This window comes from Aquimarina algiphila, from assembly GCF_007489275.1.
Taxonomy (GTDB): Bacteria; Bacteroidota; Bacteroidia; order Flavobacteriales; family Flavobacteriaceae; genus Aquimarina; species Aquimarina algiphila.
In genome coordinates this window covers 1-57,671 of the sequence record NZ_VLNR01000004.1, presented here as the reverse complement: position 1 = coordinate 57,671, position 57,671 = coordinate 1, and the positions used below count along the sequence as shown (strand labels likewise).

Genomic DNA, 57,671 nt, shown 5'->3' with positions numbered 1-57,671 from the left:
GAATACTGCAGAAGAAAAAGAATATACGAGTAGTGTATATCAAGACTACCTTAAAAAATATTTACGTTGTGTAAAAGGAGTAGATGATAATGTAAAACGTTTATTAGATTATTTAGAATCAGAGGGGTTACTAGAGAATACAATTATTGTATATACAGGTGATCAGGGATTTATGCTAGGAGAACATGATTACATAGATAAACGATGGATGTATGAAGAATCATTGCGAATGCCTTTTTTTATACGATATCCTAAATCGATTAAAGAAGGTAGCCGAACAAATGCTATAATTAATAATACAGATTTTGCACCTACACTTATAGAAATGGCGGGAGGAGATAGACCGGGTTATATGCAAGGAAAAAGCTTTAAAACTATTTTAGAGACTGGAAAAGAGCCAGAAGATTGGCAAAAAGCCACATATTATAGGTATTGGATGCATATGGCACACCGCCATGCTAATCCAGCACATTTTGGGATTAGAACCAAAGCGTATAAATTAATCTTTTATTATGGTAAATATTGGGTAGATACTGATAATCCTAAGGCAGAATGGAATAAAGAAAGTTGGGGGAACGATTTTACCAGACATACCCCTGTGGCTTGGGAGTTTTATGATCTGAAAAAAGATCCTAAAGAAATGAACAATGTCTATAAAGATCCTCAATATGATTCTGTGATTGCTGATTTAAAAGAACAATTAATTAGGATGAGAAAAGAGCTAAATGAAACAGATGTAAACTATCCTCATATCCAAAAAGTAATTGATAAGCATTGGGATGATTAGTATTATGAATTATTTTGATTCCGTTTTCATCATCATATTTAAACAAAAAGTGATTACCAGTAAGGTAAGCCGAAAACAAACTCTTAGGTTGAATTAACATTACTACACTTAAACAGAAAAACATCCTATTTGTTTTTTAGTTAGATTTGTTTCAAGGAAATTAAAGAAAATTAGTAATAGAGGATATTCTAAAAGGAAATCGTAAGGTGTTTCAATGTTTTTTTAATAAGAATTATATTGACTTTGTTATCTATCAACGAATATCTTTTGGCCAGTAAATTAATAGTAAAATCCAATATAAAATTTATGTCTGGTCTAATAATTCAATTTAGAGAGTTGAGATAATATGAAAAAAAGAACTTTTAAAAAAGAACTTTTGTTTGGCTGTAAGTGGTTATCATTTATAGTATTATTTAATATGAATATTATGTTAAGTAATGCTCAAAGTTCAAAAGAAATACTTAAAACAGAGCATATAAATGATTGCCCTTATATTTTTTATGAAGACAATAATACTGTAGAAGTAAAATGGATAGTCAATGGAGAATTAAAGAAGAAAACATTTTCTAACAACGGTTTTAAAAAACTAAAAATTAAAACTTGTGAGGAATTTAAATCAAAATATATAAAGATTAAACCATCAATTCGCATAGATAATGACCAAAAATTTAATGGAGTTTCTAAAATTGCTGTTTTAAGTGATATACATGGGCAACATGATTTATTCATTGAATTGTTAAGGTCGAACAATGTTATCAACAATAAAGGAGAATGGTCTTTTGGAAAAGGTCATTTTGTAGTTGTAGGAGATGTTTTTGACAGAGGAGATAAGGTAACAGAAACACTATGGTTCTTGTATAATTTAGAACAACAAGCTAAGAAAACAGGAGGCAAAGTACATTACCTTTTAGGGAATCATGAAGTTATGATTTTAGAAGGAAACGATAAGTATGTACATGATAAATATAAATGGGTTTCTCAACAAATGGGGATACCGCATAAAGAATTGTTTGGAAAAGAAACACTTCTTGGTGAGTGGATCAGAACAAAACCTGTTGCCATATCAATTAATAATATTGCTTTTGTACATGCTGGATTCTCACCAGAATTTACTGAAGGTAAATATGATATTTCTACTGTAAACCAATTATTTCATCATGATATTATTGATCATGATAAGGAAACAGTATTAGAGAATGATGACTTAAAATTTATGCTAAAGAAAAAGGGACCTATCTGGTATAGAGGCTACTTTCGAGATAAGGATTTTACTAAAGAAAAAGCTCAAAAAATTTTGGAAGAAATGGGTATGAAACATATTGTTGTGGGACATACTTCTATGAAAAGAGTATTGTCACATTTTGATGGATTAATATATAGTGTTGATTCTAGCATGAAAAAAGGAAAATATGCAGAGCTTTTGATTTGGGAAGATGATCAATTTTTTAGAGGTACTTTGACTGGTGAGTTAACAAAAATTTGATTTAATAGTACATGAATACATAAATGAAAACCCTCTATAAATAACATATTTATAGAGGGTTTTTAAGAGTAGATACTGTATTTACTGTTGTCACTAAAATATAGTTTTATTAGTTTACAATACTCGCAGTATTATCAACTCCATTACTCCAATGCCAGATGTTACTGCTTTGGACATAAAAATTAATACCTCTAATAGTTGGTCTCGGATTTGAAAATGTATTGTTGTTTATTGTGATTCGTTGGGCATATTCTCCTGCTATTCCGGATTTACAATCACCTCTAAATTCATTTCTTCTAATAGTAATATCTCTACAACCATTCTCTAATAAAGGTGAGTTCCCATAATCTCTAAATGTTAGTATTGAGATATAACTATGATTTTGGTTGGATAAACCTTCATTGTAAATTTTATTATCCTCTATAATTATATTATGTGTTTCATGTTCTAAGTTAATTGCTTCTCCATATAGAATACTACCTGTATTTCCTTTTAAAGTATTATTAAATATTTTAATATTCCAGGCTTTGGCAATTGCAATATTATATTTACTAGCTTTTTCGAATGTTGAGTTTTTTATTTCCATTCCATCCATATTAGTAACCGTGACAGTAGCTTCAGCAGCACCAGGTAACCCTCTACGAAATACAACCCCATCTATTCCATCATTACCACAATCAATACTTACTCCTGCTGCTTGAGTACCACCAAACCAACATGCACTAATCGTTACTTTTTTAACCCATGGAGCAGGGGTTTGACTATATTGTCTGTTAAAATTAATTCCATGATCACAATTATAAAAAGAACAAGCAATCGCAGTTAGACCTGCTGGGGTCAGTCCTTTACCATTATCTGAAGTTCCAGTGCCAATTGATGCATTTACTAAACCTACATTATATAAATAGATATCTGATTTACCGTTGGTGTTAATTGCACAAGCTCCATATTGCATTTTGTTTTGTGCATCAACTAATAACTCAGTAAATGCCGTTCCATTTGCATTAATGTTAATAAAACCCGGAGTTGGTCCTGGGTTTTTAGTCAAAAATATTTTAGTCTCGAATTTACCTCTACCTTTAATAGTTGTTTTAATACCCGCAGGTAGTGTAATTGTACGATCAGAATAATAGTTGCCGGCTTCTAATTGAACAGTACCACCATTGCCAGCTTGTCTAACTGCATTGATTAGTGAATTAGCAAATGTACTTGGATTTCTATCAGTAACTCCCACTGTGGTATTTTTTGAAAGACTTATAGTTTCTGACTCAGCATATATAGATTTCATCACAAGTTCATGATTAAGAGCAGAAGGTGCTAATTCTATATTTTCTACATCTAATGATTCATTTTGACAAGAAAATAATGAGAATGCTAATGTTGAAACCACAAATAGTGATTTGAATAATTGTTTGTTCATGTGACTTTGTGTTTTAGAATAGTTAAAAGCAAACCTAAAATAAATTAAAAACACATCGCACTACGATTTTATCATTTAATTACGCAGTATTGTCTGATAATCATAAAAAATTAATAGTTATATTATTATATTCTAAAAAAAAAGCAATTGAATTAAAGTTTTTATAAGCGCAGATATACAATTAGAAATCTCTATATCTCATTAAAAACATATAAAATAACTTATATTTTTTTGTTTGCTGATGAATAGGTATCAAAATAAATAGGGACAATGTGTTAAGAAATTACATTGTCCCTATTTTATTTTACTAGTTTATTACTTATAATTTAAAAACCTGTTCCATCATAATCCATTTTTCTCCGTCTTTTGCCCATGGTAACCCTTGTTGGTATTTCCACATAAGTTGTTCCCATTCTTGTACTTTAGGATTATCAGCGTCCATTGCTGCTTTTTTTTCAGGATCAAATGTTTCATCAACTTCCATAATCATAAACATACGATTACCAGTCAGGTAAATTTGCATGTCTATAATTCCGGCATCTTTAATACTTTTAGTAATTTCTGGCCAGGCATTTCCTTCTGCATGATAGTTTTTATATTCTGCAATAAGTTTAGGATCATCTTTAAGATCACAAGACAAACAAAATCTTTGTGTTTTCATTTAATCGTTTTTTTGAATTTTAGATACAAAAAGGCCATACAAACCTACCACTGCGACACATAATAGCGGTACTATGAATGAAAATTTAACTTCTGGCACTCCAGCAATTAGGGTGTCATCTAATTTATCTCCACCTATATCAATAATTGAAGCCTGAATTAACGGGAAAAAAGCTCCTCCCACAATAGCCATAACCAAAAAAGCAGAACCTACTTTGGCTTCATCTCCCATATCTTTTAATGCAATACCATAAATTGTTGGGAACATAATAGACATAAATAAGGAAATGCATACCAGTAAGATTAAACCAGGCATGCCCGGAATTAAAATGGCTCCAGTACAACATATTATCGCAAATAAGGCAAATAAAGATAATAGTCTTGGGGCTTTTAATTTACTTAACAAAATTGTCCCTAAAAAACGACCTCCTAAGAAAATCCCCATAGCAATCATATTCCAATATGTAGCATTGAGTTCTTCTCCCGGAGCTCTTCCTTGGTTGATATATTGTACGTATTGAAAAATTGCAGTCCAACACATGATCTGTGCACCAACATAAAACATTTGAGCAATTACACCAGGAAAGAATGCCTTTTTAGCAAATATTTTCCTGACTGATTCCCAAAACCCTAATGAGACATGCTCTTGAACGTTTGGTATTTTTGTTCTTAATATTATGATCAGGATAACAAGTACTACGACTCCTACACCCAGGTAAGGATAACTAATTATACCAAGATCCTCTGTTTTTATAGCAGCTTTGGTCACTTGATCCAATGTAGCATATGCTTCATCGTCATATTTTGCAGATTGTATTTGTCCTAGCACTACAAATTGTGCTACCATCATCCCGGATAGAGACCCTATAGGATTAAATGATTGTGCAAGATTTAAACGTTGTGTAGCTGTTTCTTTGGCCCCTAAAGAAAGAATTAATGGATTAGAAGTAGTCTCTAATAATGCTAATCCACAAGTGATTATGTATAAAGAGAATAAAAAGAAACCATAGCTTTCTAATGAAGAAGCTGGATAAAACATAAAGGCACCAGCCGCATAGAGTATTAAACCTAAAACAATTCCAGACTTATAACCCTTCCAACGCAAAAATAATGCAGCAGGAATGGCCATACAGCCATAACCAAAATAAAAAGCAAATTGCACTAAGTAGGCTTGGAACCAACTTAATTCGGGCATTACTTTTTTAAAAGCGGTTACCATTGGATTAGTTACATCATTGGCAAAACCCCATAGTGCAAAAAGTGAAGTGATGATGATAAATGGAAAAATCAATTCTTTACGAACTATAGGAATTTTTTTCTTTATGTCCATGATTTCAAGTTTAGTTATTCAATTATTTGTTTAGTGTTCGAAACTGATGTTGTCAAATAGAAATACAGTTTCTTTTTTAATGTCTCAACATCTTAAACATGTTAAGGACTATTTATTCTGTTAAAAGAGATCTGTCAAGATGAACATAACCCCCATCGATAGTAATAAACTGTCCTGTAGTATGTGAGGACTTTTCTGAAATTGTGAATAGACAAGCATCTGCTATCTCTTCTGGAGTTGTCATACGATTACCTAGCGGTATTTTTTTAACAATAGATTGTAATTTTTCTTCTCCATTTTCTAAGGTTTTTATCCAGTTGTCATAGGCAGGAGTCCAGCTTTCTGCAATAATGATAGCATTAGACCTAATTCCATCTTTGATCAAATCTACAGCCCATTCTCTTGTTAACCCTAATACTCCACCTTTGGAAGCTGCATATCCAGAGGTTCCTCCTTGACCTGTTAAAGCTACCTTAGATCCTATATTAAGGATATTTCCTTTTACCTTTTTGATATAAGGCAAAGAGAATTTGGTCATGGCAAAAAAGCTTACCATATTCAATTTTAAAGAATACATAAAATCATCGATAGAAGCATCTAAACCTGCACCGTCATTTACTCCAACATTATTAATTAAAGCATCTATTCGACCATATTTTTCTCCTATTTTCTTTACCGCAGCTTCAATCTGATTGGCATCAGAAAGGTCTGTTTTTACAAACAAAGAATCGATACCTTTTTCCTGTAGTTCTTTTTCGTATCCAAATCCACGATCATTACGACATACAATCACAGGAATAGCTCCTTCATTAGCCAAAGATTGTACAATCGTCTCTCCAATACTTCCTTTTATACCCGCAGCTCCAGTAACGACTATTACTTTATCTTTTAATTTTAAATCCATATTCTTTTTTTTATAATGAGGTTAGGAAATTTTATAAAACTGAATTGCATTCCCACCCATGATTTTTTGTTTTTCTTCTTTGCTAAAATCACTTATATATTGATCAATGATACCTTTAACGGCAGAATAGTTACCACCTAATAAGCACACAGGCCAATCAGAGCCATACATGATTCTATCATTACCAAATGCTTTAAAAATGATATCTAGATAGGGTACGAAATCTTCATACTTCCAACCAGACCAATCCGCTTCTGTAACCATTCCAGAAACCTTACAATACACATTTTTGTACGTGGCAATAGCTTGCATAATTCTTTGCCAATCATCTATTAATCTGTCTTTTATTTTTGGTTTTGCAATGTGATCGATAACAAAACGATGTTCAGGAAATTCTTCTATCAATTTTAATGAGGCTTCTAATTGATGCGGAAAAATTAAAATATCATAAGCAAAACCATATTGGTTTAATAATGCAATTCCTTTTTTAAATTGATCTCCGATAATAAATTCTGGATCTGGTTCATCTTGAACTACATGCCTGAATCCTTTTATAATTTTATGATTAGAATAATATTTTAAACGATCTTCTAAAGTATCTGATCGTAAATCTACCCATCCAACTATTCCTTTTATAAACGTATTCTTTTTAGCCAGGTCTAATAAAAATTCAGTTTCTTTTTCAGATTGATCAGCTTGGACAGCAATGCATCCATCAATGTTAGCCTCTTTATAAAGTTTTTTTAAATCTGAAGGTAAATAATCTTGTTGTAGTACAGACATTTCGTCATTAATCCAACTGTGTTTTACCGGATCATATTTCCAAAAGTGTTGATGTGAATCTATAGTCATACTAAAAATTTGTGATCTGTAATTTGTTTAATAACACTTCTTACCCCGTGTTGTTCTATAGCTCTCAAGTTTTCTGTTACCGCTTCAGATAAACCATTAATTGCATCCAGGTTTTCGCCCCAGATAGCTATATCTCTTAATAAAAAAGATACCATTTGTTGGTAAGTAATAGTTTCTGTTAAATGTAGTTTCCACTGTTTTTTAAAAGAAGCTAATGCAACTGGGTCATCATTTAAAGGAATAGTTTCACCATCATATACTCCCTGATAAAACCTAAATACGCAAGACAGCGCAAAAACAATACGTTTTGGTAATTTATTATAAGTGACAGTATATTCTTTTAATGCAGGTAATAATCGAGAGACAAACTTAGATGTACTGTTAAGCGAAATACTTATCAGGAAATGCTTTAATGTCGGATTTCGAAATCGATCAAGCGTAGTATTTACAAAATCATTAAGCTCAGAAGTTGAAAAGTCTTGAAGTGTTTTTGTGATTTCTTCTGACAAGATTTCACTAACAAATTGATTTGTTAAAGGATCATCCATTACTTCCTTGACAGTACGTAATCCTGATAGATATCCAACAGGTACCATTGAAGTATGCGCACCATTAAGAATTCTAACCTTCATCTCACGATATGTTTTTATATCATCAACAAATTTTACGTTTAATGAGGTATGTTCAAAAGGCAGTTCTTTTTGTATAATTTGATTTCCTTGAATTACCCAATTGTGATAATCTTCTCCTGCTACCAAAAGACTATCCTCGTATCCTATTTTTTCCAAAATAGTTTTAGAACGCTCTTTTGGATACCCAGAAACGATACGATCTACTAGAGTATTATAGAAATAATTAGACTCTTTAATCCAAGATGTAAATTTAGTTCCCAAATTCCAATGAGCAGCATATTGAAGAACAGTAGCTCTAAGAGTATCTCCATTTTGTTCAATAAGTTCACATGGGAGTATAATGCAACCTTTATCTATAGCACCTTCAAAATGTTGAAATCTATGATATAACCATATTGTTAATTTGGCAGGAAACTCTTTTGGAGGAGCATCTTGAAATGTATCAGATTCAGAAAATTTTATACCAGCTTCTGTTGTGTTAGAAATAATAAAACGCATCTCCGGATCTTCTGCAAGACTTAGATATTCATTCCAATGTGTATATGGTTGTATAACACGACTTATACTTTTGACTAAAGTAACTTCTGAAACTAAAGTATCTTTTCTTACGCCATCAATAGCAACGTGAAATAAACCGTCTTGTTCTTTTAATGTGGTGTAGTCTCCTTTTTCTGTAGGTTTTATGATAACAATACTTCCATTAAAATCTGTTTCTTTATTTAACACATCAATAATCCAATCGGCAAATGCTCTTAAAAAGTTTCCTCCACCAAATTGCATAATTCGCTCAGGAGCTTTTAAGGTAGTACTTGATGTAGTTCTATTTAGTGGTTTCATTTAAAAACTATTTCTTTTTAAGATTTTGGTTTATAATGATATCCCTCGTTTCCAGGGGATAAAATCATTTTGCCCTTTCAATTCTGCTTTTGCGTCTATTTCACCATTTGCTACCTGAATAATATATTCTAACACTTTTTCTCCCATGGTTTCAATGGTATCTTCACCACTAATTACTGTTCCGGCATTGATATCAATAAGATCATTCATCTTTTCTGAAAGCGTAGTATTACTTGACATTTTTAAAACTGGCGCAATTGGATTTCCTGTTGGGGTGCCCAAACCAGTAGTAAAGACAATAATGTTACATCCACTACCCGCAAGACCTGTTGTGCTTTCTACATCGTTTCCTGGTGTACATAGTAAATTCAGCCCAGCCTTAGTTACTTTTTCGGTGTAATCTAATACATCAGTTACAGGAGAAGTTCCTCCTTTTTTTGCTGCTCCAGCTGATTTCATTGCATCTGTGATTAATCCATCTTTTATATTACCTGGAGAAGGATTGTTCTCAAATCCAGAACCCACAGCAACTGCTTTAGCAGCGTATGTTTTCATAATTGAAGCAAACTTTTCTGCATCTTCTTTTTGTTCACATCTATTAACAAGTTCTTGCTCAACACCATTAAGCTCAGGAAACTCGGATAATACCGGAGAACCTCCTAAAGCAGTAAGTAAGTCTGAAGCATATCCTAATGCAGGATTTGCAGAAATACCAGAAAAACCATCTGATCCTCCACATTCGAGACCTAAAATAAGTTTGCTAATTGGTGCCGGTTTTCTCTCAATAGTATTGACTTGGGTCAATCCAATAAAAGTATGTTTTACAGCTTCCTCGATCAGATGGCGTTCACTTTGACTTTGTTGTTGTTCTAGATAATGTATTGGTTTAGCAAAATTAGGATCGCGATCTTCTATTGCTTTTTGAAGCATTTCTATTTGTGCATTTTGACAACCAAGACTAAAAATAGTTGCTCCTGCAACATTAGCGTTAGTAATATACCCAGCTAAGAGATGACACAGTGTTTCAGAATCCTGTCGAATACCTCCACAACCTCCATCATGTTTCAAAAATTTAATACCATCAACATTTGGAAATAATCGATTTTTATGAATCTCTTCCTGGGTAGCTACAATATCAGTATTAAAAAGTTCTTCTGGAGAAGCACCAGCTTTATACTTGTCTATAAGAATTTGAGTGTTTACCGCAAAATCTTTTTTAGTTTGATATCCAAGTACATCTAATAAAGCACCTTCTAATACATCAAGGTTTCTGTTTTCACAAAATGTAAGAGGAATAACCAACCAATAATTACGTGTTCCTACACTACCGTCTGCTCTATGGAACCCATTAAACGTTCTGTTTTTAAATTTTGAAACATCAGGAGCAGTCCAATTAAATTTTTCTTGATTTGCATTAAATGAAGCTGAGGCGTGTTTTAAATTTTCTGTGGTAATTGCAGCACCTTGTTTGATTGATTGTATTGCTGTACCTACAAGTACTCCATACATGAACACTTCATCTCCAGTATTAAAATCTTGTAAGGCAAATTTATGTTTCTGCTGAATATCTTCTGCAAGGGTAAATGTCTTACCTGCAATATCGATAAACGTATTTTTTGGTAGCGAATCTATCGCTACAATAATATTATCCTTAGGATCTATTTGGACATAATTGTGTACCATACGATCTATGCTCTAATTTTTTTAATGGTTAGCATTACTTCACTCACTTTGGATTCAAGTTTTTTGTAGTCTTTATTTGCAAGAATTTCTTTACTGATTAATTGAGATCCCATACCAACACAAGTAACACCAGAATCAAACCAATCTTTAAGATTGCTTTCTTCTGTAGTAACACCACCTGTCGGCATAATATTGGTCCATGGCTGAGGTCCTTTAATTCCTTTTACGAATTTTGGGCCATAGATATTACCTGGAAAAAGCTTTACTATTTCACAACCTAATTCTTCTGCTTTTGAAATTTCAGTTAACGTTCCACAACCTGGTGACCAAAGAACTTTTCTTCGATTACAAACTATAGCTATATCTTCTCTTAACACAGGAGTGATTATAAAATTAGCTCCTAACGCCATGTATAAAGAAGCAGAAGCAGCATCAGTAATTGATCCAACACCTATTACCATTCCCGGTAACTCTGCAATTGCATATTTTATTAAAGCTGAAAAAACTTCATGAGCAAAATCTCCTCTGGCTGTAAATTCTAATAACCTCGCACCACCATCATAACAAGCTTTTAGAACGTTTTTTCCCAATTCTATATCTTGATGATAGAATAAAGGAACCATCCCTGTTTCTTTCATTATTGTTGCTACCTCTATTCTGGTATATTGTGCCATCTTTTAATTTCTTATTTAAACTAATAATTATCGATCTACTTTTGCCGACCCGTTAGTACTGATAAAGTTGAGTATTTCTTCTTTGGTTACTCTGTTTACATCTCCAAAAATAGAATGCTTAAGTACGCAAGCTCCTGTTGCAAAAGAGACAACTTTTTGCATATCATCAGGAAATTTTAATAACCCGTATAATAGTCCGCTCATAAATGCATCTCCAGACCCAACACGATCTAAAACTGGAGTTACTTCATGCTGTTTTGCTCTATATAATTTATTGCCTTTATAAAGTAGTCCTCCAATTTTATAATGAGAAGCAGTGATAACATTTCTTACCGTCATTGCTATAGTATGAATTTTTGGAAGCATTTCTATAATATAACTAAAGCTATCTCTTATTAGAGTTTCATTCTGATAATTAGGATCTATTTTTTCCTTTCCTAGCATGAACCTCGCAGTGTCAATGTCAGTCAAAATAACATTACTATAAGATAGTAATTTTGGCATTACTTCGTTTGGCTGTTTACCATATTTCCAAAGTTTACTGCGATAATTAAGATCAGTAGATATTGTAAGTCCCATTTTACTTGCAATTTGAATAGCTTCTAAGCAAGCTTCAGCTGCATTTTCTGACAAAGCAGGGGTAATACCACTCCAATGAAACCAATTAGCATCTTTAAAGACAGACTTCCAATCTATATCTCCTTTTTTAACTTGAGAAATGGAAGAATTAGCACGATCATAAACCACCTTACTATTTCGATTAGCAATTCCATTTTCTAAAAAATAAATTCCTATTCGATCTCCTTTTCTCAATATATTTTTATACCCGACATCATAACTTTTGATTGTTTTGATGGCACATTCTGCAATAGGATTTTGAGGTAAAATAGTTGCGAAATCAGTATTAATACCATAATTAGCAAGAGAAGCAGCTACATTAAATTCTCCTCCTCCATAGGTAACATCAAAACCTGATGTTTGATTAAACATAAGGTTATTAGGAGGAGACATCCGCATTAATATTTCACCGAATGTAACTACTTTATCCATACGTCGTATAGTTTAGAAATCTATAGTGGCCTTAATTACTCCTGTTTCGGGTTTAGTCCAACTATCAAAATTATTTATCATTTCGGTAAAACCAACATTGTGTGTAATAAATGAAGTTGTTGGAAACTGATGTAATACGTCAATTACATGTTCAAAATCTTCAAGAGTTGCATTACGACTACACATGATGGTAGTTTCTTTTGCGTGTATTTTTGGATGTGTAAAAACTAATTCTCCTTTAGAAAGCCCAACTAGCACATATCTACCGCCATATGCCATATAATCTGGGCCTGTTTCTAATGCTCCTTTATGACCAGTTGCATCAAAAACTGCGGTAGCCATATCTCCATTAGTAATTTCAGAAATTTTTTCTACCGGATTATCGAGAACATTAAGTACGTAATCTGCACCAATTTCATTTTTGGTGTACTCAAGCCGATTATTATTTGTGTCAAGAGCAATAACTTTAGCACCTGCAATTTGTGCTAGTTTTACAATTCCAATTCCAATAGGTCCGCATCCAACGACTACTACAATTTCATTGGGTTGTATATTCGCTCTGCGAATTGCATGAGCCCCAATGGCTAAGGGTTCTACAATAGCCATTTCATCATGAGATAGTTGATTTGCAGGTAATAATAAATCTGTTCTTACCGTAATTTCTTCTTGCATTCCTCCATCTGTATGTACTCCTAGCACTTCAATATTAGTACAACAATTAGTTTTTCCATTACGACAAGCAATACATTGACCACAACTTATATATGGCATAATAACAACTTTGTCACCTGCTTTAATTCCTCTTTGGTTATCTCCTATTTCTAATACTTCTGTCGCCAATTCATGCCCTAGGATTCTGGGATATTTGAAAAAAGCCTGATTACCAGAGTATGCATGTAGGTCGGTGCCGCATACTCCGACTTTTTTGACTTTTAGTAAAGCTTCATTATTCTTACGAATAGGAGCAGGTTTTTCTTTTAAAAGAAATTCACCGGGTTTTTCACAAACAATATATTTCATTGATTATATATGTTTTCTTCAATTCATTTATACAATTCTTTTACTATTAAAATTTTAGTAGTAAAAGAATAATTTATAGTATTGCTCAGATACATTTACTTATTATTAGATACCTATTTCTAGTACATGAGCATGATTTCCTGTTTTTTGATTCGGTAATTGTACTTCTAAGGATTCTCCTTCTTGAGCCCAAGTTAATTTTGAATCATCACTACCTAATAATTTTATATTCTTAATATTTATACCTTTAGCATGTTCAGAGTTTTTGGCTAAAGATTTAATCTGAACTATATTATTTTCTGGCCAAGCCATAAGTATCGCATAAAGTTTATCTCCTTTTTGAGTAAATCTGATATCTTGTCCTGTAAATTCTTTATTGTTCTTTTCTGAATGATGACCTTCTTCAACTCCAGTAGGTCCCTCACCAAATGTTTTCCAATATTTGGTATCGTATATTGCCTCTCCGTTAATGTCCAGCCATTCTCCGATTTCTAATAGAATTTGCTTCTGATCATTAGGAATTGTACCATCTGATTTTGGACCAACATTTAATAATAAGTTACCATTTTTGCTTACAATATCAACTAAGTCATCAATAAGTTGATTTGCAGTTTTAGATTCCCAATTAGATACATGACTCCATGAGTTTTTACCGATAGAAGTATCGGTTTGCCAAGGTAGTTTTCGAATACCAGGTAATTTTCCTCTTTCTAAATCATAAATTACAGTTCCTTCTGGAAAGGCTTCATGACTAAAGTTTTTATCTTGAAGAACTACTTCTTTTCCCCATTCTATACCTTTGTTATAATAATATGCGGCTAACTTTGGTCTATACTCTTTAAAATCAGGGATATCTACATAGAAATCTAACCAAAGAATATCAGGTTGGTAATTATCAATAATATCTTTTATTCTTAACCACCATCTCTTTTTGAACTCTTCTGAAACTGGTTGTTTTAAATCTTTACCTTTAGAACTGTATAGGTCTGCAAATTCTGGGTCTGTAGTATCAAAGTGATCTTTTTTGTTATAAAAAGACCAGTTGAAAGCAAAATGAGAAGAAGTACCCATAATCATTCCCTGATCTCGTCCTTGTTTAAACAACTCTCCTAGAACATCTGTTTTTGGACCCATGTCTACGGCATTCCACCTTGTAGTATTTGATTTATACATGGCGAAGCCATCATGGTGATCAGCTACTGGAATTACGTATTTTGCTCCAGCTTTTTTAAACAAACTTATCCATTCTTTGGCGTCAAAGTTTTCTCCTTTAAACATTGGGATAAAATCTTTATATCCAAATTTTTTATGATCTCCCCATTTTTCTTTATGATGTTTAAATTCTTTCGTAGAACCTTTACTATAGTGTTCTAAACTAGCACTAAAATTAGCAGTATCCATGTACATTTGTCTTGGGTACCACTCAGAACCAAATGCAGGGACACTGTATGCGCCCCAATGCACAAAAATTCCAAATTTTTGATTATTAAACCATTCGGGATCTTTATAGTTTGCTTTAATTGATTCCCAATTAGGTTCGTATTTGGTGCTAACAGTATCTGTTGTTTTTTGGTCTGTATCTTGAGCTAATTTCTTATCTTTTTCGGGGCCACATGATGCCAGGAAGACTAGTGTCAGCAGTAAAATAAATATAGGTTTTCTAAATATCATTTCTAAGTGTATTATAATATGAAAAAATAATGGGGTGTTTTTTGATTGGCTAAATTGATATTTTTAAGAAGTATGTGAAATGACGAATGTCTTAAAAACTGCAACAAATGGTTATTTTGAAGAAGGAGGTCGAAATTGCTGCAATTACGCATTGTTGTGGAGGGAAATAAAGGATGAATTCTATGTGGTTTTTTTTGGAAACTTCTGTTTTTTATTAATGATTATAAGAGGTTCTAAAAATATTATTCGAATTTGGGGAATAGGCTTGGATGTTGCTTGTATGGTATGTAATTAGACATATGTTCTCTCTTTAAGAACATAAGTTGTAAGATTCTTAGGGTTTGCTTTCTATTTTTGTTAAAAAAATATTAAATATGATAGCCCCACGAAAAATTTTACTATTCGCTTTATTTAATTTAATATCATTTCTTTCTTTTTCCAGAGATATTTATGTGGCAAAAGGAGGTAACGATTTAACAAATACAGGAGCAATTGATAGCCCATATGCTACTATTACAAAAGCTGCAGACGAAGCTGTAGCAGGAGACATAGTATATATAAGAGAAGGAACCTACGAAGAAACATTGCGTCCTGCAAATTCTGGAACTGCTGGAAACCCTATCGTTTTTACATCATTTCCAGGAGAAAAAGTGATTATTTCTGCAATGCAATCATTAAATGGTTGGACAAATGATTCTGGATCAATTTATAAAACCACAATACCTTTTGCTTCATTAGGACAAGAGAATTTTGTGATGAACGAGAATACAGCTATGGATTTAGCACGATGGCCAAACAATGAAGATGGTTTGCCATTTACCCTTAATTCGAGACGTAACTCAGGAGGTAGTGACGGATCTGATGCAACTTTTAATGGACGAGTTGGATTTTTGACCTCTGGTGATATTCCTAATATTGATTGGACAGGTGGTTCACTTTTCTTTTATGGAGATAGACCAGGATCAGGATGGTTAGCATGGAAAGAGTTCATTACTAGTAGTAGTTCTGGGCGAGTTAATTTTAACATTACTAAAAACTCTGGAATAAAGTGGATTTATACTTTTCATCCCCCAGCAGATAAAGGAGATTTCTATTTAGAAGGAGTAAAAGGAGCTCTTGATTATCAAAATGAATGGTGGTTCGATACAGTAACAAGTGAATTATTTATTCAGTTACCAGGAGGAGTTGTTCCTCAAGATGGTTTAGTAAGAATGAGGCGAAGAAGACAAACAATTAACCTTAATAGTAGGAATTATATAGAAATTAGAAACCTGGCAGTGTTTGGAGGTACGATTGAATTGAAAACGAATTCTAATAATAACAAACTATATGGTGTTTCTTCTTTTTATGGAAATCATACTCAAGGAATTTTTACAGGTTTTAATGCTGGTAAACCTAGTGTAGAGGTTAACGGAACCAGAAATATTATTGAAAAATGTGAGATTGCATTTAGTGCAGCTACTGGTATGAGAATGGCAGGTAGTTTTAATGAGTTAAAAAATAATTATATCCATGATTTTAATTATCTGGGGTCTTATGATGCTCCTTTAGTTGCAAGAGGAGGTAATGATAATAAAATTATGAGAAATACCATTTTTAATGGCGGAAGAGATGGAATAAATTATAATGGACAACGATGTGAGATCGCATATAATGATGTTTCATATAGTAACCTTATAGCCGATGATTGCGCTTTATTTTATACAGTAGGAAGACAACCTAATACAGAGATACATCACAATTGGTTTCATGATGCAGCTTCTAGTGGAACAAAAACAAAAGCCGCCGGGATTTATTTAGATAATGATGCCGAAAGTTTTTCTGTTCATCATAATGTTGTTTGGAATACCGAATGGACGGCAGTACAGATCAATTGGGATGGTAAGGATATAGATATTTTTAATAATACGTTTTGGAATAATTCTGGAGAAATGGGAGCATGGCATTTGGCAGGTACTGCTTTTTCAAATGTAAACGTATGGAATAATCTAGGAGATAAGGGAGAATGGGAGCCACAATCTGATAAACAAAACAATTTAGTAGTGACTTCAGATGCGTTTGGGAATGCTTCTAATTCGAGCTTTATTTTAAAATCTAATTCAGAGGCTGTGGATGCAGGAAGAGTAATTGATGGTATAACAGACGGATTTAGTGGAGATAACCCAGATGTAGGTGCTTATGAATCTGGAGGAGATAATTGGGTCGCAGGAATTGACTGGAATACTAAATTAGGACCGGCAGGATTAGGATGTTATGGTTTACCAGGAGAAGATTGTATTGCTTTACCAGAAAATGATGATGATAAAGATGGAGTGGACAATGCTAATGATGTTTGTCCTAATACTCCTGTAAATGATACGGTAGATAGCAACGGATGTACCATATTTACACTACCACCTACTAATTTTAGTATTTTGAGTGCAGGACAGAGTTGTGTTAATGGTGCTAACGGTAGTATAACAATTACCGCTAACGAAAACCATAATTATACTGCAGAAATTAAAGAAAACAGTGCTACCAAAGCCTTTGTTGCTAATACAGCAACTGTATTTGATGGTTTAAGTGGTGGGACATATACAGTATGTATTAAAGTTGACGGACAAGCTAGTTATGAACAATGCTTTTCTGTAGTTGTTAATGCACCAACAGATCTAAAAGTAGCTTCCAAAGTAGACACTTCTCTAAAAGAAATTTCGCTTAATCTAGAAGGAGGGAAATTATATAGAGTCGAATTGAATAATGAAGTTACCGTAACTGATAAAAATCAAATAACACTTGCATTAAAAAATGGAAAAAATACTCTTTTAGTAAAAACGGATAAAGACTGCCAGGGAATACATAAAGAAAGTATAAATGTTGGAGGCAATGGAGGTGTATATACGTTCCCTAATCCGGTAAAAGATATACTAAATATTGTTGTTGCCGAAAATGGACTCCGGGGAGATAGTGTAACGTGGGAGCTTTTCTCTTTTCATGGGAAACGTATTCTATATGGTCAACAACATGATATTAATGCAAATATGACAATCGATATGTCTGTGCTTGCCAATGGAAGTTATATCCTTAAAGTTTCTAGTTCTGATATGGTAATGCATGAGCAAATAATAAAAAATTAAAACACTCATTCGCGTCAATAAAATTTAATGTGAATAGTTTAAAAAATATTACATATGAAAAATAATATAAAATTAATTCTGGCAATTTTTGTTTTAGCCATGCTAGCAAGTTGTGGAGGTAGTGATGATGGACCAGATGGAGAGCCAGATGGCGGTGATGGAGAAGGAACGGTGAATATTCCAACAGCAGCAGCTTTGATTTTTCCTTTAAAAGATGCAGAATGTAATGCAGGAAAGATTGTCTCTAATAGGGAGAGTACAGTCATTTTTGAATGGAATGCTTCAGATTTTACTACAAAGTATACATTACAGCTTACAAACCTTAATACACAGGAAGTCGAAACTTTTGAAACAATAAATACAGAGTTAGAAATTACATTATTATTAGGAACACCGTATTCATGGAAAATAACATCTTCTTCAAGTGCTACTGCAAGTACAGCAGAAAGTGAAGTGTGGAAACTTTTTAATGCAGGGCCGGGAATAGAAAACTATACGCCATTCCCTGCAGAACTAGTTAGCCCACCAATGGGGCTAACGATTACTAACCCTACGACTGTAGATTTGTTATGGAAAGGTAGTGATGTAGATGGTGACATTAGTGAGTATGAGGTGTATATGGATAATAATAATCCACCAGTAACCTTAATTAATACTGTTACAAAGTCGGAAATCAAAGATGTGACTTTACAAGCAAATAAAATATATTATTGGCAAGTTGTCACTAAAGATTTACATAATAATTTAACTAAATCATCCGTATTTGAGTTTAGAACCAAATAGGAATAATTTTACAGATTAATTATTAGTTAGTTAGCCAAATGAAGAGGCTGTTTGAAATATAATAATGAAATTTAAGATTGATATCAATTTTTCATTATTTTAAACAGCCTCTTTTTATAGAATAAATTTATTTTAATAAAACTTAAAAAATTGTGAAGAAGTATTTTATTTATTTCCATTTTGGATTGCTTACTATTTTTAATCTTCTTTCATTAGAAGCACAGGAGAGTAAAAAATATGAACCCACTTGGGAATCTTTAAGTCAATATAAATCTCCGAAATGGTTTCAAGATGCGAAACTTGGTATATTCATTCATTGGGGAGTATATGCAGTTCCAGAATATGGTAATGAATGGTATGGATATCAAATGTATCGTAAAAAGAAAACCAATCATAATACAGGAAAAACTTACCAAGAGGATAATCCTACATATCAATACCATGTTAAGACCTATGGAGAACCAGGCGAGTTTGGATATAAAGATTTTATCCCAATGTTTAAAGGAGAAAACTTTGACGCCAAAGAATGGATAAGTTTGTTTAAAAAAGCTGGAGCAAAGTATGTTGTTCCGGTAGGAGAGCATTGTGATGGTTTTGCCATGTATAATTCTTCTCATACAAGATGGAATGCTGTAGACATGGGGCCAAAAAGAGATGTTCTAGGTGAATTAGCTGTCGAAGCACGTAATGAACACCTTAAAGTAGGAAGTTCATCTCATCTGGCATTTGGATATAAGTGGTGGGCATATGATAAAAATTTTGATACAACAAATCCCGAATTTCAAGATTTTTATCTTAAACCTCATGGATATCTTGATCCTCCTACACCTGAGTTTTTGGATCTTTTTTACAAAAGGAGTATGGATATGATTGAAAAGTACAAATTGGATTTAATGTGGTTTGATTTTGGATTTTGTGCACCAGAATATGAAGAAAACAGGTTAAAGATTCTGTCAGATTATTATAATCTGGCAACCCAATGGAATAAAGAAGTTGTACTTAATTATAAAAAAATAGGATGGGAACCCATTCCTGATGGAGCCGCAGTTTTAGATCTTGAACGAGGAAAATTAGATAGAATTAGAGAATTGCCTTGGCAAACCGATACTTCTATTGGGCGTAATTCCTGGTCTTATGTAAAAGATTGGCAAACTAAACCTGCAGGCGAACTTATAGATGATTTTGTTGATATTGTAAGCAAAAATGGTAACTTATTATTAAATGTTGGACCTAAGGCAGATGGTACAATCCCTAATGATCAGAAACAAGTATTATTAGAAATAGGAGAGTGGTTACAAATAAATGGCGAAGCCATTTATGAAACACGTCCTTGGATTATGTATGGGGAAGGAAAAACACGCTCAAAAATGGGAGATCATACAGAATATGAAGTACATACGATGACTGAAAACGATATTAGATTTACTGTTAAAGGAAATACTATTTATGCTTTTGTAATGGATTGGCCAACAGCTGATATATTAATTACATCGTTTTCTACTCGATTGACTAGCCTTGCAGATCCCATTAAAAATATTAGTTTTTTAGGATCAAACGAAAAAATCAGTTGGGAAAGAAATGAGAATGGACTAAAAATACATAAGCCACAAACAAAAGTAGGTAAACATGCTTTTGCTTTTAAAATAGAATTAGAAAAAGCATTTGATGGTATTTACAGAGGTAATAAAAACTAAGATTAGTCTTTTAAAAAAAAAACTAGTATTGCTAAAAGAAATATTTGTATTGATAGCATTTCCTTTCATCCTTATCATAGGAATAAATTTTGCATTAACTTCAAAAGTATTAAACTAGCTTAACAAATCTTAGGAATTAGAGAAATGCTTGGAGATAATATGTGATTTTGGTAAAAAGAAAAGCCCCTTACAAACTTTGAAGAGGGGCCATTCGTATTATAATGTTACGTACATAGATTGTTAGTTAAAAGGTTTAATAGAAAGAAATATCTAGAATAAATCTTTGATATTTAATTTTTGCTCATCCTCTCCACATTTAAAATAACAGAACTTACATGTCCTCCAGTATCCGGAAAAGTGACTTCAATCTTATTTGTACCAGAAGATGTATATTCTATATCAATAGGAATATTAATTACTCCAAAAAATTGATCTCTACTTGCTTGGTCATAACCTGCCCAATTACTTGGGATTTTGGCAATATGGCCATTGATCGTTATTTTTGGACTTTTACTTAATTCATGTGCTCTCCCTATTCCCATTTTTATAAATGCTCTCCCTTTTTTAGCTGTTTCTACATTATCAATATCAAAACTTATTGTTTTATTAGCTTCAATTTTTTGTAAGTAAGTTTTAGAATAGGAGTTGTTCTCGATTATAGAGTTAGAAAACTGAATTGTATCAATATCACATTCTAGTATTACAGTCTCTCCTGGTTTAAGATCGATATTTTTCATGACTGAAAGGTCAGTGAAATAGATTAATTTAGGGATGCCAGAAGTATTAGTGTATAATCTTCTTAATGTAATATTTTTTATATGATCAGCACTTTTGTTAAGGAAATCTAATGCTATTGATTGTTCTTTGTCGTGCAGATTATTTAACGCAACGTAAGCTTTTTCTGGTTTTAGAAAAGCATTAACCTGTATATCTGGATTATTGGAAGTAATATCGATTCTTTTTCCGGATACATTTTTCCATAATTCATAGAATTTTTTAAGATCTGTGAATTTTTTAACTCCATCTTTGTTTTTTCTTAAGATTACCCATGGGTACGGATGACCATCAGGATTATTTTTTTTATCTTGATAAAACCAATTACCATCTCCAACTATAAAAGGAATTGATTTTAATAGTCGATCTGGTTTGTCTAGAAGGGACATTAAGATATTATTGTAAGAGGTTAAACAAGTACCACTTAATTCAGGAGAATAAGGTTTTCCTAGTAATCCTTTAGATGTATACCCATACTCTGATATTAAATGGGGTTTTACAACTCCCCATTTCTTATAACTATATGATTCAATTAAATCTAAAATTGCTTCAGAATTACTTCCTGACCTATAGTTAAAGTCACCCGCAACATTCCTCCCGTCATATAGATGTGTGGCAAAGAATTTCATACTTTCTCCAGCAGTATCCATGAATAACTTCATTCTTGTATTCCAATGATCAAAATCTTTTCTATCGACCTCTGGCCATGCAGAAGAATACCCACCTACCATTATATCAGGAATTTCTGCATGTATTTTATCTGCAACTACTTTATGTAGCTTAGACATTTCTAGAATAACACCACCTGTTTCTGCCCAGGTTTTAACATAATCTTTGGCATGTACAAAAGGTTCATTCATTACTTCATAATACTTAGGCATAACTGGGAATGCATTCTTTATATATTCAACATTATATGCTGCTATTTTATCATAATCAGTATTAAGCTGAAATGCACTTCTGGGATGATCAGTAATGATAAGATCATTGGTTTTGTATTTATTAAATAAAGGAGCATTTTTCCAATGTTTTACAGTATTGGCTCCATTTGTTTTAGCTACACTTGGACTGGGGATTTCGGTTTTAGATTTACGAAAAGGTGCAGGTCCGCCAAAAGTTCTACCAAATTTTATATCCAATTGATCAAAAAGATAATCAGCTTCAAAGGCTAAACCCCAATTTGAAAAAGAACTATGAATATTAAAATACTTTTCTCTTTTCAATTCACTTTCTGAGCCAATGTATTTTTGTGTTGTAAAGTCAATTGATACTTTAGCATTTTGAGAAAAAGAGGTAATTGAAATTAGTAGAGAAATTGATATAATTTTTATCTTGATATTCATTACTTTAAAATTTTACAAATTGATAATAGTCATTCTCACTAGTGATGGCAACATAATTACCTTTTGGTAAATCTGACACCTCTATAGAATTTGAATTTTTAGCTTCTTTTGCCAGTTGACCTTGTGATGTAATAATCTGAATAAGTGTATAACTTGGTTTTCCTGGCAGCGTTAAAATATTTGATTCCTTATTAAGAGAAAGGGTAATACTCTTTTCTCCTGAATCTTTTACATTAATTGTTTCCTGTGGTTTTGGAGTTGGCTTTATTGGAGGTTTTGGGGTGGTTTCTACTTTTTTTACTCTTTTCGTAGTCCGAATATCTGTTATTGTTTTACTAATTATATATTTATTAGGAAAGCCCTCCTCGGATCCATAATAAAGAGTAAATTTATATTTGTTCCCCTTTGGAGGAGAAGACATTTTAACCTGTATTTCTTTTGTTCCAATTCCTTTTTGAACAGGAATTGTTTCACTTGTACCAATACCCAATCCGTTGTTATGAACTGTAACTACAATTTTTCTTTCTTGACTTGCCTTATATTTAATTTTAAAATCTACAGTTTCTTGGTTAGAAACAATAATAGGACTTAGATGAGAAAAGGAGGCATCATCTATAATTTCCTCAGAGCGTTTTGTGATCTGAATATTATTTATAGATGTTGCAGCTGTAGTAGTTTTTCTATTTCCGCCTCGTTTTCTAATGGCTGCAGAAATAGTATATCCATTTCCAGGTTTGGGTGACTCATTCATATAGATTTCGATCTTTTTATGTCCTTTGCCTTTTTTTACAGGCACTGTTTTTCCTCCCCAAAAATTATTTGGTCCGCCATAAAAATCTATTGCAATATCGCAATCTTTGGTGGCTTCATATCTAACGTAAAATGTATACAGAGAAGAACTTTGTAATTTAATAGGTACTTCTTTGATAAAAACTATTTCATCTTTTTGAGAAAAAGAAATAAGAGTGAATAGTAGGAGTGCGGTTGTTGTTAAGATTGATTTCATTTATCAATTATTTTGGGTTTAATATTAGCAAAAGTTTTTAGTTATGGTTTTGATTTTTTTCTCGAGCTTATTTTTAGGTTGTGATAAAGCTAATTACCACCTTCTTTAATAGTCGTTTTGAGTTGATAGGTTTTTATTAAGTAAAACCATCAATACTTTGGTGTTTTGAGAAAAGGGTTCATTGAAATAGTTTGTATAATGGAATTCACTTTTTTAAAATTTTATAAATTTATAAGAATCGTTTTTGTTTGTGATCGCAAAATATCCTCCTTTTGGCAGATCTGAAACCTTAATAGAATTAGTGTTTTGACTTTCTTTTAGTATAGAGCCATTCATGGCGATAATTTTAATGAAGCTGTATGGTGCGTCTCCTGGGATAGTCAAAATATCAGAATTCTTATTAATAGAAAGCGGTATACTTTGTTCCCTTAGGTCAGATAGTGTAATCGTTTTTTGAGGTATTGCAGTTTGTGTTGTGGTTGTTTCTAGTTTTTTTCCTGCTTTTGTAATCTTAATATCTGTAATTTCTTTACTGATTATATATTTATCAGGGAAACCTTCTCCAGACCCATAATAAAGGGTAAACTTGTATTTATCTCCTTCTGGTGGAGGAGACATTTTAACCTGTATTTTTTTTGTGCCACTCCCTTTCTGTACTAGAATTGCTTTACTAGCACCCATCCATTGCCCTTTATTATGAATTGCAACTATAATTTTTCTTTCTTGACTGGCTTTATATTTGATTTCAAAGTCAAATGTTTCTCTACTAGAAACAATATTAGGAGTTAAAGGTGAAAAAGATGCATCATCCAAAATTTCCTCAGAACGTTTTGTAATTTCAATATTACTAATGGATGTAGCTGCTGTTGTGGTTTCCCAATTTCCACCTCTTTTTCTAATGGCTAGAGAAATTTTATATCCATTTCCAGGACTTGGGGAGTTTTTCATATCGACTTCAATATGCGTGAGCCCTTTACCTTTTTTTACAGGAATTGTTTTACCTGCCCAAAATTTATTAGGTCCACCAGAGAAATCTATGGCAATATCGCAATCTTTTATGGCCTCATAACCGATATGAAATGAATACCTTGATGCGCTTTTTAATTTAATAGGTACTTCTTTAATGAAGATCACTTTATCTTTCTGAGCAAAAGAAATAACAGTAAATAATAGGAATACTGTGGTTACGACGATTGATTTCATTTGTCAATTATTTTAGTTTTAATTATTTGCAAAAGCTTTTCAGCTACAATTTGATGTTCTTCTACCTTTGGATGACCTGGAGTATTTTTGTGTGGAACATAACAAGTATATATATCTTTATCACCCATAGTTTTTACTGCATTCGACACATAACCAGGCCAAGGTGAGTTTTCCTTTGTGATATCCATATTACCTAATAAACAGACAATGCTAGTGCCCGGATAATGTTTTCTAATTTTCTTTAAGAATGATTGATACTTATTAATAATTATATCTTCTGTGGGTTTTTTGTTTCCAAATCGCCTTTTAAATTCAACGTGATTAGGTTGATTTACAATCCAGGAATCATTTTGAAAAAGATTGACAACAACAATATCAGGTTTTTTTTCGTCAAAATTCCATTTACTATTGGGGTCATTAGGGTTTAATCGATCATACATTTCTGGCATAATCATATTGAACCAACTAACCATAATGCCAATACCACCTCTAGCAATACACGAATATTCTGCGTTTAATTCTTTTGCAGTTATTGCAGCATAAGTAGCGTAATTATTAGTGACATCTCCATCTGCTTTATCTTCTCCTGTATAATCTTCATTTCCATGACCCGTTGTAATAGAGTCTCCATAAAATTCTATGAATAAAGATTTATCTTTTGCGACTTCTAAAATTTTGGAGCCTGTTATTTCGAACCCATAAAATAAAGTAGTGCCGAACGTCCATTCGTTTCTTTTTGTTAGTTCTATAGAATGTTTACCATAAGTCAATTTTTCTGTAAGCGAATAGGTATGTTTTCCTTTTTTTAATTTTAATACATCAGTTTTTTTTCCATCAATAATAATATTAAAATAATTCGTACCATTTTGGTCTTCTAAAGTAGTTTTTACCATAGTTCCTTCAAAAACTATTTTAATTGATGAGCCTGACCAATATATTTCTGAGGCTCTCTTTGTTTTATTTTCTCCTATTCTTCCTTCATATGATATATGGTTGTCGTTATAATTGACATTAATGATATCTATATCCTTTGAAGAATTCTTACAACTTATAAAGATAAATAAGGATAGAAAATATAAAGTAGCTCTTGAATTCATTATGTTTTTTAAAATTAATTATTTGATAAGAAGAATTAATTAGACCTTTGTTTTAATACAAGTCCATTTAGCCATAAATCTCGATCTTTTTTTAAATTTTTAAATTCCAGATTAATTGGTGTCTTTCCATCAGAAGATATATTAGATCTAATAAAAAGAGGTTTGCGTTCTCCTGTGGTTTCATTATTGTAATACGCTACGATATGATCATCCGCTTTTTTTATCATTTTACCATTAGCATCTGTAATAACTACTTCAATTTCGTTTGTAATTTTTGTATTCTTTTTAGCAGCATGATGATACGTTTCAATACAATAGTTTCCCTTTTTTAGGTTTGATATTTCTAAAATGAGTTTTTCATCTTTAGTATACAAACCATCTGATGCTATAAATCCAAGTTCACCAGAAACTGAACTGTTTCCATGCCATTTTATACTATCATTTGAGTTTACTTTTATTTCTAATTCTCCATAAAGTTTACTCTTAAATATAATATCTTTATCTGATTTACCTGTCCAGGGAAGCCATTCATGCTGTACTAATTGTTTTTCTCCTCCTATATCAGCCTTTACGATGGGATAATCAAAAATTGGTTTGGCATTTTTCTGTATTTCATTGGGATTAAATTTTGAAGTAGAAATTGTTGCACTTCCATTTTGTAATCCTTTTGATTTAGCGGTTACTGTAATACTTCCAGGAGTGTCATTTGCTTTTATATATATAGAAGCTACTCCATTATACAAACGTGCTGGATTTGCATTAATCTTTCCATTATCAATAATATTACCATCTCCAGAAATAGTGAATTGAATATTGTGAGTTGCAGAAGTAACGACTTCACCATTTTTATCAACTACATATGCATGTGCCAACCGTATATCAGAACCACCTGCGTAAAAAGGTTGATCATTAATATTATAATTTACTTCGATATGATGAGGTTTGCCTTCTTTTTTACGAATATGTTCTGTGATTTTTTGTCCGTTGTTTAACCCTTCAGCTCTTAGAGTGCCTTCTTTCCAGTTAAAAAGAAATGTGTATGAAGGGTGATCTAAATTTACTTTGGTAATATCATTATCGGGTTTTTGTATCCCGATTAATTTTCTATTATGATATAGAGCTACTTCTTGGCAATTGCTATAGACTCTAACTTTTCCATTTTTTGAAGCAGTTTCATCTGCAATATGTACTATTGGGCTTTTAATCAGCTCTGATTGGTACCAATAATATACAGGTTTAGGAACTCTATAAGAACTTAGAACCGCATAGTTAGTCATATAATCACGAGTCCATCGATCATCATTTGGTAATAAGTGATTATAATCAGCACCTAACCATGCAATAGCGGCAATATTTTGTTTGCTTCCTTTATAACGGGAGATATGAAACTGATTTACTTCGGCATTTGGAGAACTACCATGTTCCATAACCATTTCAAAATCACTTTCTGTAAATTCTGTTCTTCTATAATCCATTGTGGCATATACATCTGTAATTCCGGCATTAAGAATGCCATTCCAAGGGCTTGATGCTGAGGCGGTAAGTCTAAATGGGTCTTCTTCTTTAGCGACATACTGCATTCTGGGTACAGGTCCTCTATGATTAATACCGGCTCCCCAAAATATAATTGATGGATGGTTTCTATGATTCCTAATCATCGTTCGGGTTGCTGATTCTAATTTTGAAAACCAGACATCGTCTCCCCATTCGATCCATGTCGGAGGTTCTTCATATACTAACACCCCTAATTCGTCACAAGCTTTTATAAAAGCATCATCTTGAGTATAATGTGATAATCTTATAATATTCATTCCTGCTTTCTTGTATTGTAAAGCTTCATTGTAATGAAATGAATTAGGCACGGCATCGCCTATATTTGGATAATTTTGATGCCGATTTACTCCAATAAGAAAAATAGGTTCACCATTTAAAACAAATCCTTTTCCTTTTACAAGTTTAAATGTTCTGAATCCAAAGCTGTTTTCTACAAAATCAACAGCCTTTTCCTCATCGTAAATCACAGAGTTTACTCTGTATAGGTAAGGTGTATCTGGAGACCATAGACGAAAATCTTCATCTTCTAACCCAGAGGTTTGTCTAAATGTATAATCAGAATTAGGAGCTATATTTATACTTTGGGTTATTTTTTTTAGAACATATCCCTTTGCATTGATAATACGGGTTTCTATTTTACATTTTTTGGGGGTAGAATTTTCATTAGTAACCGTAGTTTTAATTGATACAGTACCATTTCTTTTATTTACTGTGGGTGTAGTAATATGTACACCAGCATCAAATTTTTCCCAATTATATGATACATGCAGTTTATTTGTAGTAACTAGGTATACATCTCGATATAAGCCTCCAAATTTTACATAATCGCTTCTGTGTGGATCTGGAGAAATTGTTTCATTAAATCGATTGTCTGCTTTTACTACAATAAGGTTTGCCTGATTAAATTTTACATAATTGGAAATATCAAAATGAAAAGGGATATACCCATTAATTTCATGAGTACCTACTTTCTTGCCATTTACCCAAAGTTCGGTTACATTATGGACTCCTTCAAATTCAAGAAATACTTTTTCTGAAGGTTTTGCTTTTACAACAATCGTTTTTCTATACCAACCAAAATCCCTTAAATACTTTTTTTGAACCCAACTTTCTCCGATACTATCCATTTCATATGATACCAACTGCAGGGTGTGTGGGACAGAAACTTTTTCCCATTTAGAATCGTCAAAATCTATAGCTTCTGGTGTTCCGGATACTTCTCCTAAGTGAAATTTCCATCCAACATTCAAATTTGTTTTAGTTCTGTCTGTGATCGGATACCCCTCTGGTAACTCATTATTTTGAGCAATGGCAGAGGTCACTGATATAGACAAAAAGAGCACAATGGTTTTTAAAATATGAATACTTATTTTCTTTTCCATGTTCTAAAATATTTTACATGAAATTCACCATCGAGTCGGTTGTCATCTGGTAAAGCTCCAAACCATTTATTGGATTCACAGTTAAAATTAACTTCCAGAGGTTGATGCCAATGTGTGTTTTTTGCTTCTCTAAACAAGATACCATCAATATAGAATCGTATATAATCTTTGGTCCATTCTAGTCCCCATATGTGATAGTCATTTTGTAGCTCTTTTGGGAAGTAAAATTTCTTGGTTCTCGAAAAATGTTTTTTTACATCACCTTTATCTTTTGGAGATTTAAAAACATGAATATTAGAATTTAAATCATGTCGGTTATATTCAAGGCCAGGTGCATTTTCGCAAATATCTATTTCGGTCCACCAGTCTTTACCTACATTAGTCATCCAAAAGCCAGATACCCACGGAGCATCCATTAATTTACATTCGGCCTCGAAGTATCCATATAAAAACTTGTTTTTACTTTTAATAAAACCTGTACTATGCGTATATCCTTCAGGTAATTTTTCATCTTTATGTTTATTGACACGAATAACCAGTTCTTCATTTTCTAGAGAAACATTTGAACCATGAAAATATGTGGGTTGGCGTCCTTTCCAACCTGGGTTATTAGGGTACCAAATTTTTTCATTTAGTTTAGATTGATCAAACTCATCAGAATACTTTTTTTGTAACCTCCAGTTTTTAGTATTTGCCTGATCTGAAAGGGGATAGTTATTGTTTAAGCGCTCTACTGCGTTTTCTATTTTTACAGAATCTACATAGTTTTTTGGAGGAATTGTCAAATCCTGAGCGAATGATATTGTTGTAGTACATATCATCAAAAAAGAGAAATAAAAGGCGTTTAGTTTCATTTGTGAGTACTATTTATTTTAGAAATCAATTTATAAAAATGAATGCCTCTCTTTAACTACTATTGTCTTATAGTATAGTACATATGTTTTTATTTTAAGAGTAGAACCTCTATAGTGAGATATCATGTAGTATGTAAAAGTGTTGTTGCAGGAAGACAAAAATGTAAAGAGCTTTATGATGTATTAATTAAAGTCAATAAACCATTTATTATCTTGTTTTAACCAATAGGTGTAGATTGAAATTTAGGATTCTGACCGATATTTTGAATATTTGTAATTACTAATAATATCTCTTTATAAATATATTATGAGGCATAAAACCAAACTGTTTTTTTTAGGAGTATGTGCAATGTTGTTTTCTTGTAATTCAAATGAAACAAAAGCAAAAAAGATCCAGGAAAAACCATCAAAGCCTAATATTGTTGTTTTTTATGTAGATGATCTGGGATATGGCGATTTAGGATCTTATGGCGCCGTCGGTGTAGAAACTCCAAATGTTGATAGATTAGCACATGAAGGAATTAAATTTACTGATGCTCATAGTAGTTCTGCAACTTGTACACCTTCACGATATTCTTTATTAACCGGGAATTATGCATTTAGAAATAATGCAGCTGTTTTAAAAGGAGATGCTCCACTAATTATTGATAAGAATATAGAAACATTGCCTGATATGCTTAAAAAAGGAGGGTATAAAACAGGTGTTGTTGGTAAGTGGCATTTAGGACTGGGAGATGGTAATGTAGATTGGAATAAGGAAATTAAACCAGGCCCTTTAGAAATAGGGTTTGATTATAGTTTTTTAATTCCGTCTACAGGAGATAGAGTGCCTTCGGTATATGTAGAGAATCACAAAGTGGTTAATAATTCGGATGAGAATGACCCGATAAAAGTTAGTTACGTCTCTAAGTTTGGAGATATGCCAGATGGTATCAATAATCCAGAATTATTGAGACAAAAAGCCGATGTGCAGCATAGTGGTACAATTGTAAATGGAATAAGTAGAATTGGTTTTATGGATGGAGGAACACCGGCATTGTGGACAGATGAGGATTTTCCTGATGTATTAACGGATAAAGCAATTAGTTTTATAGAAGGAGCTAAATCAGATCCTTTCTTTTTATTCTTTTCTTTTCATGATATTCACGTACCAAGGTTACCCAATAAAAAATTTCAGGGTAAGAGTACTATGGGACCTAGAGGAGATGCAATTGTACAAATGGACTGGATGACAGGAGAAGTAATGAATGCACTGGAAAAATTAAATCTGCTAGAAAATACTCTAGTGATATTTACTAGTGACAATGGTCCGGTCTTAAATGATGGATATGAAGATTTGGCAGAAGAAAAACTTGGAAATCATAAACCTTCTGGGATTTATAGAGGAGGTAAATATAGTGCTTATGAAGCAGGAACAAGAATGCCAACCCTTGCGTTTTGGAAAGGAAAAATTATGCCGGGAATAAGTAATGCACTATGGAGTCAGGTTGATCTATATGCATCTTTAGCAGATTTGATTAAACAACCTATTACTGATAACGCAGCAATAGATAGCCAAAATATACTCCCTGTTTTATTATCATCTCAAGAAAAAGAAGGAAGAGAGTATTTGTTAGAAGAGTCATACACTTTATCCCTAAGAAAAGGCAATTGGAAGTATATTGATCCGTTTCCCGAAGAAAAAACAATACCAGACTTTATAGAAAAAGTTAAAAACATTGAAGGAGGGCATATGTATTCACCTCAGTTATATAACCTTGAAGAAGATCCTTCAGAAAAAAACAATCTAGCTACTCAATATCCAGAAAAAGTAGCAGAACTTAAAAGTGAATTAGAAAAAATAAAGAATAAAAAAAGTTAGTTTTTATTTTTTTAAGTTATTGAATACTAGGGATAATGAAGTTTTGATTTCCTACAATTTATAATAAGATTAAAATGTTACCTATGAATACTTTTAAATCATCGATGTTAATTATAATTTTTACTATAGGATGTTTATTTGCATCTTGTACCAAAGATAAAACGTCAAAAGAACTGTCAGTTTCAGATCAAAACTTTAACTCAGATTGGCTTTTTTTAAAGGATACGGTTGATAATGGACAAAACGTTTTTTTAGACGATTCTAGTTGGAGAAAATTGAATTTACCTCATGATTGGGCAATAGAAGGACCATTCAAAAAAGGAAGTGATTTGAGAACAGGAGGTTTACCTGTATATGGAGAAGCTTGGTACAGAAAACATTTTACAGTTGATAAGAAATATAGTAGCAAACAAATATCTATAGAGTTTGATGGTGCTATGAACAATGCTAAAGTATGGCTTAATGGAACTTATATAGGAGAAAGACCTTATGGCTATATTGGATTCGAATTTGATTTAACTCCACATATCAAATTTGGTGAAGATAATGTTATCGCAGTACAATTATCACCAGAAGATTTGGCTGCACGATGGTATCCAGGTGCAGGAATCTATAGAAATGTACGTTTAAAAATAAATAGTTTAGTACATATTCCGCAGTGGGGGACGTATATAACAACTCCAGAAGTTACTGATGAACAAGCTACAGTTAGCATCAAAACAACGATTAAGAATGCAAATATGTCTTCATCAGATATTGTTCTGGAAACTATTCTTAAAGATGAAAAAGGAACAGTGGTGGGTTCAAATTCATCATCTGTAGTAATCCAAAAATCTGCTGAAAAAGATATAACTCAAACTATTAAAATTGCTAAACCTAAAAGATGGGATATTAAAACTCCTGTTTTATATACAGCAAGTAGTAATGTACTTATCGACGGAAATATAGTGGATAGTTATGATAGCGAATTTGGAGTTAGAACGATAGATTTTGATGCTAATAAAGGATTTATCCTAAATGGAAAACAAGTAGAGCTTAATGGTGTCTGTATGCATCATGATCAAGGAGCTTTAGGGACAGCTATTAATTATAGAGCCAAAGAAAGACAGATGCAAATTATGCAAAGCATGGGAGTGAATGCATTAAGAACAAGTCATAACCCACCTTCGCCTGAATTATTACAGGTTTGTGATCGATTAGGAATTGTTGTAATTGTAGAAGCTTTTGATGAGTGGAAAATGGGTAAAGTGCCTAATGGATACAATAAATATTTTGACCAATGGCATGAGAAAGATTTACGAGATATGATACAAAGAGATCGTAATCATCCTTCTGTCATTATGTGGAGTATTGGAAATGAAATATTAGAGCAGAGTAAAGAGGATGGATGGAAATTAACAAAACACCTCAATGACATTTGTCATGATGAAGATAATACAAGACCTACGACTATCGGATTCAATTATTATCCTGCGCCTTTTGTTAATAAACTAGCATATCAGGTTGATATTGTCGGAATGAATTACTGGCCTTTGAGCTATACCGAAATAAAAGAACAAAATCCAAATATGATTCTGTATGGTTCTGAAACGTCTTCGCAAACAAGTAGCAGAGGGGTATATCATTTTCCAATCGAAGCTGCAGTACAAAAAGAAACAAACCATGTATCTAGTTATGATGGAGTTGTAGGGCCGCCATGGGCATATCTTCCTGATGCAGAATTTGATGCTCAGGAGAAAAATCCATTCTCTTTGGGAGAGTTCATTTGGACAGGTTTTGATTATATAGGAGAGCCAACGCCATATGCAGGAAAAGATAATAGTACGAATGGACGTTGGACACTGGATTGGCCTTCACGATCTTCTTATTTTGCTCCTGTGGATTTATGTGGTTTCCCAAAAGATAGATACTTCTTATATCAAAGCCAATGGACTACAGAACCTATGGTGCATGTTCTGCCACACTGGAATTGGGAAGGTAAAGAAGGAGATGTTATACCAGTATATGCTTATACCAACTGTGACGAAGTTGAATTAATTGTAAATGGAAAATCGTTAGGTAAGAAAGTAAAAGGGGTGGATACAACAAAAGTTCCTGCAGAGTTTCATGATTTTGAAAAAGGAATGTATACCTCAAAATATCGCCTTTCCTGGGATGTACCTTATCAGCCAGGAAGTATAAAAGTAATAGGGTATAAAAATGGAAAAGCAGTTGCTGAAAAAGAGATTAAAACAGCAGAATCACCTGCAAAAATACATTTAATAGCAGATAGAACAGAGATTAAAGCAGATGGAAACGATTTATCTTTTATTACAGTAAAGATAGAAGATGTATCAGGAAATTTATGCCCAATAGCAGCAAATGATGTGAATTTTGAAGTTACAGGAGAGGGAACCCTTGCAGCTGTAGATAACGGTGATCAAACTGCAATAACTTCATTTCAAGCAAATCATAGAAAAGCCTTTAATGGATTATGTTTGTTGGTTGTAAAGTCAAAAAATGATGCTGGAGAAATTAAAATTACAGCCTCTTCAGAAGGCTTAAAATCAGAAACGATAATTGTGAAAACAAAATAGTAAAAGATGCGGCAGCTAAGTGTAAAACTAAAATCAGCAATTTTTGGGTTAATTTATGTTATCACGTTTGGTTATAGCATTGCTCAGGAAAAGCCCAATTTTATTTTTATTCTTACAGATGATCAGCCTTATGGCTATATGGGGAGCACAGGTAACACCATAGTGAAAACCCCTAATTTAGACAAATTAGCTAAAGAAGGGGTGTTATTTGAGAATGCACATATTACCAGTGCTATCTGTACACCAAGTAGAGTTTCTATTTTATTAAGTCAATTTGAACGTAAACATGCTGTAAATTTTAATTCAGGGACTAGTGTTTCTAATAAGGCTTGGGAAAAATCATATCCAGTAATTATGAGAAATTCGGGATATTATACAGGTTGGATAGGAAAAAACCATGCACCGATCGGAAAAGGAGGGTATGAAAGTGGTTTAATGGAAAAAAGTTTTGATTACTGGTATGCAGGTCACGGTCACTTATCATTCTATCCAAAAGATCGACATGAAATTTTTAATGATGCAGTTAGTGATACCCAAATAGAAATTATTAATGAAGGCGTTGAAGATTTTTTGGATACTAATGAGCAAAGATTAAAAGGAGCTGTTCATTTTTTGAAAAACAGACCAAAAAATAAGCCGTTTTTGCTTTCCGTTAATTTTAATCTACCTCATGGGGCAAGTACTAGTACAATGAAATTGAAGGCAACTGATAATGAAATGTATAAAACTTTATATAGAGATTTAACCATTCCTTTACCTAAGAATTACATAGCAAAAAGTGATATAAAAACTCCGAAGCTACCCTCAGATTTATTTAAGGTAGAAAACAGACAGATAGGATATAATTATGTAGAAACTCCAGAGGGAGTAAAAGAGAGATACATACGTCAATTACAAGCAATGACAGGGATTGACAATCTCATTGGAGATTTAAGAAAAAGACTTAAAGATCTAAAATTGGATAAAAATACAGTACTTATTTTTACTTCAGATCATGGATTGTTTATGGGAGAACAAGGTATTGGAGGAAAGGCATTATGTTATGAAAAAACAACACATGTTCCATTAATTATCATGCATCCTTTTTATCATAAAAAAACTAGAGGAATTACAAGTAATGCATTGGTTCAAAGTATTGATATAGCTCCAACAATGTTAAAAATGGCAGGAATTAAGATTCCTGAAACATTTCAAGGTAAAGATATTTTACCATTGATTAATGGTGGGAATGATAGTGTAAGATCATATGTTTTTACAGAAAACTTATGGTCAACTCAATTTGGTAACCCTCGCTGTGAGGCTGTACAAAATAAAGAATGGAAATATATTCGATATTATGAGAATACTAATTTCTCAGCATTGAAAAAGATAGAAACAGCTAATCAACTAGGAATCAATGTTAATAAAATGTTGTACTCAGTGCATGATAGTGATATAGCTATGTATCAAAGTTTTATTGAGTCACCCCTTCAAGGAGAAGAACCGGTTTATGAAGAATTATACCATCTTAAAAATGACCCTGAAGAACTTCATAATTTAATCGGTCAAGATAAATATGCTTCCGTTTTACAAGAGTTAAAATTAGCCTGGAAGACTGAAATTACAAAAGCTCGGGGAACTGGAATTCCTAACGTTTTAAGATATACAGAAGATAGTAAATTGGAGGCTAAAAAACCTCACTAAAAAGTATAGAATGAAACTAATTATAACTTTTTTATTATTAAGTTTTTGTTTACAAATCAATGCAAAAGAATATAATGTATTAGATTTTGGAGCAAAAGGAGATGGTATACAAAAAGATACTCAAGCGGTACAATCAGCAATAGATGCAGCAACAAAAAATGGAGGAGGTAAAGTTGTAATTCCGGCAGGCAAAACAGTAGTTATAGGAACTATTTTTCTAAAAGATTTTGTTACCCTTTATGTTGAAAATGGAGCAGTGTTATTGGGAAGCCCGGATATAGAGGATTATTCTGATAAAACACATAAGAATATGTATAAGAACGAACCTCACATGGATCGTTGTTTGATTTTTGCTAATGAAGCAAAATCTATTGCCATTGAAGGGTACGGAACCATTGATGGTAATGGTTATCCAAAAAACTTTACAAATAAAACCGGAAGGCCGATGCTTATTAGGTTTATGAATAGTAATGATATTCATGTAAGAGATATAACAATTATTAATCCAGCTGCATGGACTTCTGCATTTTTGTATTGTAATGAAATCACTGTAGATGGTATCAGGATTCATAGCCGTGTTAACCATAATGGAGATGGGCTTGATTTTGATGGATGTTCTAATGTTCGTGTTGCTAATAGTTCTTTTAATACTAGTGATGACTCTATTTGTTTACAAGCCTCTCAACCTAACATTCCTTGTAAAAATATAGTGGTTACTAACTGTACATTCGAAAGTAAGTGGGCAGGTATGCGAATAGGCCTTCTTTCTAGGGGAAATTTTGAGTCTGTGACGGTAAGCAATTGTACATTTAGTAATATAGATGATTCAGGATTAAAGATTCAGATGAATGAAGGTGGAGAAATGAAAAATATGGTATTCTCTAACTTAGTCATGAAAAATGTGCCACGCCCCATTTTTATGACTTTTGCGCAACAAAAAGCATGTGTAGATGCACCAGAAGAAATGTACCCTATGAAATCTATGCATGATTTTATATTTAGAGGTATGGTAGTGGATAATACCGAATTAGATAAGAATTCTGCGATATTTATTACTGGTATAACAGGACATTATATTGAAAATGTTCTATTAGAAGATATACAAATGACAATTGCTGGAGGAGGCACGCTTCAAGATGCTCAAAAAGCAAATATCAAAGAGTATACTTTGGATGTTCTTGATGGTTGGTGGCCAGAGTTTCATTTAGTAGGGACATTACCATCATATGGTATTTATGCAAGACATATCAAAGGACTACATATTGATAATGTTCATTTAAAAATAAAGGATAGTGATAAAAGACCTCCAATTGTTTTTGATGATGTTGTTAATGGTGAAATTAGTAATGTATTTACTGATGGGAAACCTATTTCAGAAAAACAAATTGTAAAGAAGAAATAATAGAACTCAAAGTATAGAACTAAAACGATAGGATACCATATAAATTGAAAAATGGTATTACTGATTTTATATACTTGTTTATGATATAATTCTGAAGGAATTAATAGAATACTATTCTAAAAATAAAATAAATTGATGAATAAAAAGATCATTTTTTTAGTATTTATAGTAGCTTTTGCAATGATATCTTGTTCTACAAAATCTGGTCAATTTGATGTTACTGATTATGGAGCAAAAGGGGATAGTCTACACATAAATACATTGGAAATTCAAAAGGCTATTGATGATTGCAGTCAAAAAGGAGGAGGGATTGTAATATTTAAAAAAGGTATTTACATAAGTGGAACAATTTTGCTAAAAGATAACGTAACACTTCATATTAGTGAAGATGCTAAACTAGTTGGTAGCTCTAATCCATATGATTATCAAAGTATAGACACATTTGTTGATGCAACAGGACAAGAACGAGGAAATTGTCTTATTGGCAGTATAGAGGCTTCTAATATTGGGATTGTGGGTAAAGGGATTATAGATGGAAATGGAACTGCTTTTACATATGAGAACATTTTAGCAAAAAAGAAAATTTTTGGCATTGCTTCTAACAATAAAAAATTTGGCACCAATCGTCCTTTCTTATTGCGATTTGTTAAATCATCAAATATCAAAATTAAAGACATAGAATTACGACAGCCTGCTGCCTGGACATGTCATTTTTATCAATCTAACGCAATAGATGTTGATAATATAAATATTTATAGTCATGCAAATCATAACAATGATGGTATAGATTTGGATTCCAGCTTTAATGCGGTTATTAAAAACTGTAGAATTGACACAGGAGATGATGCTATTTGTTTTAAGACAACCAGTCCGCTACCAACATATGATATCAAAGTACAAAACTGTACTTTAAAAAGTGAATGGGGTGCTTTAAAATTTGGAACAGAATCAATGGGGGATTTTTATAATATTCATATTTCAGATTGTAAAATAGAAGATACAAGAGGAGGGGGTATAAAAATGTTAAGTGTTGATGGAGGTAATATATATGATATTGAAATTGAAAACATAACAATGAATCAGGTGGATATGCCAATTTTTATTCGCTTGGGGGAACGTTTACGAACCTATAGAGATGCAGAAAAACAAAAAGTAGGTTCTATTGATAATATTAATATTAAAAATATAATAGCAACAACCAGAGATATAGAAAAATCAAGAGTGTCTCCTCCTAGTGGTATTTTTATGACGGGAACTCCTAATCATAGAATAGGAAAAATAAAACTTCAAAATGTTGATATTACACTTCCTGGAAAAGGGAAAATTTCAGAATTGAAGGAGGTAAGTGAGCAAATTGATAAATATCCAGAATTCAGTTTTTTTGAGGCATTACCCGCATATGGTCTTTTTGGTCGACATATAAAGAATATCCAAATGTCTGGCATGAATTTTAATTTAGAAAATACAGATGAAAGAGCATCTATAATTTTTGATGATGTGATATATAGCATAAATGATGGCGTAGAAAATGTGAAAAAGCAGTAAAATGAACTTACAATATAAAATTACAGATTTAGTAATAATGATTTTTTTATTATTATCGTTCCCATCTGTAAAAGCACAAAAAAGTAATACTAACCAGCCTAATGTTTTAGTCATTTATACAGATGATCATCGATATACAGGAATCCATGCTTTAGGCAATCAGCAAGTAGAAACTCCTCATATGGATAATCTTGTAAATGAAGGTGTTTCATTTTCCAATACCTATTTAATGGGAGCATTTTCTGGTGCAACTTGTATACCTAGTAGAGCTATGTTATTATCAGGAAGAAATTTGTTTGATTTAGAAGGGCAGGGGCATGTTATTCCAAAAGAACACATTACCATCGGAGAAACATTTAAAAAAGCAGGGTATTATACACATATTGTCGGAAAATGGCATCAGGATAACAAGTCCCTAAGTCGATCATTTGATTCTGGAGATAGAATTATGGGGAGAGGAGTTTATCTTACAGATCATTTTAGAATGCCGTTATGGGATTGGGATAAAAGGGGAGAATATAAAAAAGATGATGCTTATTTATTAATTTATAATAACAAAGGTGAATTAGTTCGTAGAGCCCTAAATACAAAAGATAAAAGAGGTCCTATAGGAACAGAGAATAATGGGCCTCATACATCCGAAATTTTTGCAGAAAGTGCTTCAGAATTTATTACCAATTATGATAAAAAACAACCTTTTTTTATGTATCTGGCTTTTCATGCTCCTCATGATCCTCGTCAAGCACCAGAAGTGTATAGAAATAAGTATCAAACAGAAAATATAAAGTTACCACCATCATATATGATGCAACATCCGTTTGACAATGGTAATATGGTGTTACGGGATGAGGAATTAGCTCCATGGCCTAGAACTAAAATAGTAGCACAGCAGCATCTTGCAGATTATTATGCGATAATCACCCATTTAGATACTCAGATTGGGAAAGTGATTGAAGCCTTAAAGGAAAGCGGTGATTATAAAAATACACTTATTGTTTTAGCTGGAGATAGCGGTTTAGCTGTGGGAAATCATGGTTTGATAGGAAAGCAGAATATTTATGATGAGGATGGAGTACATGTCCCTTTTATTTTAGCTGGTGGAGTAATAAAAAATAAAGGAAAAAAGATAGAAACATATAACTATATTCATGATATTTTTCCTACTATTTGTGAAATTACAAATGTAGCTATACCTAATTCTGTAACTGGCAAGAGTTTATTACCAGTTATAAAACAGGAAACGACAGAGCATAGAAAAACTACTTATCACGCTTATAAACAATTTCAAAGAGCATATAGAAAAGGAGAATATAAATTGATTGAATATGTTCGCGCAAAAGATTTTAATAAGAGAAAAGGAGAATTTGAATCTGGTTCTAGAGTGACACAACTTTTTAATGTAAAAAAAGATCCTTGGGAGACTATAGATTTATCATTTCAGCCTAAGCATAAGGAGTTACTTAATCAAATGAAGAGAGAAATGAAAGATAAAGCGATCGAATTAGGAGATAAAAAAGAAAACATTTACGGAGAGAAATACGATTTTTGGGACTATTATTATTAAAAAGTATTGTGGACAAAAAAATCCTGAAGACTGATTCAGGATTTTTTTGTTTATATAAATCATTAAATAAGATGTTTGTTTAATCTTTTAAAATTAACCAATTAAGATTTGCAATTTTATCTGCTCCCCATAATGATTTAAAGACAACAACGATATTATGAACACCTGTTACCTTTTCTTTGATTTTTGCTTCCATGGTTTCCCAGGTATTCCATCCTCCAGTGAAATGTAGAGGAAAATCTGCTATGAGTTTACCTTTTGGGTTGTCTAATCTAACTTCAAAACTACCATTTCTTTGTCCACACGAAAAGCGTGCAGCAATACTTTTGGCTGTACCTTTGCCAAAGTCGACATCATTAAATTTTACATACCCCATCATTCTTGTATCACAAACCATCCAACCTTTAGGTTCATTACCACCTACAAAGGCAGTTTTGGCTTCTCTGATTTCATTATATCGATCAATCTGAATAGTATCTCCTACAGTTGGTTTTGCAATTCCTCTTAAGGTCGGTTTTACTTTTTTGATAGTCCCATCTTCTTTAAATTCCATATAATCCGCTCGCATAGAACGAAGCCTGCTATATCCGCTAATTTCCCACCAGTGATAAAATAAAATCCATTTTCCTTTATATTTTACTATGGAGTGATGATTTGTTCCGTTTCCTATGTTATCCATTATTTTTCCTTTATAAGTAAAAGGGCCCAATGGACTATCACTAGTTGCATAACCAATGGTATATCCTTCTTCAGGAAAAACATGGGCAAATGTATAGTAATAAACCCCATTATGTTTAAAAGGAAATGATCCTTCTTTGTAACTAGAAGGTAAACCTTCTACTTTAATAGGTTTTCCTGTTATTTCTTTCATATTATCTTTTAGTTGAACGACATAGATATCATCTCCGCCACCATAATATAAATAAGCTTTACCATTATCGTCCAAAAGTAAACCAGGATCAATACCCTTAACACCAGCAATATAGTTTTCTTCCCATTTAAATGGTCCTGTAGGACTTTTTGAAGTACCTACTCCAATTCGTCTAAAAAAAGATCCATCTTCGGGAGGAGCAGGATAATAGTAGTAATAAGTGTCTCCCTTTTTTATACAATCAGGAGCCCACATCCCATATGCATCTTTTTTACCCCAAGGTACTTCGTTTTGATCAAGTATTCTACCATGGTCTTTCCAGGTAGATCCGTTTTCAAGAGAGAAAATATGATAATCAGGCATACAAAACTTTGGAGCCTTTCCTCCAGGTTTTGGCACGATATCATGAGATGGATATATATATAGTTTGTCATCGAATACACGGGCAGTAGGGTCTGCTGTATACATATGTGTAACAAGAGGATTTTGGCCGAATGTATATATACAGATAAAGCAAAAATAAAATAAGAAAGTATATTTCTTCATAATAGTAAAGATTTCTAAGCTATTTGTTTAAAGATATAAGTTCTATACTTACATTCTTTTTTTGCTAAATTCTGATTTAGATAGAAACTCCCGGGTGACAGATGTTTGCATTTATATAACATATGTATTTGAGATGTGAATAAAATATAGAATTTTAAAACTAAAATAACCTCCACTTCATTTTTGTATATAAAAAACACCTCTGTATGGAGTATACATTTACAAAGGTGTTTTGCAGTGGTTGGGGAAACCGAATTTGATTATTCTTTAACTCTTTTTCCTTTATGGTTGAGCATATAAATACTTTTAGGTAAGCTTTGAATGTTTGAGCTCTTTTATTTTTCAATTGTTGGTCATCGTTTAAGTTAGTTACTTTATTGCTTTAATATCCTTTTCAATATTTGTTATTTATTGATGATGTGTCTATTCCAATACAGCTACCAATTCGGGTCTGTTTTTAATACTATTATTGAAAAAACACCCCTTGAATCTAATAATTCAGGGATGTTTTTTAGTATATAAATCATTAATGAGATTGCTTTTATTCTATCACTAATTTGTCTTGTAAGTTTATCTCTTTTCCTTGCAAATTAAGTATATACATACCACGTGGTAATTCTTGTATATTAATAGATTGACTTGTTGTATTTTCTAAGACTTCTCGATATACAATTCTTCCACTAACATCCGTTAATATCGCAGTGACATTACTAATTTTTTGGTTAAAATCAATGTTGAAATTTCCTTTTGATGGATTTGGATAAATTTCTATTTGATTAACCGTTGGTTCTTTTAACGGACCAATAAATGCACTTCTGCTCGAAGAAGTATTCCTGAATACAAATCCGTCGATATTAAATAAATATGGACCAGCACCTTTGTAAACAAGGCGAACTGTTTTTATTCCTGCATTAATAAAAATATTTCCTGTTGAAACTTTTTTGTAGTCATTCCAGTTATTGGTTTTTGGAACATCTAATTTTCCTAATGCATTTCCATTAATAGTAAAATCTATAGTGCCTCCGCTACCTCCAGAAGATGCATATACGTCTATAGCATAGGTTCCTGGAGCTGGGACATCAATATAGTGCTCAGACCATGAATTATTTTTAATATATCCAAGCGCTTTTTTATTATTTGGAATATTTACCACTCTTACTCCAGTAGATAAAGTTTTGTAATTTTCACCTTCAAGTGTTCCCGGAATTTTAACAATAGTTCCATTACCTCCACCATTATTTCCTCCACCACTACTGCCAGGATTACCACCTTGCCAAACTCTTACTGACCTAACTTGAAAAGAAGGAAGAATGTCAGATACTTTTGGTGCAAATCTGGGCGGAGTATCAGGATGAGTTACCACGTGTGGACTTGAAGAAAAAATCAATTTTAAAGGTACAGTTTCTTGAGCTGCATCTGCTGGACGATCCGAAGAGCCAAAAGGTACGCCATCGTAGTACCATGTAATTTTAGTAGGAGTCCAAAGTAAACCCCACCTGTGCCAATTAAATTCATCTCTGGGTGAATTTTTGTCGGTAATAGCGAATTTTTTAGCACCACCAGGTCCAATAGCAGCTTTGTTTCTGTAGTGATGTGAGCTGGTTGCATTACCATTTGCTTTAAAATTGGTCCATCTACTATATTCCATGATATCAAACTCGGTAGGTATATAATTGCTTTGTCCACCTTCCCAAAGCCACCATGTTGGCCAGATTTTTCCGCCTATCCAGTTAAAATTAATACCTTGGCGATTTATTCTTATATCAGCTTCAAAATATCCATATTTCGGAAAAGCCCCACCGTTTCCAAACTTTATTTTGGAATCTACCCATCCTCCTCTTCTTCCAGCTGTTCCTTCGCTGACAAGGTCGTTTTTAATAGTCAAAATACCATTAGCTACACTTACCATATTGGCTTTAAACTGTCCTTCGCCTGTTCCATTACCGCCGTTGTTCTTTACTCTCCACTTGCTTGAGTTTAAAGAATTTCCGTTAAAATCATCTTGAAATACGGGGTTGCCCCAGCCACTGCCGGGTGGTTGCGCAAATGTTAATAAAGGAGATATTAAGAAAAATAGAATTCCAATAAGTGTTTTTGTGTTTAGTTGTTTCATTTTGTTTGTGTTTAAATTATAGTTTAGTTAAGGCATAATGATATTATGTTTTGATTGTAATGCTTCAAAACATAATTCTAAATTGATATGCATTTTTATAATTCATTACTATGTTGATTAATTAAGACAAATGTTTCTTAACGAAAACGTTTTCGTATAAAGCAATAGATCTTCTGTTAACACAAATAAATTGTGAAAACTATTAAAAATTTGGTTTAAAAAATTAATTATCGCTTCTATGCATCAGAAGCTTTTTTTGATCTGCAGATTTTAAAATAAATTGTATTTAACTTATGTTTTAATACTTACAATATAACAAAAATTTATCGGTTAAGTATTTGTTAAATAGAATATTACATTGGTTTGGGTGTATTATTGTAATAAATGTAATAAATACATTAATTCGTTAAATATTTTTCAAACATTTCGTTTAGCATAGGATGTCTTTTGGCTCATTTTTATCGAAAAAAAGAAAAATAGAATCTCATTCAAAAAATAAAATAAATTATCTATTTCAGAATAATCATTTATTCATAATATCCCTTGTAAATTTCTTATTGATTAAAAAGATTATTTATTAATATAACATTTAATACTTAATACTTACGTCTGATTTTATTTCGGAATTTTAATTTTTAATTTCCAGGTTTAAAATTAACTTTAGGTATAAAACATACCTCCAGTCAGCTATTTTTTAATATTTATTTCTTTTGTAATTACAGGGGTAGCACCTAGATCCTGACTTCGTTGAGAAGGTAGCGTTCCACCAACATAGATTGTATAATTTCCATCTCTTAAAATTTCCTTGCCATTTTCATCAAATTGATTGAAATTATCTTTATTTAGTTTAAAAGTTATATTTTTTGTTTCACCAGGTTTAAGTTTTTCTCTTTTAAATGACTTTAGGTCATAAATGGGATCTCCTTTACCAGCAAGAGGAGAGCTTATGTATAATTGAACGACTTCTTCGGCTTCGATATTTCCTGTATTGCTTATTTGTGCTGATACATTAAATTGATCATCTATAGCTAAATTCTTATATTGAAATTGAGTATATGATAATCCAAAACCAAATGGATACAATGGCTCTTGAATCATGTATTTATAAGTTCTACCTTTCATATCATAATTTTCATATGGAGGCAATTGATCTACTGATTTAGGAAAAGTAATTGGAAGTTTTCCTGAAGGAACAACATCACCGAATAAGACATCTGCAACAGCATTACCACCTTCTTCACCAGGATACCAAACAAAAAGAATAGCATCTGCTAAATCATGAATTTCTGGAATTGCAATAGGACTACCTCCAGTTAAAACCAGAATTAATGGATTGTCACTATCCTTTTTTAATTTTTTGATATAATCGATTTGATTTTGAGGTAATTTTAAGCTAGTTCTGTCACCTTTTTCAGAAGAGGCCAAAGCTTCACCTTCTTCGCCTTCTAATAGAGCAGATATTCCCATAACAGCAATACAAACATCAGCCTTTTTTGCTTCCCCAGTAGACCAGTCAATAGGGTTTACATTATCTCTAAATGGTAAAACACCAGATTTATAGTTGATACTTGTTCCCGGACTAACTTTTCCTACGATACCATCCAAGATAGTTTGTGTACTACTTGTTACACCATAATAATTACCAAGTAGTACTTCTTCATTAGAGGCATTAGGACCAACTATATATGCTGTTCGAATATCTTTTTTTATAGGAAGTACATTGTTTTTATTCTTAAGTAAAACAATAGATTTCTGAGCAGTTTCAAGTGCTATTTTTCTGTGCTTATCAGAATCAATAACATCTGCTTTTATAGTATCGTAGAGGTTTGAACCAATGGGATCAAAGAGCCCAAGTTTAAAACGAGTTAATAAATTTTCTTTGAGTCTTTGATTTAATAATTCTTCAGTAATTAACCCTTGATTTAAAGTACTTTTTATATTAGAATATACGTTTCCGCAGTTTATATTAGTACCACTTTTAAGCGCAAGCGCGGTTGATTCTTCTGGGGTATTGGTTACTTTATGATAGGTATGAAAATCGGCTATTGCCCAACAATCAGATACTATATATCCATTAAAACCCCAGTCTTTTCTCAATATATCTTGTAACAGGTAAGGGCTACCAGAACATGGTTCTCCATTTGTTCTATTATAAGCGCCCATCACACCTTCGACCTTTGCTTCTTGAACTAGTGCCTTAAACGCTGGTAAATATGTTTCAAAAAGATCTTTTTTCGAAACTACTGCATCAAATTCATGTCTTAATTCTTCTGGGCCAGAATGAACTGCGTAGTGTTTGGCGCAAGCTGCTGCTTTCATGTATTTTGGATGATCCCCTTGTAGACCTTTTACAAAAGAGACACCTATTCGACTTGTTAAGAAAGGGTCTTCTCCATAGGTTTCTTGTCCACGTCCCCATCTTGGATCTCTAAAAATATTAACATTAGGAGACCAAAATGTTAATCCAGCATATCTACTTCGGTTTCCAATTTTAATAGCTTCATTATATTTTGCTCTCGCTTCATCAGAGATAGCATTTCCCACTCGTTGTATTAAATTTTCATCAAATGTAGCTCCAAACGCAATTGCTTGAGGAAAAACGGTAGCTCTACCATTTCGAGCCACACCATGTAAAGCTTCATTCCACCAATTGTATTCTGGAATATCTAAACGCTCAATAGCAGGGCAAACGTCTAACATCTGAGAAGCTTTTTCTTCTAAAGTAAGTTCGCTAATTAATGCATCCGCACGTTCTTCATTTGATAACGTAATATCTTGCCATTTATATTTTGGTGGTGTAGACGATTCTTTACTAGGTGCTTTTTCTATTTGTATTGGTTTTTCTTTGGTATCAGTATTGCAGTTATAAAAAACTAAAGAGATGGTTACAAATAAAATAGTTTTAAAAAGAGTAGGTAGGTTTGATCTCATAAGATGTGCGTAGTCAGTTTTTAATTATATCATAAATCTGCAATTATTTTAAGAATTTCTAAATTACAGATGTTTGTTTTTGTAGAACAAATGTTTTTTAACCATCTATGCTATTTTTTCTTTTTAATGCTTGATATGTTGTTCCTGTATTTTTTATACAAAAATCAGAGGTGTATCATAACAGATATTGGTTTGAAGATTAATTGACGATATAGCATTTTAGATGACTATTATTAGATGCAACAAGAACTCCGTTTTTATTATTTGATAATTTAATTTTTTTAATGTTTTTAACATTATAAGGAATAAAAAGACCACTTTGATGATAGCTTTGAGCTTTAAATTTTCCTGTTTTAGTACCTAAAAGGACAAGTCCAATAGATGCATCTGATCTGGTAGTTTCTATTTCAACTTCAAAACGATTTCCCCCAAGCAACATATCTTTTATACCATCTTGATTAAAATCATCAATAATAATCCCGTTAATAACAGAGAATTGTGCTTGTGTCGGTAGCTCTTTAATTATGAATTTGCCATTGTCATTTATTAGGAAAATACTTGCAAATATTTCCGCTTGATATTTTAAAGCAGATTCTTGGTCTTTGCCTATGATGTCAAATAATCCTGCATTTGCAAATTCTTTATAGGATTGAAACTTTTTTTCTAAACCAGGAAGTTGTTCTGTAGAACATTGTTTTCCTCTAATAGGTACTAGTTTATCATCCAGTTTTTTGGCAAGAAAAACATCTTGAGTTCCATTTTGGTCATAGTCGCTAGCAAATATATAGAAAGGCTTTTCTGTTGAGGCCTTAAATTTATAGTTTAACCCCAGATTACCGACTACAAAATCCATGTCTCCATCATTATCAATATCATTAGCTTCGATACGATTCCACCATCCGTGTGTTTTTGCAAGTCCCAAATCATCTGTGATATCATTGTACTTTCCGTTTTTCCATTTGAAGACATGTATTTTCATCCATTCTCCAACAATTAATAATTCTTTATCTTGATCAGTATCTATATTACTACTAATTGCAGAAGTAACCATACCTAAATCTTTTAATTCTGGAGCAATAGTGTTTGTTACGTCGATAAATTTTCCATTTCTGTTTTCCAAGATAAAACTTGATGAAGGTTTAGGATACTTTCTTGGTGTGTGTCGACTTCCTATGAATAAATCCAGATCTCCATCATTATCAAAATCTATAGGAACCAAACAAGAACCACTAGTGTTTATTTGAGGTAAACTAGATGACTTTGTAAAATTGCCAGAACCATTGTTTAAGTATAATCGATCGTTGTAAAATTTATTTTCAGACTCGAATTCATTACCACCACTAACTACATATAAATCCAAATCGTTATCGTTATCAACATCAAAAAAGGAAGCAAAAACATCTTCTTGTTCCTGATCGTTCACTAACTCAGGTTGCTCTTTTATTATAAACTTGCTATCCTTTGTTTGAAGATAGATTTGAGAAGAATAACCTTTACTTCCGCCTAGAAAAAAATCTTCTAGCCCATCATTGTTGATATCACCTATGGCAAGGGCAGGTCCTAAAGTAGAAAGTTTATGGGGCAACAAAATTTGATTTTTATAATCATCATATTCATTTTCTATATGATGTAAAGGAGATTTAAAAATTTCATTAGTTATATCTGTTAATAACTGAGATTTGTTTTTTTCTTCCTTAATCGCAGTATGAATAGCATTTTTATACTTAATTACTATTTGTTGATTTACATTGATATCTCTTAAAATATTTTGTTTTCCATCCGTCCAAACTACAGATAAAGAATCAATAGTTTTTATTTGACCCAATCCGAAATGTACTATAGGGGCTACAGAAGATAAATATCCTCTTACTGTTTTAAAATCTTTAAATTGAATACTATCTTGATGAAAAATAGTAATTTTTGCACCCAAACCATTTGAATTTAACTTTGGTCCATTTAATTTTACTTTCAGGAAATTATTTTTGGTAAGGTTTTCGGTTGTGTTTTGATAGATAAATGCTTCATCATCTATGTTATTAACAACTAAATCTAAATCTCCATCATTATCTAAGTCTCCATATGCGGCGCCATTAGAGAAACTTAAATCTTTTAAACCCCAGTCGGTTGCTCTATTTGTAAATGATAAATCACCTTGGTTTTCGAATATGTAATTTCGAAGTTTAACTGATGGGTATAAATTAACTACTTCTTTAATAATTTGGTTGGGAGTTTTATTTCTATCAACAGGTTTTGAAGTGTATTCATTTCTTTTGTTATTAGCATCTCTATCCCATAAATCTCTTTTGTATCCGTTAGATACAAAAATATCATTATCGCCATCGTTATCAAAATCGGCTCCCAAACATGCCCAACTCCAATCTGTACTATTAACACCAGCAAGTTGACTTACATCACTAAAAAAACCATTGCCATTATTTAAGTTTAATACATTGTGCATGTATTGATTATAGAATCCATGTTTGAGTATTTTATTGTATGATTGGACATCCATTGGAGCCATTGTGGTTTTAGCACGAACATAATCATTGGGATACATATCTAATGAAAAAAGATCCTCAAAGCCATCATTATTTACATCGACAGCATCTACCCCCATAGTAAAGTAAGAAATATGATTAGAAAATTGATCAATCTGTTCATTAAAAACACCAACACCTTTGTTTTTGAAATAATAGTCATTTTCAAAAAAATCATTTCCAACATAGATATCAGTATGCCCATCTTTATCAAGATCGCTAGTAACTATTCCGAGACCATACCCTAAAGTATTTGTTATACCATTTGTACTACTAACATCTATAAATTTTCCATTATCATTTTTATAAAGTTTGTCACTATAATTATTTGGTATTTGTTTTTTACCTTTTACGACTGCTTCTATTCCTAAAAAGAATTGATTAGGTCTATTAGTAACATATAAATCTAGGTCGTTATCATTATCCATATCAAAAAAGGAAGCCATTAAAGAGAATCCATGATCTGCAATTCCATAGGATTGCGCTTCTTCTTTAAATGTAGCATTACCTTGATTTATATACAGTAGGTTTTTTCGATTTTGTTTGGTTTCATTCCATCCGCCAACAGTGATATAGATATCCAAAAGATTATCTCCATTAACATCTGCCATAACTACTCCGTTATGCCATGCTTTTTTTTGCTTAATACCTGACTTGATTGTTATATCTTCAAAGACGAAGTTGCCTTTATTAAGATATAGTTTGTCATCTACTTGATTTCCTACAAAATAGATGTCAGATAAACCATCATTATTGATATCACCAATTGCTACTCCAGCACCATTATATGCATAATTGAATACTCCAAAGAAATTATAGTAGTCCTCAGTAACATTATTATTGAAAGTTATATTTGTTTTACTCTGATCAAGTAGTGAAAATAAAGTAGAGGAGGGGGCAGGGGTATTTTCTGTTTTTGACTTAGAGCAACTTACAATAAAAATAGATAATATAAATATGTATCGTAACATAAGTTTTTGATAAAAAAAATAGGGCTGTTGTAGAAACAGCCCTTTAATATACTTAAAATTAAAATAATTATAATTCAACATGTTCAATTCTAAAATTGTCTAATAAAATTTCTGGATTAGCTCCACCAGAAGGATCTGCGATTATTTGCATAAAAATACTTCCAGAGAAGTCTGAAGGAACAGTCGTTGGTCCATTACTTCCATCACCTAATATTACAGTCCGAGTTTGCCATGTGCCATCAGCTACTAGACCACAACATCCTACATTAGTAAAGTTTCGATATAAGTCTGAAAAACCAGGAAATTCATATATCCTAAAAGTAAAATTGGTATTGCCAGGAAATCCTGGTGGTAATTTGTAATCAAAAGTTAATCTAATTTGATTACCAGCTTTTACTTCAAATGCATCTGTAATAGCTATTTGAAAATTATTTCCTACATCAACCCCCTGAATACTCATAGCAAAATTACTATTGTTTCCTGGCGATACACGTGTTCTGAAAACACCAGTTGTATTATTGCCAAAAGGATTACCCCATTGAATATCTCCTTCTTCAAATGTTGGGTCTTTTGTAAATAAATTAGGGTTAAAAGCTTCAATAGCAGTTGTTGCTAAAGATGGTGCTGGAGCTGCATCTGAAGATTGTAAATTAGTTACCATATAGGCAAGTGTAGCAGTTTGTGTGTTTTTAATATTTACTGCTGGGGTAACAACTAGATTAGCAGGATTATCGGGATCTACCATAACAGAACTAATTGTAGCTGGAGCAGCATCTACCATAAGTGTAAAATTCGATATCGGATCTAATGATGATGGATCTAAATCTCTAGAATATCTTAATGTAATTTCTCCATCTCCATCCTCTCTTATTTCAGGTTCTAATATAAGAGGTTCTGAAGAAGGAATTACTTCGAAATTTAGTGATGCAAAGTCCTGTGAAAAAGGCATATCATCAAAAGCTCTTAGTCTTACTGTATAGGATCCTAAAGAAGTAAATCTTTCATTTTCAACATTAATAGTTTTTATAGTATCTCCTTTAATAGTATTAGTAGTGTTATTAAAAATAACCCACTCAGCACTTTCCAATTCGCTACTGGTATTAGTAAATGTGGCTACATTTCCTGCCTCTAATTTTAATGCACCGTCAACTTCTGGAATATCATTAGTAAAACTAGCCGTAATATGAGGGAGTATCCTTACAAAAGCAGTATCTGTTGCTGCTTCGGGAGGGACAGGTCCATTAAAGACAGGTTGTAAAAGAACTTCAATTGTACGGGGAGTATTATCTTCGTTCCCTTTAAATACAACAGTAAATTCTTTCTTATCTGTTGTAATGTCATTACTACTTCCTAAAATATCAACTGCTCCTTCAGGAAAAGTCCATAATCTATCCTCAGAGAAGATAGAGAGGTCATTATATTTTGAAGAATCTCCAACTCTTACCTCAATTTCTCCGGGTCTTAATCCATCGTTAATACTACTAACAAGTAAGGCGTTACCACCTCCATCGTTAGGGATCTCATATTCATTTGTTGTACACGAGATAACGAATCCCATGATTAAACAAATATATGTTATGTTTTTAAATATATTTTTCATAGTATTTAAATATGTTTTAAAAATTCCATTAGTTATTTAATAATGGGTTTTGTATTATTTCTTGTGATGGTAACGGATAATATAAATCTTCCGGACCAAAATTAACTTTTCTTAACATAAAGTCCTGAAGGCTATTTTCTACAAACTCAGGCAATTCTTCAAACGCTTGTACATCAAGAGTAGTAGACGTATAACGAACATTTCCAAGTTCTACAAATCGTGCCGCCGGACCACCAGGTCTTCTTCTTAAATCTTGCCAAGAAATACCTCTTCCTTCCCATGCAAACTCGGCAGGTCGTTCTTTATTAAATAAATGAAGAACTATATTATCAGCAGTTAGTGCTTGTGGTTCGATTTTAAGTGTTGGATCCAATCCATCATTTATAGCAGTGATTTGATCTATTTTTGCTTGAGCCTCAGGAGCGGTATCCCCTACGTCAGGTCTAAGATCAGAGAAAGTATTTAAAATGATAGGAGAGGTAGGTACACCAGCAAATAGCGTTTCTAATGTAACTAATCCAGATCTTTGTCTTACTTGATTAATATAAGTTAAGGCTTCTGTTACTCCTGCATCACCTTGTCCTCGTAATAAGGCTTCTGCATACATTAAAAGTACATCTGCATAACGAATTACTTGCTCATTTATTCCTGAATTTCTTGGTTCTGTTTCTAAAGTGTGGTTATGAAATTTTCTAACCTGACCTCTAGATAACATTCTTATAAAATTTTCTCTGGTTGATGTTGTGTAAAATATAGAACCATCATCTTCATACGCCATCGAAGCTTCACTTCTAAGAGACCTGATTCTTGGTGTAATAGTCTCTTCCAACTCGCTGTTCTCATCATAAACCTCTTGTGGCATACTTGTGTTTATAGGTAAACTAGGATCTACCACTTCGTTACGATATAATGAAGATGTGAAGTGAGTAACAAACATAAAACCAAATCCTCCATTTCTTGTCCAGGAAGTAGGTCTTAATGTAGATTCATTTGGGTTATCACCTTCTCCATCACCAAAATTTCCACCACTAATTGGGTCACTTACAAAAAACTGAACTTCGAAAATAGATTCTTCATTAAATTCGCCTTCTTCATTAAAGTTTTGAGCAATGTCATCAACAAGCTGATATTCGCCAGAATCAATAACTTTTTTAAATTCTTCTGCAGCTCTTGTGAAATTTTCTTCATAAAGGTATACTTTACCTAGGATAGAAGTAGCAGCTCCCCAAGTAGCTCTTCCTTCTTGACCTTCACTTGTCCAGTTTAATCTCTCAACAAGATTAGTTTGAGCCATAGTTAGATCTTCTATAATCTGACTATATACAACATCTCTATCTTCTATAGAAAATCTTGTTTCTTCTAAACTTTCTGGTAGTACAATTGGATAAGGTACAGCCCCTCCATTGAAACCATTCGCTATCCAAAACATAGCTAAACCACGAAGAAAATACGCTTCACCCAGGATTTCTCTTTTAACGGTTTCGTCCATTTCGATATTAGGAACATTAGCCAATACTGCATTTGCTCTAAAGACTACTTTATATAAATCTTCCCATTGGGCAAAAACGTCACCATTTGTTGAATTAACTAATGCGTTATCAAATTCGAGACTATTTGGTCGTCTACCAATATTACCAACTCTTCCATGTTCGGATTGCAGTGCAGCTGCAAGAACGGCAGTAGACCCTAAAACACCATTAAATTGTAATGAGCTGTAGACTGAATAAATTCCTGCTTCAGCATCCCTTTGGGTTTTCCAAAAATTTTGGGCGCTTAATTGATTTCTATTTTCTGCTTCCAAAAGATCATCCTGACTACAACCAAAGAATGTAGTGCCTAAAATGATGAAAGATAAAATTATTACTATTTTTTTCATTGCTTTGTTTTTTAAAATCCAACTTCTACTCCGATTCGACCTGATGCAGTGATAGGAGTTAATCCTCTATCTATACCTCTGGAAAATAATCCATCACCACCTACTTCTGGGTCATAACCTGTATAATCGGTTATCGTGAGTAGGTTCGATGCACCTAGATATACTCTTAATTTAGAAACACCTATTTTGGATAAAACATCTTTAGGAAGGCTATATCCTAATTGAACATTTCTTAATCTAATATAATCTCCATCTTCTAAGAAAATATCGGTAATAGGAGAGTAACTTACGTCATTTGCTCCCTCTCTATTGATAGGAATATTTGAAGTAGGATTATTTGGAGTATATGCAAATAATAAATCTCTATGATTTTGTTGATTATAGGCTAGAGCTTTAGGACCATTCAATATTTTACTTCCATAAGAACCGAACCAACTCATATTAAAATCGAAGTTTTTATAATCTAAATTAAAATTCAAGCCAACTTCAAAATCAGGAGTATTATTTCCCTGAAAGACACGATCATTATCAAAATCTATAGACCCATCTCCGTTTGCATCTACAAGTCGAGCATCACCAATTTGAGCACCTTGAGGAATTGTTCCTCCCAGTAATTGGTATTCATCTAATTCTTCCTGACTTCTTATGATACCATCTGTCGGTACTAAGAAAAATGCTCCAGCCTGAAATCCTTCTCTGGCAAAGTTAACCGGTAAAGTAGTAAAATTACCTGCTCCAGGAGTAATTTGACCTCCATCAATTTGAGATGTAGAACCGTTTAATCTGGTTACTTCGTTTCTATTCGTAGTAAATGTACCGTTTATGCCCCATTTAAGTGCATGATCCCGATTTTTATAGCCAATAGTTACTTCAAATCCTTCATTGGTCAATTCTCCAATGTTTGTTGCTACTGTAGGAGGTTGATTATTTTGACCTTCAGCACCTGCACTGGCAGGTAATACAACATTAAAAAGTAAATCTTCTTTTCTAACAGTATAATATTCTCCAGTAAACGTAAACTTGTTATTAAATAAACTAAGATCAATACCATAGTTATCAGAAATACTAGTTTCCCATCGTAAATCTCTATTAAAAATTCTAGTTTGATTCAAACCATTTGCAATTCCATCACCAATTGGAACATTTAGATTATTAGTAATTAAAGGTACAGTTTGAAAATCTCCAATATTTTGATTTCCTACTTCACCATGACTGGCTCTCAGTTTTAAGTCATTAATAAAAGAAAAAGCAGAAATATTTTTAAAGAATTCTTCTCTGGCTACAGACCATGCAACGGATACTCCCCAGAATGGTTCGAATCTGTTTTCTGGTTCGAATTTACTAGATCCATCAGAACGAATATTTCCTCTTATCAAATATTTCCCTTTGTAGTCATATCCTACAGTACCTAATATACCAATAATAGAGGAAGGAGTATCCTGCCCACTAACTGTTATGTTTTCTCTATCAATAGCTTGATCAATAGTTGGTAATTCATTTGTAATAAATTCATTAACTCTTGTTCGGGTTGTTGCCCATAACCTGTTCTCAAGAGTATATCCTGCAAGTAATGATAAGTTATGATCGCCAAAACGTTTTTTATAATCTAAAATACCTTCTACTGAAGTTTGTTGAAATGTAGTTGTGGTTTCTTGTAAACTGGAAATTGCTTCTAAAGCCCTATTTGGGATTAATTCTCCTGTGTCTTCATCTACAAATCTGAAGGCAGGCTCAAAGAATATTGCTCTAGTTGTAGTTCTGTTACCACTAAGGTTAAATCTGGCATTAAGGCCATCTGCTAATTCATAACTAAATTGTAATGTTCCTCCAGCAGCATTACTTTCATTTGTACTGGTTTCTTGAAGCTTTTGAAGGATATTTCCAAAAATATTGAATTGATCAGCATTTCCTGTTAATGAATTCCCTTCAGCTAAGCTTTCAGGTCCTGCTTCTGTTGCTGGTGCTCTAATTGCATCATATAATATGGCCCAAGGTTCTCTATTCGAATCTGATCTGCTCAAGAAAAAACTAGAAAACAATTTAAATCTTCCTTTCTTGAAATTACTATTCATTCTTAAGTTTGTACGTCTAAAATCAGATTTTTTATATACACCGTCTTGATTAAGGTGATCTGCAACTAAACTGAAGTTTGCTACATCACTACCTCCAGATAATCTAACATTGAAGTTTCTAGTTACAGCGTTGTCATTAAGAATTTCCTCTTGCCAATCTGTGTTATTTTCCAGTGCATTTGGGTTTACTGCTAAAACACCAACTACTTCAAATGGTAACCCTGAGTTTTGAGTAAATTGCCTGTTTAAAGCAATAAACTCAGATCCCGTAAGGGTAGGAAGACTTGATGTGATTCTATTTATTGAGGTCCAGGTTGAAAAATTAACATTCAAATTACCTGGTTTAGCCTTTTTTGTGGTTATGATGATTACCCCACCCGATGCTCTAGAACCATAGATTGCAGCGGTTGCAGCATCTTTAAGAACTTCAATCGACTCTATCTCATTTGGACTGATATTCGGATTATCGGAAAAAGGAACGCCATCAATTATATATAGTGGACCTAATGAATTATTTCCGGGATTTGCTATCCCTCCATTAGGATCTAAATCAGAAGTTCCATTACTAGATAATGAGTTAGCACCACGAATTTGAATATTTACCCTAGATCCTGGAGCACCACTTTGTGCCTGTACGTTTACTCCGGCCAATTGCCCTTGTAATGCCTCAGCAAAGTTCCCTACTGCTTGTCTTTCAAGTACTTCACTTTTGACAGAACTAATAGAACCAGAAATTTCCCTTTTGGATTGCGCCTGATATCCTACTACAATTACTTCATCTAATTCAGAAACATTTGCCGTTAAGGAGACATCAATTGTGGACTCATTTCCAATCGTTACTTCTTTACTATTAAAACCAACAGATGAAAAAACCAAAATCTCACCAACATTAGCTGTTACTTCATATAATCCATCAAAATCCGTAACAGTACCATTTTGAGTACCTTTGACTATGACGTTAACTCCCAACAAAGGATTCCCTCCTTCTGTTACTGTACCACTTACAGTAATCGATTGCGCTTGCATTACACCAAAGCTCATTGCTAATAAAAATAAAACAGTATAGCTTTTATGCTTGCAGTTAGCAAGTAAATTGAATTTCATACTTTATAATTTTTGTGTTTAAATTTTTAGACTTTCCAATTATCCTAACAAAAATTCATATAAATTGATATAATGCGAGTAACATATGTCTTAATTCGTAAGACATATGTTTAATTTCTTAAAATAAGTTAAATTATTGAAGTTTTTATATATATCTGGTTAAAAAAATCATGAATTACTAACTGTTTTTGTGCATTATTAATGCTTTGGTAACCCTGTTTTTTAAGTAGTAAATACCTGATTTTCAATGTCTAATAAAAGCGTGTGAAGAGTGTTTTATTTTTTTGTTAAAAAATACTATTACTTACAAGCAAACGATTTTGTTTTAACATAAAGAGTGTGTAAATAATTACTGTATATGAAATTATTTATTAAACATATGGTGTATTTTTATATGTATTTATGTTTTATAGTCGAAAATTACAATTAAAAATTACACGGTAACGATATTGTGAAAATTATATGCTTATAAATAGTATTGAATACCCGTTGTGCATTTAGAAAAAGTTGCGCAAACTGCTAAAAGGCAGTAAATTGTAGTTACGACACTATAATTCATATGCACAACTTTCAAGCAAATTACGATAAAATACTCAAGGTTTTAAAAGGA

Annotated in this window: 36 protein-coding genes (1 of these 36 running past the window's edge); 12 read left to right on the top strand and 24 right to left on the bottom strand. The window is 32.5% G+C overall.

What is annotated here, in order from left to right:
* Together FOF46_RS02865 and FOF46_RS02860 are read left to right on the top strand one after the other, a co-directional pair.
* Positions 1 to 787, top strand: the end of a protein-coding gene (locus tag FOF46_RS02865) for a sulfatase family protein (RefSeq protein WP_143915394.1). It extends 896 nt beyond the left edge of the window; 787 of the gene's 1,683 nt are visible here — the last part of the coding sequence; its start codon lies beyond the left edge, outside the window; its stop codon occupies positions 785 to 787.
* A gap of 346 nt (positions 788 to 1,133) precedes the next feature.
* The gene (locus FOF46_RS02860) at positions 1,134 to 2,270 is read left to right on the top strand and encodes a metallophosphoesterase (protein ID WP_143915393.1); all 1,137 of its coding nucleotides are present in this window, start codon (positions 1,134 to 1,136) and stop codon (positions 2,268 to 2,270) included.
* Between the two features lie 109 nt (positions 2,271 to 2,379).
* Here the strand turns inward: FOF46_RS02860 and FOF46_RS02855 are convergent, their stop codons facing one another.
* From FOF46_RS02855 to FOF46_RS02805, 11 genes are all read right to left on the bottom strand, one after another.
* A complete protein-coding gene (locus FOF46_RS02855; protein ID WP_143915392.1) occupies positions 2,380 to 3,690 on the bottom strand; it encodes a right-handed parallel beta-helix repeat-containing protein in 1,311 nt (436 codons plus the stop codon).
* A 319-nt stretch (positions 3,691 to 4,009) separates the two neighbouring features.
* Positions 4,010 to 4,351: an L-rhamnose mutarotase gene (locus FOF46_RS02850; RefSeq protein WP_109436799.1), complete on the bottom strand. Its 342-nt coding sequence runs from the start codon at positions 4,349 to 4,351 to the stop codon at positions 4,010 to 4,012.
* A complete protein-coding gene (gene fucP, locus FOF46_RS02845) occupies positions 4,352 to 5,680 on the bottom strand; it encodes an L-fucose:H+ symporter permease (protein ID WP_143915391.1) in 1,329 nt (442 codons plus the stop codon).
* A 112-nt stretch (positions 5,681 to 5,792) separates the two neighbouring features.
* Positions 5,793 to 6,584 (bottom strand): SDR family oxidoreductase, encoded by a 792-nt coding sequence (locus FOF46_RS02840; protein WP_143915390.1) that lies wholly within the window; start codon positions 6,582 to 6,584, stop codon positions 5,793 to 5,795.
* 21 nt (positions 6,585 to 6,605) lie between these two features.
* On the bottom strand, positions 6,606 to 7,436 hold the full coding sequence (locus FOF46_RS02835; protein ID WP_143915389.1) for an amidohydrolase family protein: 831 nt from the start codon (positions 7,434 to 7,436) through the stop codon (positions 6,606 to 6,608).
* Entirely contained in the window at positions 7,433 to 8,905 is a 1,473-nt protein-coding gene (locus tag FOF46_RS02830) for a tagaturonate reductase (protein ID WP_143915388.1), read from the bottom strand. The genes FOF46_RS02835 and FOF46_RS02830 overlap by 4 nt, the downstream gene beginning before the upstream one ends.
* A 30-nt stretch (positions 8,906 to 8,935) precedes the next feature.
* The gene (locus tag FOF46_RS02825) at positions 8,936 to 10,588 is read right to left on the bottom strand and encodes a UxaA family hydrolase (protein WP_143915387.1); all 1,653 of its coding nucleotides are present in this window, start codon (positions 10,586 to 10,588) and stop codon (positions 8,936 to 8,938) included.
* A 5-nt stretch (positions 10,589 to 10,593) separates the two neighbouring features.
* Positions 10,594 to 11,262: a bifunctional 4-hydroxy-2-oxoglutarate aldolase/2-dehydro-3-deoxy-phosphogluconate aldolase gene (locus tag FOF46_RS02820; protein ID WP_109436793.1), complete on the bottom strand. Its 669-nt coding sequence runs from the start codon at positions 11,260 to 11,262 to the stop codon at positions 10,594 to 10,596.
* 27 nt (positions 11,263 to 11,289) lie between these two features.
* A complete protein-coding gene (locus tag FOF46_RS02815; protein ID WP_143915386.1) occupies positions 11,290 to 12,312 on the bottom strand; it encodes a sugar kinase in 1,023 nt (340 codons plus the stop codon).
* A 12-nt stretch (positions 12,313 to 12,324) separates the two neighbouring features.
* The gene (locus FOF46_RS02810; protein WP_143915385.1) at positions 12,325 to 13,332 is read right to left on the bottom strand and encodes a zinc-binding alcohol dehydrogenase family protein; all 1,008 of its coding nucleotides are present in this window, start codon (positions 13,330 to 13,332) and stop codon (positions 12,325 to 12,327) included.
* Positions 13,333 to 13,437: 105 nt separating this feature from the next.
* A complete protein-coding gene (locus FOF46_RS02805; protein ID WP_109436790.1) occupies positions 13,438 to 15,003 on the bottom strand; it encodes an alpha-L-fucosidase in 1,566 nt (521 codons plus the stop codon).
* A gap of 79 nt (positions 15,004 to 15,082) precedes the next feature.
* Between FOF46_RS02805 and FOF46_RS02800 the strand changes: the two genes are divergently transcribed.
* From FOF46_RS02800 to FOF46_RS02785, 4 genes are all read left to right on the top strand, one after another.
* Positions 15,083 to 15,298, top strand: coding sequence for a hypothetical protein (locus FOF46_RS02800; RefSeq protein ID WP_109436789.1), 216 nt, complete (start codon positions 15,083 to 15,085; stop codon positions 15,296 to 15,298).
* 79 nt (positions 15,299 to 15,377) lie between these two features.
* Positions 15,378 to 18,119: a right-handed parallel beta-helix repeat-containing protein gene (locus FOF46_RS02795; protein ID WP_143915384.1), complete on the top strand. Its 2,742-nt coding sequence runs from the start codon at positions 15,378 to 15,380 to the stop codon at positions 18,117 to 18,119.
* A 54-nt stretch (positions 18,120 to 18,173) separates the two neighbouring features.
* Positions 18,174 to 18,902, top strand: a complete 729-nt coding sequence (locus tag FOF46_RS02790; protein ID WP_143915383.1) for a hypothetical protein — start codon at positions 18,174 to 18,176, stop codon at positions 18,900 to 18,902.
* A 152-nt stretch (positions 18,903 to 19,054) separates the two neighbouring features.
* Positions 19,055 to 20,596, top strand: a complete 1,542-nt coding sequence (locus tag FOF46_RS02785; RefSeq protein WP_208746742.1) for an alpha-L-fucosidase — start codon at positions 19,055 to 19,057, stop codon at positions 20,594 to 20,596.
* A 290-nt stretch (positions 20,597 to 20,886) separates the two neighbouring features.
* Here FOF46_RS02785 and FOF46_RS02780 read toward each other — a convergent pair whose 3' ends face one another.
* From FOF46_RS02780 to FOF46_RS02755, 6 genes are all read right to left on the bottom strand, one after another.
* Positions 20,887 to 22,713, bottom strand: coding sequence for a beta-agarase (locus FOF46_RS02780; RefSeq protein WP_143915382.1), 1,827 nt, complete (start codon positions 22,711 to 22,713; stop codon positions 20,887 to 20,889).
* 4 nt (positions 22,714 to 22,717) lie between these two features.
* Positions 22,718 to 23,719 carry a hypothetical protein gene (locus tag FOF46_RS02775; protein WP_143915381.1) on the bottom strand — a complete coding sequence of 334 codons (1,002 nt, stop codon included), beginning with the start codon at positions 23,717 to 23,719 and terminating at the stop codon, positions 22,718 to 22,720.
* A gap of 213 nt (positions 23,720 to 23,932) precedes the next feature.
* Positions 23,933 to 24,922, bottom strand: coding sequence for a hypothetical protein (locus FOF46_RS02770; RefSeq protein ID WP_143915380.1), 990 nt, complete (start codon positions 24,920 to 24,922; stop codon positions 23,933 to 23,935).
* Complete coding sequence (locus FOF46_RS02765; RefSeq protein WP_143915379.1) at positions 24,919 to 26,019, bottom strand: SGNH/GDSL hydrolase family protein; 1,101 nt, start codon at positions 26,017 to 26,019, stop codon at positions 24,919 to 24,921. Before FOF46_RS02765 ends, FOF46_RS02770 begins: the two co-directional genes overlap by 4 nt.
* A 35-nt stretch (positions 26,020 to 26,054) precedes the next feature.
* On the bottom strand, positions 26,055 to 28,955 hold the full coding sequence (locus FOF46_RS02760) for a glycoside hydrolase family 2 protein (protein ID WP_143915378.1): 2,901 nt from the start codon (positions 28,953 to 28,955) through the stop codon (positions 26,055 to 26,057).
* The gene (locus FOF46_RS02755; RefSeq protein ID WP_143915377.1) at positions 28,940 to 29,809 is read right to left on the bottom strand and encodes a family 16 glycosylhydrolase; all 870 of its coding nucleotides are present in this window, start codon (positions 29,807 to 29,809) and stop codon (positions 28,940 to 28,942) included. Before FOF46_RS02755 ends, FOF46_RS02760 begins: the two co-directional genes overlap by 16 nt.
* 307 nt (positions 29,810 to 30,116) lie before the next feature.
* On the opposite strand from FOF46_RS02755, the gene FOF46_RS02750 reads away from it, so the two are divergent.
* The 6 genes from FOF46_RS02750 to FOF46_RS02725 all read left to right on the top strand — a co-directional run bounded on the left by FOF46_RS02750 (position 30,117) and on the right by FOF46_RS02725 (position 40,440).
* Positions 30,117 to 31,670, top strand: coding sequence for a sulfatase family protein (locus FOF46_RS02750; RefSeq protein ID WP_109436779.1), 1,554 nt, complete (start codon positions 30,117 to 30,119; stop codon positions 31,668 to 31,670).
* Between the two features lie 83 nt (positions 31,671 to 31,753).
* Positions 31,754 to 34,246 carry a beta-galactosidase GalB gene (gene galB / locus FOF46_RS02745; RefSeq protein ID WP_143915376.1) on the top strand — a complete coding sequence of 831 codons (2,493 nt, stop codon included), beginning with the start codon at positions 31,754 to 31,756 and terminating at the stop codon, positions 34,244 to 34,246.
* A 6-nt stretch (positions 34,247 to 34,252) separates the two neighbouring features.
* Positions 34,253 to 35,929 (top strand): sulfatase-like hydrolase/transferase, encoded by a 1,677-nt coding sequence (locus FOF46_RS02740; RefSeq protein ID WP_143915375.1) that lies wholly within the window; start codon positions 34,253 to 34,255, stop codon positions 35,927 to 35,929.
* Positions 35,930 to 35,939: 10 nt separating this feature from the next.
* Positions 35,940 to 37,331: a glycoside hydrolase family 28 protein gene (locus FOF46_RS02735; protein ID WP_143915374.1), complete on the top strand. Its 1,392-nt coding sequence runs from the start codon at positions 35,940 to 35,942 to the stop codon at positions 37,329 to 37,331.
* Between the two features lie 135 nt (positions 37,332 to 37,466).
* Complete coding sequence (locus FOF46_RS02730) at positions 37,467 to 38,876, top strand: glycoside hydrolase family 28 protein (protein WP_143915373.1); 1,410 nt, start codon at positions 37,467 to 37,469, stop codon at positions 38,874 to 38,876.
* 1 nt (position 38,877) lies between these two features.
* Positions 38,878 to 40,440 (top strand): sulfatase family protein, encoded by a 1,563-nt coding sequence (locus FOF46_RS02725; RefSeq protein WP_143915372.1) that lies wholly within the window; start codon positions 38,878 to 38,880, stop codon positions 40,438 to 40,440.
* Between the two features lie 79 nt (positions 40,441 to 40,519).
* Here the strand turns inward: FOF46_RS02725 and FOF46_RS02720 are convergent, their stop codons facing one another.
* The 7 genes from FOF46_RS02720 to FOF46_RS02690 all read right to left on the bottom strand — a co-directional run bounded on the left by FOF46_RS02720 (position 40,520) and on the right by FOF46_RS02690 (position 57,061).
* Positions 40,520 to 41,857, bottom strand: a complete 1,338-nt coding sequence (locus FOF46_RS02720; RefSeq protein ID WP_109436774.1) for a family 43 glycosylhydrolase — start codon at positions 41,855 to 41,857, stop codon at positions 40,520 to 40,522.
* Between the two features lie 541 nt (positions 41,858 to 42,398).
* Positions 42,399 to 43,970: a carbohydrate-binding protein gene (locus FOF46_RS02715; RefSeq protein ID WP_143915371.1), complete on the bottom strand. Its 1,572-nt coding sequence runs from the start codon at positions 43,968 to 43,970 to the stop codon at positions 42,399 to 42,401.
* Between the two features lie 687 nt (positions 43,971 to 44,657).
* Positions 44,658 to 46,901 (bottom strand): glycoside hydrolase family 3 C-terminal domain-containing protein, encoded by a 2,244-nt coding sequence (locus FOF46_RS02710; RefSeq protein ID WP_143915370.1) that lies wholly within the window; start codon positions 46,899 to 46,901, stop codon positions 44,658 to 44,660.
* Positions 46,902 to 47,100: 199 nt separating this feature from the next.
* On the bottom strand, positions 47,101 to 50,409 hold the full coding sequence (locus tag FOF46_RS02705) for a VCBS repeat-containing protein (RefSeq protein ID WP_244299553.1): 3,309 nt from the start codon (positions 50,407 to 50,409) through the stop codon (positions 47,101 to 47,103).
* Between the two features lie 67 nt (positions 50,410 to 50,476).
* Positions 50,477 to 52,009 (bottom strand): hypothetical protein, encoded by a 1,533-nt coding sequence (locus FOF46_RS02700; RefSeq protein WP_143915368.1) that lies wholly within the window; start codon positions 52,007 to 52,009, stop codon positions 50,477 to 50,479.
* 28 nt (positions 52,010 to 52,037) lie between these two features.
* Positions 52,038 to 53,885 (bottom strand): RagB/SusD family nutrient uptake outer membrane protein, encoded by a 1,848-nt coding sequence (locus FOF46_RS02695; protein ID WP_143915367.1) that lies wholly within the window; start codon positions 53,883 to 53,885, stop codon positions 52,038 to 52,040.
* A gap of 11 nt (positions 53,886 to 53,896) precedes the next feature.
* Positions 53,897 to 57,061 (bottom strand): SusC/RagA family TonB-linked outer membrane protein, encoded by a 3,165-nt coding sequence (locus FOF46_RS02690; protein ID WP_143915366.1) that lies wholly within the window; start codon positions 57,059 to 57,061, stop codon positions 53,897 to 53,899.
* Positions 57,062 to 57,671 lie beyond the last annotated feature (610 nt).

What these genes read in the sequence shown, in the direction of transcription:
- FOF46_RS02860 (WP_143915393.1), top strand. Translation starts at nt 1,134, where the DNA reads ATGAAAAAAAGAACTTTTAAAAAAGAACTTTTGTTTGGCTGTAAGTGG.
- FOF46_RS02855 (WP_143915392.1), bottom strand. Translation starts at nt 3,690, where the DNA reads ATGAACAAACAATTATTCAAATCACTATTTGTGGTTTCAACATTAGCA.
- FOF46_RS02850 (WP_109436799.1), bottom strand. Translation starts at nt 4,351, where the DNA reads ATGAAAACACAAAGATTTTGTTTGTCTTGTGATCTTAAAGATGATCCT.
- fucP (WP_143915391.1), bottom strand. Translation starts at nt 5,680, where the DNA reads ATGGACATAAAGAAAAAAATTCCTATAGTTCGTAAAGAATTGATTTTT.
- FOF46_RS02840 (WP_143915390.1), bottom strand. Translation starts at nt 6,584, where the DNA reads ATGGATTTAAAATTAAAAGATAAAGTAATAGTCGTTACTGGAGCTGCG.
- FOF46_RS02835 (WP_143915389.1), bottom strand. Translation starts at nt 7,436, where the DNA reads ATGACTATAGATTCACATCAACACTTTTGGAAATATGATCCGGTAAAA.
- FOF46_RS02830 (WP_143915388.1), bottom strand. Translation starts at nt 8,905, where the DNA reads ATGAAACCACTAAATAGAACTACATCAAGTACTACCTTAAAAGCTCCT.
- FOF46_RS02825 (WP_143915387.1), bottom strand. Translation starts at nt 10,588, where the DNA reads ATGGTACACAATTATGTCCAAATAGATCCTAAGGATAATATTATTGTA.
- FOF46_RS02820 (WP_109436793.1), bottom strand. Translation starts at nt 11,262, where the DNA reads ATGGCACAATATACCAGAATAGAGGTAGCAACAATAATGAAAGAAACA.
- FOF46_RS02815 (WP_143915386.1), bottom strand. Translation starts at nt 12,312, where the DNA reads ATGGATAAAGTAGTTACATTCGGTGAAATATTAATGCGGATGTCTCCT.
- FOF46_RS02810 (WP_143915385.1), bottom strand. Translation starts at nt 13,332, where the DNA reads ATGAAATATATTGTTTGTGAAAAACCCGGTGAATTTCTTTTAAAAGAA.
- FOF46_RS02805 (WP_109436790.1), bottom strand. Translation starts at nt 15,003, where the DNA reads ATGATATTTAGAAAACCTATATTTATTTTACTGCTGACACTAGTCTTC.
- FOF46_RS02800 (WP_109436789.1), top strand. Translation starts at nt 15,083, where the DNA reads ATGACGAATGTCTTAAAAACTGCAACAAATGGTTATTTTGAAGAAGGA.
- FOF46_RS02795 (WP_143915384.1), top strand. Translation starts at nt 15,378, where the DNA reads ATGATAGCCCCACGAAAAATTTTACTATTCGCTTTATTTAATTTAATA.
- FOF46_RS02790 (WP_143915383.1), top strand. Translation starts at nt 18,174, where the DNA reads ATGAAAAATAATATAAAATTAATTCTGGCAATTTTTGTTTTAGCCATG.
- FOF46_RS02780 (WP_143915382.1), bottom strand. Translation starts at nt 22,713, where the DNA reads ATGAATATCAAGATAAAAATTATATCAATTTCTCTACTAATTTCAATT.
- FOF46_RS02775 (WP_143915381.1), bottom strand. Translation starts at nt 23,719, where the DNA reads ATGAAATCAATCTTAACAACAACCGCACTCCTACTATTCACTCTTATT.
- FOF46_RS02770 (WP_143915380.1), bottom strand. Translation starts at nt 24,922, where the DNA reads ATGAAATCAATCGTCGTAACCACAGTATTCCTATTATTTACTGTTATT.
- FOF46_RS02765 (WP_143915379.1), bottom strand. Translation starts at nt 26,019, where the DNA reads ATGAATTCAAGAGCTACTTTATATTTTCTATCCTTATTTATCTTTATA.
- FOF46_RS02760 (WP_143915378.1), bottom strand. Translation starts at nt 28,955, where the DNA reads ATGGAAAAGAAAATAAGTATTCATATTTTAAAAACCATTGTGCTCTTT.
- FOF46_RS02755 (WP_143915377.1), bottom strand. Translation starts at nt 29,809, where the DNA reads ATGAAACTAAACGCCTTTTATTTCTCTTTTTTGATGATATGTACTACA.
- FOF46_RS02750 (WP_109436779.1), top strand. Translation starts at nt 30,117, where the DNA reads ATGAGGCATAAAACCAAACTGTTTTTTTTAGGAGTATGTGCAATGTTG.
- galB (WP_143915376.1), top strand. Translation starts at nt 31,754, where the DNA reads ATGAATACTTTTAAATCATCGATGTTAATTATAATTTTTACTATAGGA.
- FOF46_RS02740 (WP_143915375.1), top strand. Translation starts at nt 34,253, where the DNA reads ATGCGGCAGCTAAGTGTAAAACTAAAATCAGCAATTTTTGGGTTAATT.
- FOF46_RS02735 (WP_143915374.1), top strand. Translation starts at nt 35,940, where the DNA reads ATGAAACTAATTATAACTTTTTTATTATTAAGTTTTTGTTTACAAATC.
- FOF46_RS02730 (WP_143915373.1), top strand. Translation starts at nt 37,467, where the DNA reads ATGAATAAAAAGATCATTTTTTTAGTATTTATAGTAGCTTTTGCAATG.
- FOF46_RS02725 (WP_143915372.1), top strand. Translation starts at nt 38,878, where the DNA reads ATGAACTTACAATATAAAATTACAGATTTAGTAATAATGATTTTTTTA.
- FOF46_RS02720 (WP_109436774.1), bottom strand. Translation starts at nt 41,857, where the DNA reads ATGAAGAAATATACTTTCTTATTTTATTTTTGCTTTATCTGTATATAT.
- FOF46_RS02715 (WP_143915371.1), bottom strand. Translation starts at nt 43,970, where the DNA reads ATGAAACAACTAAACACAAAAACACTTATTGGAATTCTATTTTTCTTA.
- FOF46_RS02710 (WP_143915370.1), bottom strand. Translation starts at nt 46,901, where the DNA reads ATGAGATCAAACCTACCTACTCTTTTTAAAACTATTTTATTTGTAACC.
- FOF46_RS02705 (WP_244299553.1), bottom strand. Translation starts at nt 50,409, where the DNA reads ATGTTACGATACATATTTATATTATCTATTTTTATTGTAAGTTGCTCT.
- FOF46_RS02700 (WP_143915368.1), bottom strand. Translation starts at nt 52,009, where the DNA reads ATGAAAAATATATTTAAAAACATAACATATATTTGTTTAATCATGGGA.
- FOF46_RS02695 (WP_143915367.1), bottom strand. Translation starts at nt 53,885, where the DNA reads ATGAAAAAAATAGTAATAATTTTATCTTTCATCATTTTAGGCACTACA.
- FOF46_RS02690 (WP_143915366.1), bottom strand. Translation starts at nt 57,061, where the DNA reads ATGAAATTCAATTTACTTGCTAACTGCAAGCATAAAAGCTATACTGTT.